Origin of the sequence: Pseudovibrio sp. WM33, assembly GCF_001623165.1 — a bacterium.
Lineage (GTDB): Bacteria > Pseudomonadota > Alphaproteobacteria > Rhizobiales > Stappiaceae > Pseudovibrio.
Window position 1 is genome coordinate 501,649 of sequence record NZ_LMCK01000090.1, and the last position, 56,745, is coordinate 558,393.

The window sequence follows — 56,745 nt, forward strand, 5'->3', positions numbered from 1 at the left end:
CTTGGCCGGGATGACGTCTCTTTGATGCTTCGCTCTTGAGAAAATTATAGTTTTGCTGGTTGAAGTCCCACTGCCGTCATGCCGGACGTAGCGGAGATCCGGTATCCAGAGAGAAAACAGGCGCTTGAGGGATGCTCAAGCGCCTGTTTTTTGATCTGTCTGTATCGCCCTTTACCGCTGTGTGAGTTTTAGCTCGATGCGGCGGTTTTTGGCGTTGGCCTCATTGGTGGTTCCCTCTTCGAGGGGTTGGAACTCGCCGAAGCCGGCGGCGACCAGGCGGTCTGGTTCTACGCCTCTGGCAATGAGGTATTTGACCACCGAGATTGCACGGGCGGCTGAGAGTTCCCAGTTGTCACGCAAGCGACCGGTGCCGGAGAGTGGGCGGGCATCTGTGTGGCCATCCACGCGCAGGACCCAGTTGATCTCGGCGGGGATTTGTCCCTCAAGTTCCAAAATGGCGCTTGCGAGGATATCCAGCTGGTTTTTGCCTTGCGGGTTGACCTCGTCATCACCGGAGGAGAACAGCACCTCGGACTGGAACACAAAGCGGTCGCCAACAACTTCAATATCAGAACGCTGGGCGAGGATTTCGCGCAGGCGGCCAAAGAAGTCTGAGCGGTAACGTGAGAGTTCCTGCACGCGCTGGGCGAGGGCCACGTTGAGCCGCTTGCCAAGGTCCGCAATGCGGGTCTGGCTTTCTCTGTCACGTGTTTCTGATGCGTCCAGTGCGTCTTCCAGCACGGCGATCTGGCGGCGCAGGGCGCTGATCTGCTGGTTGAGCAGCTCTACCTGTGCCAGAGCCTTATCGCTGATCTGCTGTTCGCCTTCCAGCTTTGCGCGCAGGGAGGCCAGTGCGCCACCTGCCTCGTCAATCTGGCCGGAGCGTTCGTTGAGCAGGCCCTGAAGACGATCCCGTTCACTTGCGGTCTGATCCAGCCCCAATTGCAGGGAGGAGATGGTGGATTCCAGATCTCCAACACTCGCCTTTTCCAGCGCCAGCAGCTCTGTGAGCTCTGCGATTTGGTGGTTGAGGCGGTTGAGAACCTTATCCCGGCCAGACAGCTGTTGGCTGAGGAAGAACTGCGCAATCATGAAAATGGAGAGCAGGAAGATGAACACCAGCAGGAGCGCGGACATGGCGTCCACGAAACCTGGCCAGTAATCCTCTGAGCTGTTTTGAGACCTGCGTGTGCGTACACCAGCCATGCTTTATTCCTTCTCCCGCTCTACCTCTGCGGTGAGCGTTTTCAGGAAGCGTTCAATCCGGCGCTGTTGCATGGACTGGGCCTCGGCCCATTCGCGCATCATCTTCTGCTCGGAGCGCACGTGCTGGACAAGGCCCTGAATGCCTTCTGCCAGTTTGCTCATGGCGGCGTTGGAATTGTCATCCGGCTCAGCGCCTTTTGTTTCCATGGACTTGCGCAGCTTGTCGAGCGTGATGCGCAGGTCCGCAGCCATATCGGCAGATGTGCCGTTGCCCAGTTCGTCCGGATCGATATCCGTTAGGGTGGAGAGCCAGTCTTCCAGCTCCTGATAGAAGCGGTTTTGGGCCTGTCCTGCCTGCAGGTCGAGGAAGCCCAGAACAAGGGAACCGGTCAGACCAAGCAAGGAGGAGGAGAATGCGATGCCGAGGCCGGTCATCTGTGCGGTGATGCCGGAGACCAGATCTTCAAACAGCACGTTTGCGTCGCCGCCTGCCGCGTTCAGCGTGCTGACGGTGGTTGCCACGGCGCTCACGGTTTGCATCAGACCCCAGAAGGTACCGACCAGACCGAGGAAGATGAGCAAGCGGGTGAGGTAGCGTGAAATCTCGCGGGATTCATCCAGGCGCATGCCGATGGAATCGAGCATGGAGCGCATGGTGGTTGGCGAGATGGTCATATCGCCTGCTTTGTTGCCAAGCAGAGTTGCCATTGGCGCCAGAAGGATAGGCGGACGGCGGACCTCAAGGCGTGGATCGCCGAGGCGGAAGCCGTTAACCCATGATACTTCCGGGAAAATTCGCAGGACCTGCCTGAAAGACAGAAGTATACCCAGTGCTGCGACGCCTACGATCAGGCCGTTCAATGCGGGGTTTGCCATGAAGGCTGCTGTGATTTGCCCGATCAGGACAAAGGCGATGAAGCCTGCCAGGACCAGAAAAATAATCATGCGCCACAGGTAAACCTGTGGGCTCGACAGACTGTAGGGATCGTAGTCGCGTGCCATTATCCTGCGTACATCTAAAGCAAAGCGGCTTCTCTTTGTCTGGTCAGACCAATCAAGCAGAACCCGCTTTAAAGTTAATGATGTCTTTAGATAACGCGATTTCCGGTTAATAGGAAACCGCAAATCGCTGCGATTGGGCAAGAAAAGCGTAAGTTTTTAAATAAGTCGCATTTTTGTGCGCGTGCTGCCGTGTTTTGGACGGGATGTGGTCATGGTGGGGGAGTTGTGCATTTTGTTGGAGCACAGGGTAGTTGTTACGCAGAAACATCCTGTAAAACTCGGTTAGTTACTATTTTGATGGATTTTCAATGCGCTTATTAGCCTGGGTCATATTTGCAATCGCATCTGGTTACATATTTTGGATGATGATCATTGTAGGGATTGTGTATTTGCAACTCCTTGATGGCTATGCATTGCATGTAACCTTCAAAAACTACCCATGGGTAGATTATGTCTCTGCCTTTGGGACGATTTTTGCGGCCTTTGGTGCTGTTGCCGCTGCTCTCATCGCTTTGTTTCTTGAACGGGTTCGATCTAAACGAGAGGCAGAGGCGAAGCGCTCAATGTCTTCGTTTTATCTTTCTGATATTTGCTTATATTTGGAAGCGTTATTTAATGCCTATCAAGATCTTTGGGTGCTTGCTCATGATCAGAGAGAGCCGACTTTATCATGTTTGGTAAGCCATGAGCTAATCAGAGAAGCTAATTTTAGAGTGCCTGATTTTCCGAGAGACAGTGCCGATAAGTTGGCACAAGCGGTCGTTTTTTACAGCGTAGAACAAGCAAAAGCAGTGCAAATCTTCAGCAGCATTCAATCAATGCATACACGTGCTTCAAGCATGATGATGCAAACTGATGATTGGGGGTACTCTTTGTTGTCTGACGTTGAAGAGATCGCGTCTGTTTATTCGTCTGTTTGCTCTCTCTTTGACTGGGCCAGGAGGAAGAAGAATGGGTACGGAAAAGTTCCGTACCCATTGGAGAACGCATTGCTTAACATGGGAGCGAATGAGCAAATTTAAGCTGCACTCGCGAAGTTTTAGAATGATACCCAAAGTAGATCGTAAAGGTCGTGACTGGTGTGAATATAGATCCCGGATCTTCGCTATGCTTCGCCCGGGATTGTTAGTGGGTGTGTGTGTTAGGGTGGAGTTGGTCTCCCGAACCGCAATTCCGGGAGACCAGTGGCAGGCGTCCGAGCCGGGATCGGGCTTTCACCCGCTGTCATCAAGGCTCTCTGCCGCTTCCTTTTCCCGCTTGGAGAGTTGATTGGGCCGCTGCTTGCACGCCCGCAAACAATCCGAAGCACGATCAGGGTATCACTCCTATGACCTTTCTTAAAACCATTCCTTCCTGTGTTATCGGCATTGATGTTTCAAAAGATACGCTGGCATTGTGTGAGCATGGCAAACAGACAGTCCAGGTGATTGCCAATGCCTCTCGCTCCATTCGTCAACTGTTGGCACAATTGAGGCCAGATACATTGGTGGTGCTAGAGCCCACCGGTGGCTATGAGGCCCTGTTGGTCAGTGAGTTATGTGCAGCGCAGATTGCATGCCACCGTGCTGACACGCTGAAAGTCAAAGCCTTCGCAAGGTCTTTCGTCCGCCTTGGCAAAACCGATGGTATCGATGCTAAGGCACTTGCTGCCTATGGAGCTGACCGTTGGCGGGGCCTACCTCTTTATGAGTTGAGTGATAAACATCAAAGTGATCTTGCTGCACTGGTGGCCCGTCGTCAGGATCTGATGGATATTCAGGTGGCGGAAAAGAACAGGGTTCAGGCTCCCGGATGTGCCAGTGTCAAACACTCCTGCAAGATTGTCCTGGCCTGCATCAGGCGCCAGCTTGAACGGCTCGACCAGCTGATCGAGAGCCTTATTCAGAACAATACGGATCTGTCTGAGCGAATGGTGGTGTATCAATCCTTACCCGGTGTCGGACCGCGCACGGCCATTGCTTTATTGGCAACCATGCCGGAACTGGGATCCCTCACACGCCGACAGGCTGCTTCTCTGGCAGGACTTGCGCCGCATCCAATGACAGCGGTACATTGCGAGGATATCGGAAGATGCGTGGTGGACGGCCAGAAGTACGCAAGAACCTGTTCATGGCCGCCTTATGTGCCTCTCGCCTTAGCGGGCTACTTCGTGATTTCTATCAACGTCTTACTGCAAATGGCAAGAAGCCCATTGTCGCCATATCAGCCCTCATGAGAAAGATAATCGTCATCCTAAATGCAAGAATGAGAGACAAAATTACTGCAATGAGTTGATGACACCGTGGGGGGCGTTGTTGACAGTCGGCAGTTTGTTAGCGAGGCAATGTCTGTTGTTGTAGCCTGAGAGCTATGTCCCTATCGTCATGCCGGACAAGCGTAGCGCTGTTTCGGTATCCAGAGCCGTATTGTGAGGTTTGCGCGTGGGGCTCTGGTTCCCGCGTCGCACTTCGTTTGTGCGGGATGACGGCGGTGGGTTAGTGGTGATGCAGGGGGATGACAATCCTCTCGTTACGCACACTTGCTAGAAGTTGCAGTTTGGCAAGGTGCGTGATTCATTCCACATTCATTTGTGAGGCTTTGAAACCTCTCAGTGCGGTATACGCTCCCGTAATTGGCGGATTTTTGTGCTTTTATCTAAGCGCGCGAAGCCTTTGCTATGAGCGGGAGGGCGGTGAATACAACACCTCCTTCGGGAGGGAATAAACTCGCCTGTCGTTGTCAGGTTTCGAATCTCCCGCTCGCCAGCGGGCCGTCGAAAGCTCGTTTGTCTTGCGGTCCTTCAATAGCCAACAACGAGGCTTTGAATATGACCGACTCCGCATGCGCGTGTAGCGCCACAAATACTCTTCAGAATGAAATTGACGAAGTAGCCATTGCTGTCTCGGACTTGCAGAACCTTGCGTATATTCAGCAGCTTGTGCTGTGTGAGAGGATGCAGGAACCGAGTGGGCGGGATGCTTTGCTCACTTTGCATTATGCCTTTCGAGAGTGCCTGGAGGCTTTAGAACAGGCTTGCGGAACACTATCCAAAGCGCATCTCCACACGAAGCCAGCGGGTGCTTTGCGGGGATTCGCCGGGAGCGGTGTCGCTCATCCGCAGCCAATAAACCTGACAGTGCCTTCCTGATCCGATCACTGTGATCGGCACCTGAAGGACGGGTTGCAAAAGCTGTTCACCTGTTCGTTGAACTGCTTTTGCGTATCTTTATCCGAAAACCGGATGTCACTTTTCGGCGATACGCATATACACCCTTGCGCGGCCCTCAATGAGTGTCCTGCTGGTCTGCGGAACTGTCATCCTTCCGTAGGCCAGTGCTTTGCTGTGCTTGGGGACTACTTGTGGGTGGGGATGAAGTCGAATAGGTCCCAGCCGTCGGTGGTGGCGGTGATGAACTTCATGTCCGTGCCTTCCAGCACGGCGCAGGTGAGGCGGCCTGAGGCGTAGGCTTCGGTGTCTACGTCGAGCCGGTTGGAGCGGCGGTCTATGTGTTCGACCGGGGTGTGGCCGTGGACGACGAAGACGCCGAAGTCCTCCTGAGAGTCGAGGAAAGGGCCGCGGATCCACATGAGCTCCTCAGCGCGTTGTTCTTCCAGCGGTACGTCTGGGCGGATGCCTGCGTGGACGAACAGGTAGTCTCCGCATTGGTAGTGGAGTGGCAGAGATTCGAAGAAAGTTTCGTGCAGCTTGGAGAGGTTTTCCTTGAAGATGGTCTGCACGCTTTCTGCGCCTGCTGAGCCCATGAGATCGTGAATGGAAAGGCCGTAGGAGAGCAGGGTTTCTGTGCCGCCCAGATCCTCCCAATGGTAGAGCGTGCCTGCGTCTTGCAGAAACTCCAGAAGCGAGGCTTCGTGATTGCCTTTCAGACAGATCTGGCGCGGGGTGCGGTGGTGGTGATCGACAAGGAAATCGATGACGCCCTGACTGTCCGGGCCGCGGTCGATGTAATCGCCAAGAAAGATGGAGACCGGGTCCGTGATCGGGCGGTTTTTCAGGTCGCTCTCAATGGCTTTGCCCATGACTTCCAGCAGGTCGAGCCTGCCGTGAATGTCTCCCGTCGCGTAAACGCGTGTCCCTTCCGGAAGAGTTGGATGGGTGTTTTGCATGGTCGTCCCGTTCCAAATGCTTGTCTGTGTCGCGGTCATTGGTGGTCCAATCTACTTTAAGAAAACGAATGAGGAGCAAACCCACAGCCTCAATTTGTTGGCTTTGGAGCTGTGGGAAGTGGGCAAGTTGATGGGTGTTGAAAATTGGTTCAATGAAAATAGTTCGATATCGCACTTGTTTTATATGTGGTGTTATGCTTATAGTTCGATATCGCACTAAATGGAGTTGAACGATGAAGCTTTCCAGACGCAAGATGATTGGCCTTATGGGTGGTGGTGTGGTTGTGGCAGCGACTGCCTCGGCTGGTGTATTTCTGGCGACCCGTCGTCCAACGCGGGCGCTGGCTCCCTGGGAGACTGCGGGCGCTTACACTGAGCCACGGATGAAGGCGTTGTCCTACGCTTTGCTTGCGCCTAACCCTCATAACCGTCAGCCGTGGGTGGCTGAGCTGCGCGGAAGCAACATGCTGGCCATTTACCGTGACAAGAGATTGAACCTGCCAGAGACTGATCCGTTTGACCGCCAGCTGACCGTTGGCATGGGTTGTTTTCTGGAATTGTTGCGCATGGCTGCTGCGGAAGATGGGTACGATTTGCAGATGGAGCTGTTTCCACTGGGAGAAGATGGGCCCGTTGCAACAGCTTACTTTGCGAAGGGGGGCACACCTGATCCGCTGTTTGCGCATGTTTTTGAGCGGCATACCAACCGTAACGCTTATAAGGATATGTCTGTTTCAGCAAAAGCGCAGGCGGTTTTGGCTGACTATGCGACGATCAAAAGCGACAAGGCGGAGGTTGCGGCCTTGCGGAAGCTGACGTGGGACGCGATGGATGTTGAACTGACAACGCAACGTGTGATGATGGAAAGCGTTGATCTGATGCGGTTTGGTAAAGCCGAGATTGAAGCGAACCCGGATGGCATTGCGCTGAGTGGTCCGTTTTTGGAGAGCCTGATGCTGGCTGGGATGTTGAGTCGCGAAGATCAGGCAGATCAGACCAGCTCAAGCTTTCAGCAGGGACGGGATATGATCCGGGATGCGATGAACGCGACACAGGCGTATGCGGTGGTCACCAGTCTGGGCAATTCGCGGGTCGATCAGATTAAAGCAGGGTATGACTGGATCAGGTTGCAACTGGCAGCTACTGGATTGGGCCTTTCCATGCAGCCGGTTAGTCAGGCGCTGCAGGAGTTTCCTGAAATGGCAGAGCATTATTCTGCGGTGCACGAAATGCTGGCAGGTCCGGGTGAGACTGTTCAAATGCTTGCGCGATTGGGGTATGGTCCCAAAATTGATCCCAGCCCGCGCTGGCCTTTGGAAACACGAGTACCGAATGTCTGACGATACCCCCTCCCAAGATCTGACGCCCTACTTTTCTATGTTTGTTGAGGTGGGGATTATAAACCAGATCGGCTCTGCGTTTTTGGAAGCGCGGCTGCCAAAGGGCCTTCTGGTTTCGCATTTCGGGGTGACCAGCCATTTGAGCCGCGGATTTGATGGGGCCACTCCGCTGGAACTGGCCCGGTCGTTTCAGGTTGCGAAAACAACCATGACGCATACGCTGAGCGGGTTGGAAAAGCACGGCTTTGTGGAACTGCGCCCCAATCCAGATGACGGGCGCTCCAAGCGGGTGTGGCTGACACCAGAGGGGCGGCAGTTTCGTGATGATGCTGTGCAGCAGCTGGAGCCGCTGTTTCAAAAGCTGGCCGAGCGATTTTCACCTGAGCAGGTCTCTGCCTTCTTGCCGGGCATAAGTGAATTTCGTGCGGTGATTGACCAGTTGCGGGATGAGGAGAAGTAGCAGCAGGTGTTGCTGCTCTTCGTGTCTTGGAGTGTGTTGCGTTCATATGTAGTCACGCAACAATCTCTAACTCTTTGTTTTTGCGTATTCTTATCCGAAAATCGGAGTCGTTTTTCAGGAGCGCGCTCTAAGATGTTGCTCCAGTTACCAGCAACAGGCTGAGGCAAAGCCCGGTGAAGTATAGGCCCAGCCCAAATGAAAGATGGGCGATGAGACTTCTTATTCTTGCGATTGTTGGGGCTGGTGTTTTGGAGGCGGCAACTCCAAAACCGAATGCTGGTTGCATGAAGAAGAAGGGGAACCCCACTGAAAGCAGGCCAATTAAGAACGGCATCAGGATGGTTGGATTTTGAAGCCAGTTTGGTCCGGTTAGGGCAAGCAAAACGAGCGCAAATACAGCACCGATGACGTAATGAGCGATCCAGCCGATGGAGCGTTCAAACGGCTGTGGAGGGCTCTGCATGATGTTCTGATGCTGGAAACGCCCGCGCAACATGCTTAGCATCCAACGGCCAACCAGCCGGTAATCCAGGGCGGGAATAGCGAAAAACCGAAGTCGCACCCAGGCGACCAGATCCATGAAAATTGTTGCGCCAATGCCAAGTAGGGCAGCATTGATCAAAAGACTTGTTGTGTGCACGGTTTTACCTTTCCTGATAGGGAGTTGGCGGCACCGTGCCACTTCAAGTCGACTTGAGGTCAAGAGAATTCTCTAGATTTTGATGGATAATATTTCTCAGGTTAACAGTGCTATTAAGCCTGCCTTTTGGGTGTTCAGGAGGGTGAGAAGTTGGGTCTCATCCCGCGCGTGATCGCGAATTCCAAGTGAGGAAAGCACCAGATATTCTGCGAGTTGCTCAGCGCTGTGTCCCTGAAAGCTATAGTGCGCCAGCATTTCGGCACAGGCGGTGATGTTGGTTGCTTGTGCTTCCAGTGTGGCCGCTTTGCCTTCTGCATTGAACCCACCGATCATGTCTCTTGCATCAGGAGATGCGGTGATGACCTTGAAGGATGGGATGATGGAGTGCTTGTAGTAGGCGCTTAGTTTGTCCTCCAGAGTTTCCAGAGCGGACCATTCTTTTTGCACGGCTGCCAGAGACTGGTTAGAAAAGTGCCTGATGGAGGCGCACAGGATCTCGTTTTTATTCTTGTAGTTTGAATAGACTGTCTGGCGCGCAACGCCTGCCTCTGACGCGATGTCGTGCATGCGGGTGCGGTTTACGCCAAAGCGCATGAAGGCCCGCACGGCGGCTTCCAGAATCTTCTCTCGCAAATTTTCCATATTGGCATCTTGACAAAAAATGTCATTTTGTCAAGAATTACAAAAATACGAAAAATGTCATTTTGTAATTTACGGAAGAACGCTTCCTACATGGGCATGCAAAGCTTTGGAGCTGAAGAGGACATCGAGAATGGAAAGACGCGCCGTATTGCAGGCACTGGCTGCAAGCATCGTGACTGGCATGGTGCCAGGTCATGTTTTTGCTGCTGCACAGAAATTGGAACAGAAGGATAGAGCTATGATTATTGTCACTGTCGAAGTTGAGTTTGAAGACAATCAGATCCAGCAAAAACTTGCTGCTGTTCAGCAGATGGATGCGGCAACTGCTGAAGAAGCTGGATGTATTTCCTACAAGTCTTCTCTGGATGCGACCAATCCGAACATCCTGAGAATCTATGAGATGTGGGAGAGTATGGATGCTCTTATTCCGCACTTCCAAACGCCACATATGGCAGCGTTTCAGGCAGAACTTAGCTCGTTAAAATCAAAAGGCATGACGGCGAAAGTCTTTGAGGTCAGCAAAGAACTGCCGTTTCCAAACTAACTGGCAGGCCGTCTGGATCAGCTTGCACGCAGGATTGAGGTTTAAGCTGATCCAGAGCTTTCGAATTTAGGTTATTTTATTTCAATGATTTCAATTTTAGGGAAATAAAATATCAATTTCGTCGTTTGGTTGTGCTCTTCGATACACTTGGTGCTTAGGTGCTTCTTTACGCTTGTTCTGTTCGCTTTTGCTTCATGCAGTTGTTTGGGAGAGCATTTTGGAGCGATGTCAGGAAACGGAATTGCAAGACCTATTTGATGGTTTGGCGGCGGGGCTTCAATTGCCTGCTCTAGCGCCGAATACTGCGGGGCAAGTTGCCCTTCACTCTGATGAGCATCATCTTACGACATTGATTTCGGCGCGGTTTCAGGAACGGCGCTATGAGGTGCAGCTGGAAGCTGATGTCTTTCCAGAAAATGATCTGGAGATGCCTCAACTGAAAACTCTGCTGGCTCGTGTGGGCCAACTTAACTCCTGTGGCCTGATACTCGATGCTCAGCAGCGATACGCTGTGCGGCAACACCTCCTTTTGCAAATGACTGACCCGGTTGAACACCTGATGGAGGCTTTGAAGAGCTTTATTGGTGAGGCATTGCAGCTGCGCCATTCATTGGTCAACGCCGGAGACGCAGAAAGCCAGTGGTCCTCAGAGCATATTTTGGTCTGAGTGGTTTGGGAGGGACGCCACGATGAGGAATACCGGAATATCAACGCAGGTCAACACGGCCAGTTCAAATGTTAGTCAGGCTTCCGAGCAAACAGGGGTTAGGCCGGAAAGGGCGCGGTCCAATACTCAGTCTGCTCGGATGCCTTACCGGCTTTGTGCAGTGCCTGTTGCTGGTGGGCATGAGCGGCGGGCGCCTCAACAGCAGGGCAGGGTTTCTTTGGCAAGTTTTCAGCCCCGGCGTGTTCCTGCTTCTGGCGTGTCCGGGCAAAATGCACGGTCAGAAGCAGGGCAAGGTATCTCCTCCATGGAGCGAGCGCTGCTGGATGCTCGCCTTAAACTTCAGCCTGTTCAGCGTGATTATCTGGGCCAGACGGCCCGGTTTGGCGACAAGGTTGCCGGCGTAGGTGCTGAGAACCGGATGCTGCAGGAGCTGCAGGCCTTTGCGAAAGACCCGAGCTTGCTGACGAAAGAGCGGGCTGCAGAGCTGCATAAGCAGTTGGGGGCTGTGTCGTTCTCTGACCCTGAACAGGCTGAGACCAAACAAACTCTGGTCGATCACTTCAAAAGGGTTGCACGAGGCGCGACGCCGAACCGGCAGACTGTGCGGGTTCTGCGTCCAGTTGTTGAAGATTTGCAGCGCCACATTGAGGACAGACAACCCGCGCTTGATCGGGCGTTGGGTGGTGGCAGGGCGCAGTCGCAGCTGCGTGCCAGCCAGAGCGAATGGAATGAAGTCCGGACCAAGCAGCTTTCTGAGGTTGAGGGTGGGCAGGACAAGGACGCCGGGTACCATCCCTCCCGTGTGACTGCACGAGGAGCCGCTGTTGAGGGCGTACAGACAGAGGGGCTTGTGAGGAATGTTCTGGGCAAGTTTCCTCACAATGTCACGCCGCTGATCAACGGTGCTGTGAATGGCCGTGCGGAGATTTTTCGTGGCGAAATCCCGATTACGGACGGGGTTGCCTATGGCCGCTTTGGGTTTACCAGCTTCTATTATGCTTTGGGGGCGATCCAGAGTCTGATCTCTGCACGCTCTGCTTACACCAGCATGAAGGCCGCAGATGCAGCGCTGGATACTTTTCACTCTGAAGGGTCCCAGTTTATTGAGGCGCAAAAGGACATTGCTGAAGTGGCTGCGTTGTCCCGCATGGTCAAGGATGTGCAGAAGGGCGGTGGTTCTCCTCTGACATTGTTGGATACGTTGGCTCAGGCGGTCAAAGCAGGCAAGGTTTCCCAGAGAGGGCTTGGAGTTGCCTTGCGTGGGGTGTTTCCTGAGTTCTCGCCGCGTGCGACTGCTGCTTTGGAGGCTTACGTCAAAGCTGAGAAGGGAACTGCTGGAGAGACTGAGTGTCTGACCACTTTGCGCAATGAAGTGGCGCTGCATTACGGTGAGAGTTCCACCAGTGATAGCGCGCATTTGAAAGGCGGCCTGGATCATCTTGAGGGTGCGCTTAAGCTGAAGATGCGAGAGGCTGATCGGGCCCACAAAGCGTTGACCGGGCTTGTTGCCAATTACGGCAAGAACGCCGAGTTGGCGAAGGCCATGCGGGATGACTACCACAAACAGATGCATGTGAATATTTTCTCTGCTGAAGTGTGGGGACTTGCCATGGTCGCTGATGGCATGGCGATAGCGGAAAGAGCGCTTTCCTCTAATGTTGAGGGGATTTCTCTGGTCACGACAGGGTTAGGCTATGCCGCTGGCACTGTTGGTGCGGGCGTTGGTGTGCTTGCGGTTGGTCTGTCGGCTTATGATGCCAGTGTCACGGCTATCAAAGCTTTCAAACACCACCAGACCGGCAAAAAAGCCAAGGCACTGCATCGCTTGTTCTCAGAGCGACAGGAGGTACCAGTTTCAGGACTGGACGGGTCGCGAAAGGTTTCGCAACCGCGGGACGCGGAGCTGGCGCTGATTACGAAGACCATTGCGAACAACCAGTCCAAAGCGCGAAATACCAAGATTGGTAAGGCAGTCTTGTCTGCGGTTGATGGGCTTGGGTTTGCTGCGCTGACTGTAGGTGGCGTTGCGGGTGTTGTTGCGACGGCCACTGGTGGTGTAGCGGCTGCTGGTGTCGCAGCAGCGGCTGGGCCGGTTGGGGCTGTGATTGGCGGGGCATTTGTTTTGGGCTCTGTTGCCTTTGTGGCTACGCGGTTGATCAGGTGGGGCGTGCACCATTATCAGAGCAAGCAGCTTCAGAAGGTGATTGCTGGTGACCAGCAGGCCATGCAGAAATATGCGCGAAAGCACAATATTACGACTGGTCAGGGTGGGTCTGCGCGGCGAAGTACTGTTGTGGCGGAGATCAAGAGACATGCCATTGATACGCTGACCAAGCACAGCACGAAGTTTGCTCTGCACCGGTTCTATCAGAGGCTCACTCAGGAGATTTCACAGGTAGACAGGGCGCACTGGGATCAGTCAGCCGCTATTGCTGTGATGAAGTGTTTCTTTGACGAGCCTGCGCAAATTCAAGCGATTGCGGGCTTGAGTGAGGATGCAGCTGTGAAGGTGCTTGCGAAGAAGTTTCAGGTGCGGATGTAGGCTTTAGAGTATGTTCTTATCTGAAAACCGGAGCCACTTTTCGGGAACATGCTTTAGAGAATAACAAAAAAGGCAGCTTGCCGGAGTGGTCCGGAGCAAGCTGCCTTTTGGAATTCTTAGGCTTGGGTGCCGTAAAGCTTATGCTTTGGCTTTTGCAAGCAGTTCACGCATCTGGAGGTGTGTGAACTCGTTGCCTGCGATGATGGAGCGGGTTTCGAACATATCGTCCTTGCCGTTGGCATCGGACACGAAACCACCAGCTTCACGCACCAGCAGAACACCTGCTGCCATGTCCCAAGGATGCAGACCGTTTTCCCAGAATGCATCGAGGCGACCAGAGGCAACCCATGCCAGATCCAGTGCAGCTGCACCAGCGCGGCGGATGCCTGCAACTTCGCCCATCACGTGGCGGATTTCCTTCAGCGCGCGGCCATGGTCGCCAACGCCGATGAATGGAATGCCGGTGCCGATCAGGCAGTCGGTCATGTCTTTACGTGCTGCAACGCGGAGGCGGCGGTCATTACAGAATGCGCCAGCGCCTTTTTCTGCGGTGTAGAGCTCATCCATGATCGGGTTGTAGATCACGGCTGCTACGATCTGACCTGCGCGTTCCAGAGCGATGGAAACACCAAAGATCGGAATACCATGAAGGAAGTTTGTTGTGCCGTCGAGCGGGTCAACGATCCAGCGGTGCTGACCGTCTGTGCCTTCGATCTCGCCGGATTCTTCCATCAGCAGGCCGTAGGTCGGGCGTGCTTTTTGAAGGTCTTCACGAACGATTTTTTCTGCTTTGTGATCTGCCTGGGAGACAAAGTCACCTGGGCCCTTGCGGGATACTTGCAGGTTTTCAATTTCGCCGAAGTCCCGTGCCAGAGAGCGACCAGCTTTTGTCGCAGCCTGAACCATTACGTTTAGAAGGGCCGTACGTGCCATTTTTTATTCACCGTTCCTGAATGGGTAATAAGGCAACCGTATGCTGCCTCATCTTTATTGCTTTAAGATTATTTCTCTGCGCGACGAACGTATTCAACGGAGTCGGTGTCTACAATGATCTTCTCACCAGAGGTGATGAATGGAGGCACCATACAACGTACGCCGTTTTCCAGAACTGCTGGTTTGTAAGAGGAAGACTGGGTCTGGCCTTTTACAACTGCGTCAGCTTCTACGATTTCCAGAGTGACATGGGTTGGGAGAGAAATGCCGATTGGCTTTTCTTCGTGCAGTTCAACAGTAACGGTCATGCCGTCCTGCAGGAAAGCTGCGCGCTCACCAACGAATTCCTTCTGGAGTTCGAGCTGCTCATATGTTTCGTTATCCATGAATACCAGCATGTCGCCTTCTTCATAGAGGAACTGGAAGTCTTTCTGCTCAAGGCGAACACGCTCAACGGACTCAGTTGCGCGGAAGCGTTCGTTCAGTTTGCGACCGTCGAGCAGGTTTTTCATTTCGACCTGAGCGAATGCGCCGCCTTTGCCTGGCTTCACGTGCTGAACTTTAACCGCAGCCCAAAGTGTGTCCTGGTGCATAAGCACGTGGCCCGGCTTAATTTCGTTGCCATTGAGTTTCATAGAACTACCAATCAGTTTGATAAGTTCAGAGTATGTCGCGTTCACTTGGATTGACGCGCCACATTCTTAACTTTTGTTTTCATGCGTATCCTGATCTGAGGTCCAGTTGGTCCTTGTCAGGGATATGCTTTAGCAAAGGCTGGCACGGATTGGCGCTGGGCCTAGGATCGCAGCCTGTCTGGAGGTCTGTGCAACATAATTTCGCGCGATTTTCAAGGAAAAAGAGCGGATGCTCACCGTGAACCTACATTCCGGTGCATATCCACAAGGTTAGTGCGGACAACCTTAGGGCTTTTTATCGCTTCTGCGCTTGGTAATCTGTTCAACAAAGACGACGCTGAGAACGAAAGTCGCCACCTTGCCCAGCCCAGCTATTGCGGTGGTAGCGCCAATATCAAGTAAGCCAGTTCTGACCATTTCACCAAATGTCAGAAATGAAATTACACCAATTCCTAAGGCTAGCGCCAAGCGACTGATGAATATACTTATTTGCTTCATGGGTTTTCTTTTGCGATTAAAGTACCAGAGTATTTTAATCGCCTGACGTTGCGCGAAGCTGGGTGTTGGTAAGTTGATGGTGGTGTGTGTTGGAGTCTACCTGTCCTTCTATACTTAGACTGGAGATAATTTTACATAAAAACTCATCGGTTTTTCATCAAGAGGATTGCGGTTAAGCGTTAGCGAGTTGGCTGGAGAACTGGAGAGGCACCGATTTTTATTCCAATTTCTGCCGCACGTTTGCTGGCTTGCTCTTGCTGTTCCAGAGAAAGCGAATTGGAAATCGCTTCCAACTCACTGTCCAGAATGCCCTGACGGCCTGCGTGGAACTGCCAGGCAGAGGCTTCAATCAGATCAACCGGTCGCCCACGGCCATTGGCGTAGATGCGGGCGAGGCGGTTCATGGCGATTGGGTTGCCTTTGGTTGCTGCGCGCTCGAACCAGTCTGCCGCTTCAGTCTCATTTGGGACAAGGCCTTCGCCTTTGAACAGCAGGGTTGCGTAGTAAATCTGCGCAGGGACCAGTCCGCGGCGGGCGGCTCGGCCCATCCAGAAGGCCGCGCGCAGGGGATCGCGGATTTCCTCCGGACCATCCTTCAGGTAGATGCCAAGTTCCAGCATGGCATCTGCGTCGCCGGTCTCTGATGCGCGTTCCAGCAGGTCTTTGATCTGCTTGGGATCATTCGGACGGACTTTGCCTTCCTGATGCAGGAGGGCGAGATTGTAGAGTGCTTCGGGGATGTTGACAGCAGCAGCTTTTTCCAGTTGCTGGGCTGCCTTGTCCTTGTCAACTGTTGTGCCGGCACCTGCCAGATAGAGCAGGCCGAGGCGCAATGCTGCTTGCGGATCGCCATCATTTGAGGCGAGTTCATACCAGCTTGCGGCCAGTGGTAGATCCTGAGGGACACCTCTGCCGGATTCGTAAAGCACGCCGAGCAGTGTCTTGGAGCTGGTGATGCCAGCTTCTGCCTGACGGGTTGCCAGTGCCAGAGCTGTCAGATACCACCCGCGCTGGAATGCACCATAGGCCGGATCGCCTTTTATAGTCTCCGGCGTTGGAGCAACCTGCGGAATGAATGGTGCTTTTGAAAGAGGAGAGGGCAGCAGGATTGATCCGTTTGGATTATACGGATCAACAGTTCTTGCGCCTTGAGGTGTGGTTCCACCGCTCGGAGTTGTTTGTGCAACAGCCATGCCCTGTAAGCCGAGCAGACCGGTCACAGCTGCGACAGTTACGAGTTTGATAGAACCAGACAACTTCAAGATATCAGTCCTCAGCTTCTGCCAGTGTGTGTGTTGAGAGGATTGCATTGGCCTGCTCAACAGCTGCTTTTGGCCCTTCAGGGTGATTCCAGACAGCTTCACGTACTGCTACGAATTCAGCGCCAGTTTGGGCTGCGGTGTCAACTGAGGAAACTGAGGTGCCCGCCAGGATGACACATGGCGTTTCGAACACTTCAGACCACCAGTGCCCGTAGTCCAGTGATTTACGATGTGGCTCTTCTTCCTGATTGAGTGAAAGCAGGCCGAAGAACATGTAATCGACGCCCATAGAAGCAACAGTCATCGCTTCGTGGCGTGTTTTGATGCCAGCGTGCCCGATGATGCGGTCTTCCGAGAAGGACTGCATGGCTTCTTCCAGATCCTTGTCAGAACCGGAAACGTGCAGGCCATCTGCGCCGGAGCGACCCATGATCTGGGTGTTGTTTTCAATCAGAACAGCAACTTCTTTGGCCTGTGCCAGTGGCACCAGACGCTTTGCAGCCGCCTGCAGGTCGCTTTCGTTTGCGTCCGGCATGGAGATCAGCAGGCTCGCAATGTCGCCACCTTCCAAAGCTTGATTGAGTTGTCCTTCGAATTCGTCGAGGTCAAAGGTTGGCGGTGTGACAAGATACAGACGCGGATGCACTGAGGTTGCTCCTGATAAAATTCCAGTAAAAAGAGATCATGGCGGTAGTGTAACCTACGTCAAGCCTCTGGCCCATTCATTGGGATAAGTTCTAAACAGCGTCTTGATCTCTTTTTCAAGAGGCTGTGTCAAATTCTAGGCAAAAGCGAGAATAAAACGAAAAGAGGGACCAAAAAGGCCCCTCAATCCATAATAATGTAAGAACTAACTGTCTTATGCTTCCAAAGCAACAACGCCAGGTAGTGCTTTGCCTTCCAGCCACTCAAGGAATGCGCCGCCAGCAGTGGAGATGTAAGAGAAGTCTTCACTTGCTTTTGCGTGGTTGAGGGCTGCAACGGTGTCACCGCCACCAGCAACAGTTTTCAGCTTGCCTTCTTTGGTGCGTGCTGCTGCATGCTGTGCTGCTGCAACAGTTGCCTTGTCGAATGGTGCGATTTCGAATGCGCCGAGAGGACCGTTCCAAACGAGTGTCTTCGCGGTGTCGATTTTTGCTTTCACAACTTCGATGGACGCTGCGCCAACATCGAGCATCATTGCGTCTGCAGGGATTGCATCGAGAGCAACAGTTTCGTTCTTGGTGTTGGCTGCAAATTCCCATGCAACAACAGCATCTGTTGGCAGAACGATTTCGCAGTTTGCTTTTTCAGCTGCCGCCATGATGCGGATTGCTGTGTCAGCCAGATCGTGCTCGCACAGGGATTTGCCAACGTTCACGCCTTTAGCCGCGAGGAAGGTGTTCGCCATGCCGCCGCCGATGACCAGGATGTCTACTTTAGACACGAGGTTTTCGAGCAGGTCGATCTTGGAGGAAACCTTTGCGCCGCCAACAACTGCCAGAACCGGACGCTCAGGCGTGGAAAGTGCGGAACCGAGTGCTTCCAGCTCTGCCTGCATGGTACGGCCTGCGAATGCAGGAAGCAGCTTTGCAATGCCTTCGGTGGAACCGTGCGCGCGGTGTGCTGCTGAGAATGCATCGTTTACATACAGATCGCCGTTTGCAGCCAGTGCTTTTGCAAATTCTGGATCGTTCTTTTCTTCACCAGCATAGAAACGGGTGTTTTCCAAGAGCAGAACGTCGCCGTCAGCCATTGCATCAACGGCAGCTTTGGCTACGTCACCGGTGCAATCAGTCGCGAAAGCAACTGGTTTGCCAAGCAGGTCAGCAACAGGGCCAGCAACAGGCGCGAGGCTCATCTCTGCAACGACCTGGCCTTTTGGACGGCCAAAGTGTGCGAGAAGGATGACTTTGCCGCCAGCCTCGGAGATTTCGCGGATGGTTGGCAGGACGCGTTCGATGCGTGTGGCATCGGTAACGATGCCATCCTTCATCGGGACGTTGAGGTCTACGCGGACGAGAACACGTTTGCCGGAAAGCTCGACATCGCTAAGAGTTTTGAAAGACATAAAAATCTCCGGAATTTCTGTCTGTGACCTTATACTGGTCGACTTACTTACAGAAAGACTTTGCGGAGTTCGTGATCAAATCTATGGGAGACATCGCACTGAATGGTGCGGCTCAGGGATTGGATCACTCCGCACTGGTATATGTGAGAAAAAAGGGCCGCTTAAAAGCGGCCCCTTTCTGATTAGATGAGCTTTGCCATCGCAACAGCGGTGTCCGCCATGCGGTTGGAGAAGCCCCACTCGTTGTCGTACCAGGTGAGGATACGAACCATTGTGCCTTCCATGACCTTGGTCTGGTCCATGTGGAAGATGGAAGAGTGTGGGTCGTGGTTGAAGTCGCAAGAAACGTTTGGCACTTCGGTGTAACCAAGAACGCCCTTCAGTTCGCCTTCAGCCGCTGCTTTGATTGCTGCGTTGATTTCTTCTACGGAAGTTTCTTTCTTCGCGATGAAGGTCAGGTCAACAACAGAAACGTTTGGAGTAGGTACGCGGATTGCAACGCCGTCCAGTTTACCAGCCAGCTCAGGCAGAACCAGGCCAACAGCCTTAGCGGCACCTGTGGAGGTTGGGATCATGGAAAGAGCTGCTGCGCGGCCGCGGTACAGATCCTTGTGCATTGTGTCGAGAGTAGGCTGATCACCGGTGTAAGAGTGAACGGTGGTCATGAAGCCTTTTTCGATGCCAACCAGTTTGTCCAGAACGTAAGCTACCGGAGACAGACAGTTGGTGGTGCAAGATGCGTTGGAAACAACCAGATCTTCAGAAGTCAGGGTGTCGTGGTTTACGCCGTAAACGATTGTTTTGTCAGCGCCTGCTGCAGGAGCAGAAACCAGAACGCGCTTTGCGCCAGCTTCCAGATGCAGGGAAGCTTTTTCTTTTGCGGTGAAGATGCCGGTGCACTCCAACGCAACGTCGATACCCATTTCACCCCAAGGCAATTCTTTAGGATCACGGATAGCGGTTACTTTGATTGGACCACGACCACAATCGATTGTGTCGCCGTCTACGGTCACTTTTGCAGGGAACTTGCCGTGTACGGAGTCAAACTGCAGCAGGTGTGCGTTCGTTTCAACCGGGCCGAGGTCGTTAATTGCTACAACTTCAATGTCGGTACGACCGGATTCAATGATTGCACGGAGAACATTACGACCAATGCGACCAAAGCCATTGATGGCTACCTTGACTGCCATTTAAGAACCTCTTTCGGTACGGCGCCTTAAAAAACGCCCTCGTTTTATATATTCGCCAGCTCTTGCCGGCCGTCTTCTGAGAGGCCTCTGGCTGAGAGGAGCCAGAAGCTTCATTTAGTCAGCTTTAGGCGTTATCGCTATCGCCAAGGCGCTTTTCTGCCTCTTGGACCACTGCATCAGCAGTAATCCCGAAATGCTCATAGAGCTCCTGGTAAGGGGCGGAGGCACCAAATCCTGACATGCCTACGAAACCACCATCAGAACCGACAAAGCGATCCCAACCCATACGAACGCCCGCTTCCACAGCGATCTTCACCGGACTACCACCAATGATGGCATTCTTATATGCGTCAGATTGTTGCTCGAAGAGTTCGAAGCTCGGGACGGAGACCACACGGGTTGCAATTCCCTTGCCGTCGAGCTCTTTTTTCGCGTCGACTGCGATCTCAACTTCGGAGCCGGTTGCGAACAGAGTAACGGTCGCTTCTTCTTCACAGTCAGCGATGATGTATGCGCCTTTGGCACACAGGTTTTCGCTTTCGTAGTGAGGACGAAGAGACGGCAGGTTCTGACGGGTCAGAGCCAAAACGCTTGGATTATCAGTGGCTTTCATTGCCAACTGCCAGCATTCCAGGGTCTCAGTGATGTCCGCTGGGCGGAAGAACTGCAGATCTGGGATACAACGTAGAGCAGCGAAGTGCTCCACAGGCTGGTGTGTTGGACCATCTTCACCCAAACCGATGGAGTCGTGGGTCATTACGTGAATGACGCGTTGCTTCATCAGGGCTGCCAGACGCAGAGACGGACGGCAGTAATCGGAGAAGATCAGGAAGCCACCAGAGTAGGGGATAACTCCGCCGTGCAGGGCCATACCGTTCATTGCTGCAGCCATGCCGTGCTCACGGATGCCCCAGTGAATGAAGCGGCCGGAGAAATCGTCCGGAGTAACTGGTGGTGTATGTTCGGTGTTGGTGTTGTTGGAACCAGTCAGGTCAGCAGAGCCACCGATGGTTTCAGGCACAGCACCTGTGATCACTTTCAGAACAGTCTGGGACGCCTTACGGGTCGCCATTTTTGGCTGGGTGTCTGCAAGCTCTTTCTTGTAGGCGTCGATTGCTGCGTCGAAGCCGGATGGCAGGTCGCCACGGCAACGGCGTTCAAACTCGCCACGCTGCTCAGGGTTTGCTTCGTTGAAGCGCTGTTCCCACTCTTTACGAGCGTTTGCGGAACGCAGACCTGAGATGCGCCATGCATCGAGAACGTCGCTTGGTACTTCAAACGGCTCAGCAGACCAGCCAAGAGCTTCGCGGGTTGCTGCAATTTCTTCAGCGCCCAGAGGAGCACCGTGCACTTTGTTGGTGCCGGACTTGTTTGGAGACCCGAAGCCGATTGTGGTTTTCGCCGCAATCATTGTTGGCTTGTCGCTCTTGCGAGCTTCGGTCAGCGCTGCTTCGATTTCTTCCGGATCATGACCATCGATTGAGATGGTGTTCCAGCCAGATGCCTTGAAGCGTGCAATCTGATCGGTGCTGTCTGACAGATCTACGGAACCATCAATGGTGATGCCGTTGTCGTCCCAGATGAGGATCAGTTTGTTCAGCTTGAGGTGACCTGCCAGAGAAATAGATTCCTGAGAGATACCTTCCATCAAGCAACCGTCACCTGCGAGAACGTAGGTGTAGTGGTTTACGAGATCTTTGCCGAAACGTTCTTCCTGCAGACGTTCAGCGATTGCCATGCCGACTGCGTTGCCAAGACCTTGACCGAGAGGACCAGTGGTGGTCTCGATGCCTGCGCCATGACCGTATTCCGGGTGGCCGCATGTCCGTGCGCCAAGCTGGCGGAACTGCTGAAGCTGTTCAATGGAGAAGTCTTCGTATCCCAGCAGATAGAGTGTGGAATACAGCAGCATGGATCCGTGCCCTGCGGAGAGCACAAAGCGATCGCGGTCTGCCCATTTCGGGGAGTTCGGATCAAACTTCAGAAACTTGGAAAACAGGACCGTTGCGATGTCAGCTGCACCCATTGGAAGTCCTGGGTGGCCAGATTTTGCTTTTTCAACGGCATCCATTGAAAGAAAGCGTATCGCATTCGCCATGCGAGAGTGCTTTTCGAGATCGGTCATCTTATTCCCGCTGTCGACCCGGCAGGGCAGCCGGTTCTTTACTAATAGCTAGTGTAAATTCGATGACAGTTGCCATAGTCTTTGCCCCAGACTAATGCGAATTGGCAGTTGTCCACGAACGAATAACGGAAGGAGACATAGCAGGTCAGAAAGTTGAGTCAATGAAACTGAGCTCTTCTGGTGCCGTTAATTGCGTAAGTTGAGCGCTTTTGAAATTTGAATAGCATTTGTCAACATAAGTTATGTTGCCAAGGTCTCTTTAATGAGTGAATTTGCTTAGCGTAAAATGCGTGTTCATTAGATTTTTATGGTGGCGAAGCTTGTATTTTGTTCACGAATGTTGCGTCGGGTAATTTTCCGAGTCGAAGACCTTTGTAAGTTCTGTAATCACTGATAAATGAGATGGTTCTCGCACATTCCTAAGATATGATGTGAATAAAGCTCGACGATTCCCTCCAGCTAATGGATAATTGTCTTCCGCTTCCCTAGACGGGATTAGGTCGGGTTGCCATCTCCCAATGGTAACTGATGTTTTGGTGAGTACGGATACAGGTAGATGTCAGAGGTGAAGATGGATAGTGGGCAAGATCTGGATCATGCGCTGGATCGTATTACTGCCTCCATCACGAAGCTTGAGGGGGCGATTCATCGCAGGACGTCCCGTGACAAGACCCTTGATGCGTTAGAAAACGACTTGCAGAGAATTGGTGAGGATCGAACACAGCTGGCATCAAAGCTTGATCAGGCCGAGGCGCGTGGTTCGCGACTTGAAGATGTCAACAAAGATGTTTCCCGCCGCCTTGTTGCTGCCATGGAATCCATTCGTACTGTTCTCGACGGACAGGAGAGCTAAGATCAATGGCGCAGATTACAGTTACAATCAATGATCGCAGCTTTCGCATGGCGTGTGATGATGGTGAGGAAGAACGGCTTCTCGGTCTTGCTCAGCGTTTTGACGACAGCATCAGTAGCCTGAGAGAGAACTTTGGTGAGATTGGCGATCAGCGCTTAACCGTGATGGCGGGCATCATGGTGACGGATCACCTTGCCGAAGTTGAGCGGAAATTGCGTGCCGCTGAGGGGCGTATCGAAGAACTCGGGAAAGCTGAGGCTTCTGTTGAAGAGCGCCTGGCTGCGCAAGAGCAGCGTTATCTGAGCCGCATTGAAGAGCTCGAACAAGAGCATCGTGAGAAAGAAGCCAGAATTGTTGCGCGCCTGCTGGAAAGCGCAGACAAGATTGAGCAGCTGAGCACTGATATGGACAGCGAGCTGCGCGAAGACGAAAGCGCCGCTTAAGACTTTTTTGTTTCTTCTTTTATCTCGCCTGCCAGTTGGTCCGCTATTGGGCCAACAACCACCTGGACTGAGCCAGAAGCAGGTTTGATGACTCCGTGAACGCCGAGTTGCTTCAAAGCCGCTTCATTTATGGCATCACTATCTACCACTTTCAGGCGCAACCGGGTTGCGCAGGCATCTATTTCCAAAAGATTGGCTGAGCCACCCAAGGCTTCCAGATAAGCATGCGCTTTGCTGTTTGTTGCGGATAGGTTGTCCGCTGTTTTATCCACTTTTTCAGTTTCACGACCCATGGTCTTCAGGTCAAAGAGCTTAATGGTTGCCACGAACAGAAAATAGTAGATGGCGAAGAATGCTGCTCCAACCGGGATTAACAGGAGTGGTTTCGTGGAGATGCCGTAGTTGATCAGGTAATCAAACAAACCTGCTGAAAAACCAAAACCCAGCTTCACGCCCAGCACGTTCATTACAACCATCGAGACGCCCGTGAGGATTGCGTGGATCACGTAAAGTGCAGGAGCCAGGAACATAAAGGCAAACTCGATCGGCTCAGTGATGCCGGTCAGGAATGACGTGAGCGCCATAGAGAGCAGTATGCCTCCTACGACTTTGCGATTTTCTGGCTTTGAGCAATGGTACATGGCAAGGCATGCGGCGGGCAGCCCAAACATCATGACCGGGAAAAAGCCGGCCATGTAGGCTCCGGCGGTTGGATCTCCCGCGAAAAAGCGGTTCAGGTCGCCGGTGACAACATCTCCTGAGGCGGTGATATAGTCGCCCAGAATGAACCAGGCGATGTTGTTCAGGATGTGATGAAGGCCTGTGACGATCAGTAACCGGTTCAAAGCGCCATAGAGGAACAAGCCCACATCACCCATATGCGTGATTGTGTTTGTGAGGGAGATTAGAGCTCTGTCAAACCAAAGCCAGCCATAGCCAAAGAGGGCGGCAACGAGCAGTGCCGCCATACCGGTCACGATGGGTACAAAGCGGCGCCCTCCGAAGAAGGCTAGGTAATCAGGAAGTTTGATATCCCGGAATTTGTTGTAGAGCAGGCCTGCCGTGATGCCCATGATGATCCCGACCGGGACTGCAATACGGCCTTCCATCTTGAGAGCTTGTTCTTGGCTGAGCCCTGCTAGTTCAACAGCGCCTTGTTGTGCAATGAGAAAGCCGACCAAACCCGCCAGAGCTGCTGCACCGTGGTTCTCCTTGGCAAAGCCAACTGCGATACCTACGGCAAACAGCATGCCCAGATTGGCGAAAATTGCACTCCCGGCAGAGGCAACGAAGGGAAGATCAAGAAGATCGGCTTGTCCGATGCGCAGGAGGATCGCTGCGACTGGCAGCACTGCAATTGGCAGCATTAAGGATTGCCCGAGCTTCTGAACGCCTGCAAACGCATTGTTTGACATTCAACTTTCCTTCCTCTCGATAAAACCCAGGGGCCTTGAAGTCCGACTTCCTCTTCATGTGTCTTTATTTACGCGAAAACTATGAAGAAGCTGCAGAACATGACCCTGCGTTATGAAAGGTTCTCTGTGATCGAGTTAGTAATCTTAAAAAAGCACTCGCATATGGGCTGGTGATATTTGTTTATGACAGTGGGTTACGCTTGATTTAATGCGAAGGTTGGATCTGAGGGGCTGGTAATTTTATTCGCTCTGGCCTATATCACCCATTGCGTTGCTGCGCGGTTCGTCAGGAGACACATATCCCCGGGGCCTTACGCATTCCTTTGGGAGCTGTTCCTTCCCTCGCTCGTGGGCTTGGGGACACGGCACCCACCTACATAGTAGGTTCTCCGGGATTGCACACTCTCCAACGGCTGTTGTGGCGCGCTCTTATCTTTTTGTTTTCCTCTCTCATTTCAGTGATGCTCTCTTGCTTTGCGATTTTTCGCAGGCTGCATCATAATGCGCATCGTTCATGCGTATTGTGTCCCGAAAAGCGATCCAATCCTTTCGGAAATGCGCCATTCAATAGAAGTGAGGTGCGTGTTGACGTCTCAAGACACCGAGAATGCGGATTGTAAACTTGCCAAGCGAGACGTGCGGAAAGCCGGACTTGCTGCGCGGGCAACTCTTTCGCCTATAGAGCGGATTGAGCGGTCGCTTGATCTTGTAGGGTATGCTGGTGAGCTTGGGGTGGAACCGGGATCGGTTGTTGCCGGGTTCTGGCCTATTCGTGATGAGGTTGATCCACGTCCGCTGATGGATGCATTGGCGAAGACCGGCTGTTCTTTATGTCTTCCCGTTGTCATTGGTGACGATCTTGAGTTTCGCCGTCTGGATAAGGGCGGGCCGTTGGAACCGGCGGGTTTTGGCAGTATGGCACCGGGGCCTGAAGCGGAGGTTGTGCACCCCAATGTGGTGCTGGTGCCGCTCTCTGCCTTTGATGGGGATTGCAACCGGATCGGATATGGCAAAGGTTTTTACGACCGTGCATTGAGTGATCTGGAAAAACTTACCGATCTCACTGCGATTGGGGTTGCATTTGCAGTTCAAGAGGTAGAAGAGGTTCCGATGGAACCGCATGATCGTCAATTGGATGGAATCCTGACAGATCGTGGGCTTCTGAAAGCTGGTGATTAGAGTGATTTGTCAGGCACTGGGCCTTCTGCGATTTGCATGAAATGCTCGAGAGCTGGCGGGTCTGCTTTGGTCCAAATGATGTGCGCGTATTCTTTCATTATAAAGCCTTAGGTCTGGAATACGTGGCAGGGCATGTCTCGCGTTTAAATGCAGTTACGCGTCATGCTCTACGGTTTGTTTTGTGCGTGTCCTGATAGAAAGCCGAGCGGGTATTTCGGGGGTACGTTTGAAAGGGTATGTAAATGCAGCTGCTGTTTCTTGGGGATCTTGTTGGGCGCGCAGGTCGCAATGCCGCGACTGACGAATTGCCTCAACTCGTTGAAGACAACCAATTGGATTTTGTCGTAGTGAACGGCGAAAACTCCGCAGCAGGCTTTGGTATCACCGAAGAAATTCTTGAAAATGTGCTGGATGCCGGTGCTGACGTTGTTACTACTGGCAACCACATTTGGGATCAGCGCGATACGCTTGTTTACATTGAGCGTCAGAACCGCTTGCTGCGTCCTGCAAACTATCCATCAGGTACACCGGGTAAGGGCGCAAACCTTTACCATGCCAGGAATGGTGCTGATGTGCTGGTAGTGAATGTGATGGGCCGCGTTTACATGGATGCGCTGGATTGTCCGTTTGCCGCTATCGACAAAATTCTGGCTGACTGCCCGTTGGGCGCTATGGCTGATGCGATCATTATTGATATGCACGCTGAAGCGACCAGTGAAAAGCAGGCGATGGGTCACTTCTGTGATGGCCGTGCCTCTTTGGTTGTTGGCACCCATACGCATGTTCCGACTGCTGATCATCAGGTTCTGGTGGGCGGTACGGCCTATATGTCCGATGCGGGCATGTGTGGTGATTATGATTCTGTTTTGGGTATGGATAAGGAAGAACCGGTCAACCGCTTCCTGCGCAAAGTGAATGGCAGCCGTTTTACACCTGCATTGGGTGAAGCAACGGTTTGTGGTGTTGCTGTTGAGACGGATGACCGCACGGGTCTGGCCAAGCATGTCTCTCCAGTACGGATTGGCGGGCGTTTGTCGCAGATTATCCCACCATTCTGGCCGAGTACAGCAAATAGCTAAGCCTGAATAAACGTCATGCTTACACGGTGATTGGTAGGGAAGAGGAAGGTCGGAAGCTCTCTCGCGGTTTCTTGCTCTGGATTTTGTCGTGTAAGCGTCTTATAAGCTTTCATCAAATTTGCTCGACGTTTAGGCGACATGCGTGTCGGGGAGAGCGCTGTCCAAGCTATCAGCGGCTTGGTGAACGCTCCTTCGAGCTATAAGTTTTATTTGCAAACACAAGCCGGGAAGACCTATGGCCGGACATTCAAAATTCAAAAACATCATGCACCGCAAGGGACGTCAGGACGCTGTGCGTTCCAAACTGTTCTCTCGCTTTTCCAAAGAGATTACAGTTGCTGCTAAAATGGGTGATCCTGACCCGGATAAGAACCCGCGCCTGCGCCTTGCTGTGCAGAACGCGAAGGCCCAGTCCATGCCGAAGGACAACATTGCCCGCGCGATTGCAAAGTCTCAGGCTGGAGACGGCGCTGATTATACCGAAATTCGCTATGAGGGTTATGGCCCAGGCGGCACTGCGATTATTGTTGAAGTGTTGACTGACAACAAAAATCGCTCTGCTGCAAATGTGCGCTCCTACTTCACCAAGTACGGTGGTTCCATGGGGGAGACTGGTTCTGTTTCCTTCATGTTCGATCGTGTTGGCGAGCTTGTTTACAAGCCTGAAGCTGGTGATGCGGACACTGTCATGGAAGCTGGTATTGAAGCTGGTGCTGATGACGTTGAGAGCGATGAAGACGGCCACACCATTATCTGTGCCTTCGAAGATCTCTCCGACGTTTCCAAGGCGCTGGAAGAAGCGCTGTGCGAAGCTGAGTCTGTGAAGACCATCTGGAAGCCGCAGAACCTTGTGGAAGTGAACGAAGAGAAAGCTGGCACCATCATGAAGCTGATGGATGCGCTGGAAGATGATGATGATGTGCAGAACGTTTTCTCTAACTTCGACATCTCAGAAGAAATCATGGCAAAGCTCGGCTAAGCCTGTTTTCTGATTATGCTTTAGAGGCGGTGCGTTTTGCGTGCCGCCTTTTTTGTTGCGTGTTTGTTTTGCGAGGGGCCCCTGATTTCAATGGAGTTGGTTTAGTTGGGGCTCTGTGAAACCCTTTTGCGACCATGATCAGGGTTGAGGCAGGTTCGTGAGTGAGGAAAACGGCAAGGTTCGCGTGATTGAGCATGCTATCGGCTCGGCGTGGCGGCTGCATTTGCTGGCGATTGCTTATGCCGCTCTTCTGGTTCTTGGTGCCGTGCTGGAAACACCTTCCGGTGTCTGGGAGGAGAGGGCGCCGTTGGTGGCACGGGTCTACGGCTTTTGTATGCTCAGTGCGCCGTATGTGCTGACGATAACTGGCCTGTTGACGGCGCTGTATCTGCGGCAGGCAGTGAACATTGCCCGGACAATGAAAGAGCGCTGTCTGATTGCGACAGCTGCTATTCTAACCATGCCGATCAATGGTTTTCATAAGGGAGAGTGGTGGGTATCCCTGTGTTCAGTCACTGTGACTGTGTTCCCACCTTTGCTCTACATCGGCCTTGCTTTGCTCGGGCAGTCCCTTTCCTTTATCGGATTGGGGCTTTGTATTGGTGCATACTTGTTTTGCCTTTATCAAAGGCAGATGCTGCTCATCGCTCAAAACAGCAACTTCCTTCAGGACAGGATTTCCGAGCTGGTCAGTATGGCGCAGATCGTTACCGGTTCAGGTAACAACGAGGACGCCTCGTGATTGATTAATCGTCGTCGATAATGGATTCCAGATGCTGTAGTGGCAATGCGCCGTTTGCTTTGAGTGTGCGGATTGCAAAGTTGGACCGTACATCTTCAACGCCGTCCAGCGACATCAGGAAGTCAGAGAGGAAGACGTCATAGGCTTCCAGCGTTGGAACAACAATCTCAGCAAGGATATCGGATTGGCCTGAGACCAGATGACACGACACGACTTCTGGCTGAGAGGTGACGCGCTCAATGATTGACATGATCTGCGCTTTGCTTTGTTTGCCTACGCGCATTTCAACAAAGACCGTCATGCCAAGACCAACAGTCTTGCGATTCACGGATGCCTGATAACCGTTGATCACACCGCTGTCCTCGAGGTTTTTGACGCGGCGCAGGCATGGAGATGGGGATAGGGCGACTTTACCTGCCAACTCTACGTTGGTCAGGCGGCCGTCCTCCTGAAGATTTTTCAGGATTTCTAGGTCAATCTTGTCGAGCGATGATTTTGGCATAAATCTGGTTTTTTCGTCTGTTTATAGGGATATTATTGCGGAAACTAAGCTGTTTTTCTTTGTTTCGCAAGCCGTGTTGGTTGCCTGAGGCTTCTCTTGGCCGTTATCAACGTGTGTGTGTGGTCTTAGATTATCTGAGAATTCCATCCAAAATTGGCATGCTTGTGATGGCAGCTCCCAATATGAGTGAATAAGCGAGTGCGCGGTACGACCGACCGCTTGATAGTGAGAACCCTTTGGCTCCCAAATAGATGCTCAGGCCGTATGCCGGGCAGATCAGGAGTGACAGGAGCAGCAGTTCCTGTGTGATCAGGCCATTCCACCAGAACGCCGCAAATGAGCCGAAACTGGTGAAGAAGAAGTATGTGATCAGGTTGGCGCGGATTACGCTGACGGGCAGGGGCCCTGACATCCAGTAGGTGATGACCGGAGGGCCAGCCAGTTGTGTCATGCCGCCGAGCAGACCAGAAACTGCGCCAACCCCAAAGGAGGTGCGCTTGTTGGGTGCCTTGGTGTAGCGCCATCCCGAAATCAAAATGATTAGCAGGAGGAGTACCACACCGGACAGAACCCAGCGCAAAACGTAGGGATCGGCATTCGTGAGTACCCATGCGCCGATAGATACTGTGATCACTGCCCCTCCTGCTGCTGGAAGGACCGTTCTCCAGTCGCAGATTTTGGTGGCTGAGACCACCATGGGGAGTGAGATTGTTGCATCGACTATGAGAAGGGAGGCGGCGGCCAGCTTTGGCTCCATAATGGCGGAGGCGATGGGCATGTAGATCATCGCGGCTCCGAAGCCCGCAAACCCACGGGTTAACCCGGCAAGCGCTATAGTTGCGCACACCATCAAGAAGGCCGGGGATTCGAGTCCTGCGACGTCTGGGAGCATATATGCCTCTGCTGAGAAGGTTGGTTTTAGGCTTCCTAGTTGTGCGGACTATAAGTTACGAAGGTGCCTTCCTCCAATCGGGACAATTGGAGGAATTGTCGAGAATTTCTCAATTACCCCCTTCTGTAGATGACAATCTGCCCTTTAGCCTTGTGAAACTGCGGGAAATTGAGTGAGGCAGATATGGCTAGAGGTCGTGGAAGAATGGCAGCGAAACGACTGCTGCGAGGAAGATGATGCCTTTTGCAGCCCATTTGAAATAGGTGGGAGGTGCGCTTTTGAAGGCTTTCGCACCAAACATAAGGCAGCCCAGATAGATTGGGCCTGCGATGATCAGGACCGGTATGAGTTCTTTTGTGAAAAGGCCGTTGTAAGCGTAAGAGGCATATGCGGAGACGTCAGCTATCGCGATAAACACGATCATGTTAGCGCGGATTACGTTTTGTGGATGGGGGCCGGTTGCCCAAAGTGTGTAGATGGGGATGGACGGCATCTGGCTGAAGCCGCCAAGCAGGCCAGAGAGTGCCCCGACACCGAGGTTCTGCTTGCGGCTGGGTTCCTCTGAATAGGTCCAGTTGGACATGAGGACGGCCAGCAGCGCGAGCACTACGATGGATATGCCCCAGTGCAGAATAAAGGGTGGTGCATTGGCGAGGATCCATGCGCCGACAGAAACGGCAAGGATCGCTCCAATGGCGGCAGGCACGACGCTTTTCCATCGGCACAGCTTGGTTGCCGGGAAAATGAGTGGCAGTGCGATGACGGTGTCGAGGATGAGAAGTGTGGCGGCAGCGAGTTTTGGGCCGATGACCAGTGCGGCGAGGGGGATCCAGACCATACCTGAGCCAAACCCGGCAAATCCACGCATCAAACCTGCCAAAAGGATGGCTCCAGCCACCAGACACAACTGCAAGGCGGAGTGTGCAGACAATGCTTCAATCATACCGGGTCCTTACCTGCAGGATTTGCAGGAACGCGTGGATTACTCCTGAATTTTAACGGATTAAGCGATTGGTTGAGGTTACCGGCTAGCGTCTTTGGAGATTTTTCGTTACCGGTTTGTTCTATGGATCATTCAATTCGAATCATGGGTGTTGACCCTGGCCTCAGGAACACTGGTTGGGGCATTATTGATGCCAAAGGTAATCGCGTCAGCTTCATTGGAAGCGGCACGATACAATCCAACAGCAAGTACTCCCTCGCAGAACGGCTCAAGCAGTTATACACTGGCTTGCAAGAAGTGATTGAACGCTATGATCCTTCTGAGGCTGCGGTTGAGAATACGTTTGTGAACAAGGATGCTGGAGCTACGCTTAAGCTGGGGCAGGCGAGGGGGATCGCTCTGCTTGTGCCATCTCTGCACAATCTCGTGGTTTCAGAATATGCTCCGAACCTGGTGAAAAAGACCGTGGTGGGAACCGGACACGCGGAAAAAGAGCAAATCCGGATGATGGTGAAGGTGTTAATGCCGAAGGCGACGTTTAATTCGGACGACGCGGCGGATGCACTGGCGATTGCGATCTGCCATAGTCATCACCGGGGTAGTGTAACGGGCCGTCTGGCCGCAGCGGAGGCGCGTTTGAAATGATCGGGAAACTCAAGGGTGTCGTCGACAGTTACGGCGATGATTTTGTACTGCTGGATGTGCAGGGTGTTTGTTATCAGGTTCATTGCCCCTCTCGCGTGTTGCAGCAATTGCCGCGTGTCGGCGAAGCTGCTGTGCTGGCCATTGAGACCATGGTCCGTGAGGATATGATCAAGCTCTTCGGTTTTTCCGAGGACAACGAACGTGAATGGTTCCGCATTCTCATGACCGTTCAGGGTGTTGGGGCAAAGGTTGCGCTGGGCATTTTAGGCATCATGCGCGCGACAGAAGTGGCGAACGCGATCGCGCTGGGCGATAAGACTGCGATTACACGGGCACCGGGTGTTGGTAAGCGTGTAGCTGAGCGTATTGTGACAGAGCTGAAAGACAAGGCGCCTGCCTTTGCCTCTGTTGAAGATGACACCATTGCTATTTCCCAAAGCGTTGCGGAAAATGTGGCGTCCCGGCCTGTGGCAGATGCTGTCTCGGCTCTTTCCAATCTCGGTTATCAGCCTGCTCAGGCTTCAGCTGCTGTGGCAGCTGCTGTGAAAACAGCAGGTGAAGATGCAAGCGCTGAAAAACTTATTCGCCTCGGCCTTAAGGAACTTGCGTAATGAATGAGGGTGAGGATCGCCTTGTTACTCCTGAAATTCGGGGCGACGAGATTGACAGCGGAACGCGTCCGCAAACGCTGGATGACTTTACTGGACAGGCGCAGGCTCGTGAAAACCTGAAGGTTTTCATTGGAGCGGCGAAAGCACGGAGTGAAGCGCTGGATCATGTGTTGTTTGTCGGGCCTCCGGGCCTTGGCAAGACAACGCTGGCGCAGATTATGGCGCGTGAACTTGGTGTGAACTTCCGGGCAACGTCTGGTCCCGTGATCGCAAAAGCGGGTGATCTGGCTGCGCTGTTGACCAATCTGGAAGACCGGGATGTTTTGTTCATTGACGAGATCCACCGCCTCAACCCTGCGGTTGAAGAGGTGTTGTATCCGGCAATGGAGGATTACCAGCTCGACCTCATTATTGGTGAAGGGCCAGCTGCGCGATCTGTGAAGATTGACCTTGCCAAGTTTACTTTGGTGGCCGCAACGACCCGTATTGGCTTGCTGACGACGCCGTTGCGTGACCGGTTTGGCATTCCTGTTCGGCTTGAGTTTTATACTCCGGAAGAGCTGGAGTTGATTGTGAAGCGCGGTGCGCGACTCTTGGGAATCGGCATGAGTGATGCGGGTGCACGAGAGATTGCCAAGCGCTCCCGCGGGACACCGCGTATTGCAGGACGTTTGTTACGCCGTGTGCGGGACTTTGCGATTGTTGCCGGAGATGCTGAGATTGATAGTGGGCTTGCTGACCGTGCTTTGCGGCAGCTGGAAGTTGACAGCGCTGGCTTTGATAGCCTCGACCGGCGTTATCTGAAGCAGATTGCGCTGAACTTTGGTGGCGGCCCTGTTGGAATCGAGACGATTGCAGCTGCTCTTTCTGAGCCGCGGGATGCGATTGAAGAGATTGTTGAGCCGTATCTTATCCAGAATGGCTATCTACAACGGACACCGCGTGGCCGAATTTTGACGCCAATCGCTTTCAAACACCTTGGTTTGGTGGTGCCTGATAACCCGAATGCACCTCAGATGGCTCTTTTTCAACACGCTGAAGACTGACCTGCAGATATGAACACTAAAAAAACTGAGGCAAATTGGCCCGATCTGACGGGGCGAATTGACGGTAACGAACATATTTTGCCTGTGCGTGTGTATTACGAGGACACCGACTTTTCCGGCGTCGTCTATCACGCGGCTTATCTGAAGTTCATGGAGCGTGGCCGCACTGAGCTGCTGCGTATGCGCGGTGTGCATCATCATGAGCTGGATTCAGGCATGCATGGGGAGCGTCTGGCGTTTGCTGTTCGCCATATGGACATTGATTTTCTCAAGCCTGCACGAATCGATGATGTGCTTGAAGTTCATACGGATATCAGTGAAGTGAAGGGTGTCCGGATGTTTATAAGCCAAAGAGTTATGCGTGGTGACGAAGTTTTGATCAAAGCACGTGTGACTGCTGTGGCTATTTCTGCAGACGGGAAACCTCGCAGATTGCCCAAGGATCTAATCGCCCAAATGAACGGCGAATAAGCGCGATACTCATCGCGAAAAATCACCAATATTCATTCAAATTAAACGGGACTGGAAGCCTTTTAATCCTTCAGTAACCTTAAACAGGTCTTTTCATTTATGCCTTCAATGCTGGCTGTAGTCGAAGTTTCGCCAAATTCGACAGGCAGGAAGGCTGCTAAATGTTTAATAGACTGGTTGTGTCCATGGCAGGGGTTCTACCGTGGACAGGTCTTTGGGTTATCAGGGCAAGAGGTCCTTATTACATGAACTCTAAGGTGATGAAACTCGTTGTGGCCATGAGCGCAGCGGCGGCTTTGTTGACGCCATTGGCTGCAACGGCTCAGGACGTGCAATCTGTTGAGCTGGGTGCAGCTCCGGGTTCGGGCTTGTCCTACATTTCGTTGTTTCTGGAAGCAGACATCGTCGTCAAGATTGTAATGATCGGTCTGATCGCTGCTTCTGTCTGGAGCTGGGCGATTATCTTTGACAAGATTGTTCTTTACGGTCGCTCTCGTCGCCAGATGAACCGTTTTGAGAATGTGTTCTGGTCCGGTCAGTCTCTCGAAGAGCTTTATAAGTCTTTATCCTCCCGCGCGAATAACGGCATGTCTGCATTGTTTGTGGCTGCGATGCGTGAGTGGAAGCGCTCTCATGAAGGGGATAAGCCTGCGATTGCCAGCTTGCAGCAGCGTATCGACCGTGTGATGGATTTGACCATTTCCCGTGAAGTTGAGCGTCTTGAAAAACGTCTGTTGTTCCTTGCAACAATCGGCAGTGCAGCTCCATTTGTTGGTCTGTTTGGTACGGTCTGGGGCATCATGAATGCGTTTACGTCCATTGCAGCTTCCAAGAACACCAACCTTGCCGTTGTGGCTCCGGGTATCGCCGAGGCGCTGTTTGCGACCGGTTTGGGCCTGATTGCAGCTATTCCGGCGGTTATTGCTTACAACAAACTGCAGAGCGATTCCGGCAAGCTTGCCGCGCGTATGGAAGGCTTTGCAGATGAGTTTTCCGCTATTTTGTCCCGCCGCATTGATGAGCGAGGATAACCCATGGGTATGAGCACTGGAGCAGCTGGTGGTGGTGGTCGTGCAGGTGGCAGACGTGGTCGCCGCAGGCATTCTCACGCACCGATGAGCGAGATCAACGTAACGCCGATGGTGGACGTGATGCTGGTACTGCTGATCATCTTTATGGTGGCAGCTCCCTTGCTGACTGTCGGCGTGCCGATTGACCTGCCTGAAACTCGCGCAAAAGCGATGGAAGGTGACACTGAGCCGATAGCGATTTCGGTGAAGTCTGATGGGGGCGTGTTCATTCAGGATACCGAAATCCCTATTGATGAGTTGATCGCGAAACTCGGTGCGATTGCCGAGAATGGTTACAACGAGCGTATTTACGTGCGTGGTGATCAGGATGCTGATTACGGAATCATCATGAAAGTTATGGGTCGCATCAATGCTGCTGGATACAAGCGCATTGGGCTCGTCACTCTAGAGGAGCAGGGTTAACCGGGAATGCGTGCAGGCCTTATCGCATCGCTAGTTGTTCACGTGGTCGTGCTTGTTGCCGGAGCGGTTTCGCTTAACTTCGGCAAAGAGCTGAACACTGCCCCGGTGGATTCACTGCCCGTGGATCTTGTGCCTGTGAGCGAGCTGACAAAGCTGCAGCTGGGCACAAAAGAAGCGAAGGAAATCAAAGAGGCTGCGTTGCAGCCGACCAAGAAGCCTGCGGAAAAGCCAGAACCGGAGAAAAAGACCGGTGAAGCTAAGAAAGAGGTGAAGAAGGTTCAGGAAGCGAAGAAGGAAGTGCAGCAGGCTGAAACACCGCCGCCGCCACCGGAACCAGCTGAGCCAGAACCAGCCCCAAAGGAAGTGCCGAAAGAAAAGGCGCCTGCGGAGACTGCAGAACTTGGTCCTGAAGTCGAGAAAACAGAAAAGCCGAAGCAGGTCGTTAAAGTTCGTCCACGTTCCAAGCCAAAGCCTCCAGCGCGCCCTAAAGCGCCGAAGAAGGAAGAGCCGAAGAAGAAGAAGGAAGACTTTAACTCGAAGATGGCGGCTTTGCTGAACAAAACGAATGCGAAGTCGAGCGGGACTGCAAAGTCTGCAAAACCGGCTTCTCTTGGATCCGAATTGGGTCAGACCAACGTGAAGATGAGCCAGTCTGAACTGGATGCGCTTCGCGGGCGGATCGGGCAGTGTTGGAACCCAGCTGTTGGAGCTCTGGATGCTCACGAATTGAATGTGAGTGTTGAGTTTAAGCTGACACGAGCCGGAGAGGTCGATGGTTCGCCCCGTGTGTTGAACTCAAGTTCTCATCCTGCTTTTGCGGCTTCAGCTGGCGCAGCAGTGCGGGCAATCCTACGTTGTGGACCTTATCAAGACGTGCTGCCTATTGCGAAATACGATGCGTGGGAGACTGTTATCATGAACTTTACTCCTCGCGACATGCTTGGATACTGACGGGATAGCTATGAGAAAAGCTTTGGGTATCGAAAGGGTTAAGGTAGGGGCGAGACTAGTCCTCGCTACAGGTGTTCTCTCTGGATGTGCCGCCATGGCTGATAGCGGTACTTCTTTGCTGCCGTTAACCAGCGACGAGTTAGCTGTTTTTCGAGATCAAATTGCCGGTTGTTGGATTCCTCCTCACGGATCTGATGGAGTGGTGCGATTGCAGTTTGATCTTAGTCGATCAGGCGAACTTGTAGGAACCCCGCAGGTGTTAAGCTCAGGAAAGTCTCCTGAGTACAAAGCGGCTGCAACAAGTGCGGTGAGAGCCGTAGCCCGCTGTGCGCCTTACTCTCTTCCGGCTGAAAAGTATGAAACCTGGAAGACAGTCACACTGAATTTTGATCTTCGCGATATGCGTGGATATTAGGTATTGAGATTGAAAGGAGCTTAGGTCTATGTCCTTTGTGATGGGGCTTAACCCAATGCGTACAACAGGAGTCAAGCAGCTGTGGCGTCATGCATGTCGCCTTGTGGCTGCTGCTGTTACTGTTGCTGCGATCTCTCAACCTGCATATGCCCTGATTGAACTTGATATTACTCAGGGCAACGTTGAACCTATGCCGATTGCAATTTCTCCCTTTGCAGGTTCCGGCTTGCAGGAAGACGTGGCAGGGCAGATTTCTCAAGTTGTTGCAGCGGATTTGCAGCGCTCGGGCTTATTCCGCCCGATTGATCCGACAGCGCATATTCAGCAGGGAATGAATGTGGGCACCATGCCGCGCTTTGGCGATTGGAGAACCATTGGTTCTCAGGCTTTGGTGACTGGTTCTATCGCGCAGCAGGCAAACGGACAGATCCGGGCAGAATTTCGCTTGTGGGATGTGTTTGCCGGTCAGCAGTTGATTGGCCAGCAGTTCTTTACCACACCGGAAAACTGGCGCCGTCTGGCACACATCATTTCCGACGCGGTTTACCAGCGTTTGACTGGTGAGAAAGGCTACTTCGATACCCGCGTGGTCTTTATTGACGAAAGCGGACCGAAGGATGTGCGCCGTAAGCGTCTGGCAATTATGGATCAGGATGGCGCGAATGTGCGCTATCTGACCCGTGGTGATGACCTTGTGCTGACACCTCGGTTCTCTCCTGTCTCTCAGGAAGTGACCTACATGTCTTATGTAGGCGGTAATCCGCAGGTTTACCTGTTCAACATTGAAACCGGACAGCGTGAGGTTCTTGGGAACTTCCCAGGTATGACGTTTGCGCCGCGCTTCTCTCCTGATGGTCAAAAGGTCATCATGAGCTTGCAGCAGGGCAGCAATGCGAACCTTTATCTCATGGATCTCCGGACACGCCGGACTACGCGCCTGACCAATACAGCCGCTATCGACACCAGTCCTTCTTTCTCACCGGATGGGAGCCAGGTGGTGTTTGAAAGTGACCGTGGCGGTTCTCAGCAGCTTTATGTGATGAACTCAAATGGAAGCGGTGCGACACGCATATCCTTTGGGCCAGGACAGTATTCAACGCCTGTGTGGTCGCCGCGCGGTGATTTGATTGCCTTTACCAAGGTGCATCAGGGACGCTTTATGATTGGCGTTATTCGCCCAGATGGTAAGGGTGAGCGTATTCTCACTGAAGGCTATCACAATGAGGGACCAGCCTGGTCTCCAAACGGACGTGTACTGACGTTCTTCCGCGATACCGTGGGCGAGCAGGGCGGTCCTCAGGTCTGGACGGTTGACCTGACCGGCTATAACGAACAGCTGGTTCAGACGCCAAACTTTGCATCAGATCCGGCGTGGTCTCCGTTGCTCGACTAACCATGAAACTGAGACCCCCAATTTCTCGCGGGAAATTGGGGTCATTAGCACTTCATTAACCAATAAATTCAAGTTACCCTTAACCAAGTTGGTCTAGGGCTTTTTTAACCCTCGGGGTTTGAGGGACAGGAGATTCTATAAATGTCAAAGACGCTGTTCGCGCGCGGAGCGCGTTTCGCTGCTGTGGTGGCTGTGTGTCTCGTCGCAGCAGCTTGTTCGCAGACACGCCCTGAACTGACCAGTGGCAATAGTTCTGTTGCAGCTGGCTCTGGACAGGACTTCGTTGTGAATGTTGGGGATCGTGTATTCTTCCTCAACAACCAGAGCTCCATTGATGGTTCTGCTCGTGCAGTGCTGGATAAGCAGGCTCAGTGGCTGCAACACTATAAAAACTACTCAATTACTATTGAAGGTCACGCTGATGAGCGCGGCACTCGCCAGTACAACATTGCACTGGGTGCGCGACGTGCAGCTGCCGTTCGGGAATACCTTGTTGCAAAAGGCATTAGCCCAACCCGCATCAAGACTCTTTCCTACGGTAAAGAGCGTCCGGTTGCGGTTTGTAATGCGGCTTCCTGCTGGAGCCAGAACCGTCGTGCTGTGACAGTTCTGAACGGTCAGTAATTGAGTTTGACTCGCTGAAATTTGGAAAAGGCTTCTCTAATTTGGGGGAGCCTTTTTTGTTGAAACTCCTGCAAACTTGTAGGAGAACGGAAATTGGTCGGGGAGAAGCCGCAAATAGGAGAGAAACACTGAATGTGTGCCCTATTTTCGTCTTTTCCTCTTGCCAAGAGATGAGAAATTCCGACCCGGCCCCTGTAGGGTGTCTCAGGAGATAATTGATGGCTCTTTATCGACGTATTGCAACAAGCTTTATTGTTCTTGCGCTTGTAACCTCTACAAGTTTACCAGCATCTGCGCAGCTTTTCGGTTCATCCAAAAATAATGAAACCGCACAGAACACTGCTCGCCTTGGTCAACTTGAAGAGCAGGTTCGCTTGCTGACAGGCAAGGTTGAAGAGCTCAATCACAAACTACGTCTGACTGAAGACGCTCTGCGCCGTTCTCAGGAGGACGTTGAGTACCGCCTGCAGCAGTTGGAAAATCCGGGCCAGACACCTCGCGTTGTCCAGCCTCCTGTTGTTCAGCAACCGAGCACGACGGCTCCGACAAATCGGTCTCAGCAACTTTCTACGCTGAATACGCCTGCACAGGGAACGAACAGCGGTCCGTTGGATCTTTCTCAGATTGCACGCGGCAACAACGCTGCGCCTACCGGTTCCACACCTGCACCAAGTTCTGGCTCTCTTCAGTTCTCTGGCAGCGTGAATGAACTGCTGAGCGGTGACCCACAGTCGGACTACAATGCTGTTTATGGTCTGATGGTTGGCGGCAACTACCCAGCTGCGACTGAGGGCTTTGATACGTTTCTTGGTATGTATCCTGATCATGAGCTGACTGCGAATGCGCAGCACTGGCTTGGCGAAAGCCTGCTGGCTCAGCGTCAGTATGAGAACGCTGCACAAGCTTTTTTAAAAAGCTATACTGATTTTCCTGAGAGTGAACTGGCTCCTGAAAGCTTGCTGAAATTGGGGACTGCCCTTACAGGTATGGGGAATGCGCCCGCTGCTTGTGAAACTTACGAGCAGCTTCTCGCCAATTTCCAGTTTGCAGCCCCTGCTGTGCTGGAGCAGGCCAAGGTTCAACAAAAACGTGACAACTGCCTCTAATCAAGTTGCTCTCTTTTCTTCCGATGAGCTGAATGAGCTTTTCGGAGAGTATAAGTCTTTCCGCCGGATCGCCGTTGGTGTGTCCGGCGGTGCTGATTCTATGGCTCTGCTTTATCTTTTGAAGCAGTGGACGCAGGAACTGGGGTTTTCTGCTCCTGAACTTTATGCTTTCACAGTCGATCATGGTTTGCGTGCTGAGGCCGCCAGCGAAGCTGCAGGCGTTGCGCAGTATTGCCGGCGCATTGAAGTGCCACATGAGACATTGCATTGGATTGGTGAGAAACCGTCTTCAAACATCCAATCGGAAGCCCGGGATGCGCGCTATGCTCTTTTGCGACAGGCTGCTGAAGACCATGGATGTGAGGGGCTCTTTCTAGGCCATCATCTGGAAGATCAGGCAGAAACGTTTTTGACGCGTTTGGCGCGGGGCAGTGGGGTTTATGGTCTTGCGTGTATTCGTAAGGACCGCGAGTTGGACGGGTTTCAGATTTGCCGTCCACTGCTCGAAATCAGCAAGGTTCGGCTCAAGTCGCTTTTGCATTCTGCCCAGGTGCCATGGTTTGAAGATCCTTCTAATGAAGATGAGCAGTTTACGCGTGTGAAATTTCGCCAAGCGCAGCAGGAGCTTGACGAACTTGGGCTAACTGCGGCGAAGCTTTCCGACACGGCGCGACGCATGGCCCGTACTGCTGATGCGATTGATGTTTGGGTGGATGAAGTAGCTGAGAAATCCTGTACGTTTCATAGTGCCGGACCAGTCCGTTTTGACAGTTCGTGTCTGGAGTACATTCCCGATGAAATTGGCTTGAGGCTGGTTGGTCGACTCGTTCGCTACATTTCCGGCGCTCCTTATATGCCGCGCCTTGCCAAGCTTGAAGGGCTTTATGAGACTCTGAAAGCAGAAGATGGGAGCAGGGCGGCCACTCTTGGCGGGGTTCGATTTGCGCTGGCAAAACCACGTGACGAATCTATCTGGTTTTGTTTTCGGGAGGCTGGAAGGGCTGGCTTGCCAGAGATTGAGGTTAAGCCAGGAGATGAGGGAATATGGGATGATCGCTGGCGTTATAAAGCAGCGCATTCTGCAGAAGGCTTCAAAATCACTTATGTTCAAAAAGAGCTTTGTGGAGATTTTGAGCTAGAAATTCCTGCTAACTGGCTGAAAACAGCATTTCTGACAGCTCCGCTTATTGTTTTTGTTGGTGGGGTATCCTACATGCCTTGGAAGAAGATTGGTCGAACAACAGCTGATGCTGATGTAAGATCGAGGACCTACGGAATTTCGATGGTCCCAGTGAGCAGAACATTTTGAATAAATCTTGGTTTTGCTGGCGTTCTGTTAAATCTATGCATTTATGCTTTAGAGGAATGCAATTTGAACGTCTGGGCTGGTAAAGTCGGAATTAACGGAACATCAATCCTGAATTTTCAGGGGTAACCGGCAAAATTCCGTTGGCCTTAAGAAAACTGAGAAAGAATCTGTGTCATTCTCAGGAAAACGTAGAAAGCCCATTAGGGCTCGCTATGATCTTGACAGAGACACGTGCGAGGATCGCCGCCACCTTGCGGTAAAGGGATCGAAATGAACACCAATTTCCGGAATTTTGCCCTCTGGGTGATTATTGGTCTGTTGCTGATAGCGCTGTTCCAGCTCTTTCAGAACCCGACCTCACGAAGTAACACTAATGAAATTGCTTATTCTCAGTTTATCAATCAAGCTGAGCAAGGCGATATCCGTGAGGTCACGATTCAACAACAACAGATTACCGGCAAATACAGCAATGGCGGTACATTCCAGACCTATGCGCCTAGTGATGCCAAATATGTTGATGTGCTGCAAACCAAAGGCGTTTTGATTAACGCGAAGCCACCTTCCGAGAGTTTCTCTCTCTTTGGAGCCTTGATTTCATGGCTACCGATGCTGTTGATCCTCGGTATCTGGATCTTTGTGATGCGTCAGATGCAAGGTGGTGGTGGCAAAGCTATGGGCTTTGGCAAATCCAAAGCGAAACTGCTGACTGAAGCTTCTGGCCGCGTGACGTTTGAAGACGTTGCGGGCATTGACGAAGCGAAGGAAGACCTTCAAGAGATTGTTGAGTTCCTGCGTGACCCGCAGAAATTCCAGCGTCTTGGTGGTCGTATCCCACGCGGTTGTTTGCTTGTTGGTCCTCCAGGAACTGGTAAGACCTTGACAGCCCGTGCAGTTGCAGGCGAGGCGAACGTCCCATTCTTCACCATCTCCGGTTCTGATTTCGTTGAAATGTTTGTTGGTGTTGGTGCTTCTCGTGTTCGTGACATGTTCGAACAGGCGAAGAAGAACTCTCCATGCATTATCTTCATCGATGAGATCGATGCTGTTGGCCGTCACCGTGGTGCAGGCCTTGGCGGTGGTAACGACGAACGCGAACAGACCCTTAACCAACTCCTTGTTGAAATGGATGGTTTTGAAGCTAATGAAGGTGTGATCATCATCGCGGCTACCAACCGTCCTGACGTGCTTGATCCTGCGCTTCTACGTCCGGGTCGTTTTGACCGTCAGATTGTTGTGCCAAATCCAGATGTCACTGGCCGTGAAAAGATCCTCAAAGTTCACATGCGTAAAGTGCCATTGGCTCCAGATGTAAACGTGCATACACTTGCTCGCGGTACGCCTGGTTTCTCTGGTGCTGACTTGATGAACCTTGTGAACGAGGCTGCGCTTCTTGCAGCGCGCCGGTCCAAGCGTCTAGTCACCATGGCCGAGTTTGAAGATGCTAAAGACAAGGTGATGATGGGTGCGGAACGCCGTACGCTTGTCATGACCGAAGAAGAGAAGAAGCTGACTGCTTATCACGAAGCTGGTCATGCGCTGGTTGCGATGCACATGCCTGCGTCTGATCCAGTACACAAAGCAACGATTATTCCGCGTGGTCGTGCACTGGGTATGGTGATGAGGTTGCCTGAGAAAGATCAGGTTTCTTTGACCCGTGCGAAGTGTAAAGCTGACCTTGCTGTTGCTATGGGTGGCCGTGTGGCTGAAGAAATGATCTTCGGTTATGAGAAGGTTACTTCCGGTGCTTCCGGCGATATCCAGATGGCAACCAAGCTTGCAAAGGCTATGGCGACGCAGTTTGGTATGTCCGATAAGCTTGGTCCGTTGCTTTACGGTGAGAACCAAGAAGAAGTCTTCCTTGGTCACTCTGTTGCGAAGAGCCAGAATGTTTCTGATGAAACCCAGAAAATGGTTGATGCAGAAATAAAAAGCTTCGTCAATCAGGGCTATGAGACCGCGAATAAGGTTCTGAAAGAGCATGAAGATCAGTTGCATCTGATTGCTCAGGGTTTGTTGGAGTATGAAACGCTCTCCGGTGATGAAATCCGCAAGATGCTTGATGGTGAGCAGCCTGTGCGTGATACCGGTGATGATAGTCCATCCACTCCGCGTTCTACTGGTGTACCCACCGCTGGCGGAAAGAAGCACGGCGGTGAAGCTTCTGATGGGCTTAACCCACAACCTCAGAGCTAATAGCCAGTCTTCTTGAAGGCACTTTGAAAAATAAAATGCCCGGCTGTTCAGTCGGGCATTTGCTATTTCGGCCCAACTGTTTGGCTTTTGTCTTGATGAAAATTCGGCTTTGCTACTGCGTCAAATAGCAGGTGAACCGTAATAATTGGACACATCATTTGACAGGACTAGGCGAGGACAAACATGTATCACCACTTCAATTGGATTTATCGTGAGCGTTGCGCTCCGCATTTGAGAGTTCAGGGAAATAATAAATGTCGCGAAAATACTTTGGCACCGATGGAATGCGCGGTACTGCAAACAAATGGCCAATGACCGCGGAAGTTGCGCTGAAAGTTGGGATGGCTGCTGGTGTGGTGTTCCGCCGCGGTAAATATCGCCATCGCGTGGTTATCGGTAAAGACACGCGCCTTTCTGGCTATATGATTGAGAATGCATTGATAGCGGGCTTTACTGCAATGGGCATGGATGTTTTCTTGCTCGGACCCATGCCAACGCCCGGTGTTGCGATGTTGACACGTTCGATGCGTGCGGATATTGGGGTGATGATTTCCGCAAGTCACAACCCTTTTCAGGATAACGGCATTAAGTTTTTTGGCCCAGATGGATTTAAGCTATCTGACGAAGTGGAACTTCAAATTGAACGACTGATCGATAGCGATATGAGTCTGAACTTGTCAGATCCTGCAATGATTGGTCGTGCCACCCGCATCGATAGTACGCGTGATCGTTACATTGAGTTCGCAAAGCGAACGCTGCCGCGTGACCTGAACTTAAATGGCATGCGTATTGTGATCGATTGTGCAAATGGTGCTGCTTATAACGTTGCTCCAGAGATCCTTTGGGAACTGGGTGCGGAAGTGTTTCCATTTGGGGTTGATCCAGATGGTTTCAATATCAATAAGGATTGTGGTTCTACCTCTCCTGAAGCGCTTGCCAAGAAGGTTCATGAGGTTCGGGCGGACATCGGGATCGCATTGGACGGTGACGCTGATCGTGTGATCATCGTGGATGAGAATAGTAAGGTGGTTGATGGTGATCAGCTGATGGCCGTGATTGCTGAATCCTGGAAAGCAGATGGCCGTCTCTCGGCGCCCGGCATCGTTGCTACCGTGATGTCGAATCTAGGCTTGGAGCGGTTCCTGAAAGGGCATGGCCTTTCTCTTGAACGCACCAAGGTTGGTGACCGCTATGTTGTTGAGCGGATGCGTGAAGGTGGCTTCAATGTTGGCGGTGAGCAGTCCGGTCATATTGTGATGTCTGACTTTGGCACGACTGGTGATGGCCTCGTAGCTGCGCTACAGATTCTTGCTTGCGTGAAGAAGATGAAAAAGCCGGTCTCAGAGGTTTGTAATCGATTCGTTCCAGTGCCTCAGGTCCTTAAGAATGTGCGCTATGCGAGTGGTAAACCTCTCGAAGATAAGGCTGTTAAGGCGGTTATTAAGGCTGGAGAAGAGAAGCTTGGTAAACAGGGGCGTCTTGTTATTCGTGCTTCTGGTACTGAGCCGCTCATTCGTGTGATGGGTGAGGCAGATGATGCAAATCTTCTGAACAAGGTGGTTGATAGCATTGTTGACGCAGTTAAAAAGGCTGCAGCTAGCTAACTGAAATTATTTAATTTATCGAGTTTTGAAAGCGGGTATCTTCTGATGTCCGCTTTCTTTGTTTTGAAGTCTGAGAGGTGGATAAGTAAATGCAAATTAACTTTCTAGCATTTGCTTGATTTGTGCCTGTTCGTTGTTTGTTAATAATAAATATTAGGGTTAATAATACTGGTTAATTTATAGGTAATTCTTTCTCTGTAAAAAGTGCTTAGTTTTTATTTAAGGGCAATCATCTTGCGTGACAGGTGCCGTTTGAGAGGACATAAGCATGAAGTATTTTAGTAAGGTGCTGACATTGAGCGCAGCTGCGCTGGTTTCGTCTGGTGTTGCTTATGCAGCCGATCTCCCAGCACCTGTATTCGTAGAAGAGCCAGAGCTCACACAAGTGGAAATCGGTGGTGGATGGTATTTGCGTGGTGATATTGGCTACAAGGTCTATCAGAATCCAAAAGCGAAATTCTCCCATATCAAATTTAATGATGAAGAATTAGAGCCAACGGGAATTGTTGGTGTTGGTGTTGGTTATCGTGTGAATGATTTCATTCGCACAGATGTAACACTAGACTATGAATGGGATGCTGACTTTACAGCAACGGCTGAGTGTATCGGTGTTTGTAGTACCTCCGGTACCTCAGATGAGTTCGCGACACTCGATGTCTGGACTGTTCTTTGGAATGTCTATGCTGACCTGGGGTATTACAATGGCTTCACTCCATATGTTGGAGCTGGCGTTGGTGCATCTTACGTGAACGCAAAGAACGTCCGTGCTATCAATCCAGATGGTACCAGAGTCAAGTATCCTAAAGGGCATTGGTGGAATTTCTCATGGGCTCTTATGGCGGGGACGTCCTATGAGATCGATGATAATTGGAAAATTGATGCAGGATACCGCTATCTAAACATTGGTGCGGTGAAAACAAAGTCTTTTGCAAGTAATGGGACAGTTTCCGGCATCAAGTATGACAAGCTTGTAGCGCATGAAGTGCGTGTTGGATTGCGTTATGAATTTGGTGGGTCTTCCAGTGGTGGATATGATCAGCCGATCGTCACGAAATACTAGGTCATAGACTGGAGCGTCTCCAGTTTAACTTCTGACCAAAACGTTCCAGAGCCTGTCCTGCGACAGGCTCTTTTTTTGAGCAAAACCAGAGGATATTCAGAATTGAACGATTGGTTATCCACTGGGTGAGTATACAAAATATATCTAATCGTACGCAGCGTTTAATTGATTGAATGTTGCTCTGCAAAAAAACATTTGTTGACGAGATAAGTCGTTTCGCATAGACCCGTCGGTGGGACACCCCTCCCCAACGAGGGGCACCTATCTGAAAGGGTAGTCATTATGACGAATACGACAATGCCGGCCACAAAACCGGTAAACCCGAACTTTTCTTCGGGTCCATGTGCCAAGCGTCCGGGCTGGACACCTGCAATCCTTGCAGATGCGCCTCTTGGCAGATCTCACCGTGCAAAGATTGGTAAGGCGAAGCTGAAAGAAGCTATCGAGTTGACACGTGAAGTCCTCGAAGTGCCTGCTGATTACAAAATCGGAATTGTTCCTGCTTCTGATACTGGTGCCGTTGAAATGGCACTGTGGTCGCTGCTTGGTGCGCGCCCAGTTGATATGGTTGCCTGGGAAAGCTTCGGGTCTGGTTGGGTTAGCGATGTCATGAAGCAGCTCAAGCTTGCGGATGCACGCAAGATTGAAGCTGGCTATGGCGAGTTGCCAGACCTCAACTCTGTAAATTTCGACCACGATGTGGTCTTCACTTGGAACGGTACCACCTCAGGTGTGCGTGTGCCGAATGGTGATTTTATTCCGGCAGATCGTAAAGGTCTGACCATCTGCGATGCGACTTCTGCTGCTTTTGCGCAGGAGCTGGTATTCGATAGGCTGGATGTGGTGACTTACTCTTGGCAGAAAGTGCTGGGTGGTGAAGCTGCGCACGGCATTCTGATCTTGTCACCTCGTGCTGTTGAGCGCCTTGAGAGCTATACGCCTGCATGGCCGATGCCGAAGATCTTCCGTCTGACTAAAGGCGGCAAGTTGATCGATGGTGTTTTTGAAGGCGCAACCATCAACACGCCGAGCATGCTTTGCGTAGAAGATTATCTGGATGCTTTGGGTTGGGCCAAAGAATTGGGTGGTCTGAAAGCACTGATTGCTCGTGCTAATGCAAATACCGCTGCAATCTCCACTTGGGCTGAGAAAACTGATTGGGTTGATTTCCTGGCAGTTGACCCGGCAACCCGTTCCAATACTTCTGTTTGTCTGAAGATTGTTGATCCGGAAATCACGAAGCTTGATGACAAAGCACAAGCTGCATTTGCCAAAGCGATTGTGAATCTGCTCGACAAAGAAGAGGTGGCATTCGACATTGGAGCATACCGTGATGCGCCGTCCGGTCTTCGGATCTGGTGTGGTGCGACGGTTGAAACTGCCAATGTAGAAGCGCTTATTCCTTGGTTGGATTATGCTTTTGCTGCTGAAAAAGCAAAGCTGGTTTCTGCTTAAAATTCCTTATTTTGAACGAAAAAGTTCCGGTCGCCCAGTGTGACCGGTTAACCTGACGCAAGAAGTGTATCTGGCTCCCGCAACACATGAATGGGAGGGTACCTTCGTTGACTTGAAAGGTTAGCCCGATGGCTCCTAAAGTTCTTATTTCCGATAAGCTCTCTGATAAAGCAGTTCAGATTTTCAAAGAACGCGGTTGCGATGTCGACTTCCTGCCAGATGTTGGCAAGGATAAAGAAAAACTCGCTGAAATCATTGGTAAATATGATGGTTTGGCGATCCGTTCTGCGACCAAAGCGACAGAAAAGATCATCAAAGCAGCGACCAATTTGAAGGTTATCGGTCGCGCTGGTATTGGTGTCGATAACGTTGATATTCCGGCAGCGACTGCCAAGGGTATCGTTGTGATGAACACGCCGTTTGGCAATGCCATCACGACTGCTGAACATGCGATTGCGATGATGTTTGCGGTGACCCGTCAGATCCCGGCTGCGGATGTTTCCACGCAGGCTGGCAAGTGGGAAAAATCCCGCTTTATGGGTAACGAAGTCACCTCAAAAACACTGGGTCTGGTTGGCTGCGGTAACATTGGTTCTATTGTTGCGGACCGAGCTATCGGCTTGAAAATGAAGGTGATTGCGTTCGATCCGTTCTTGTCTCATGAACGTGCTATTGACCTTGGTGTTGAGAAGGTTGAGCTGGAAGACCTCTTCAAGCGCGCTGACTTTATTACATTGCATACCCCGCTGACTGATCGTACCCGTAACATTATTGATGCGGATGCAATCGAGACCATGAAAGATGGTGTCTACCTCATCAACTGTGCACGTGGTGGTCTGGTTGACGAAGATGCGCTGCGTGCTGCGTTGGATAGTGGCAAGGTTGCGGGTGCTGCGGTTGACGTATTCACGGTTGAGCCAGCTAAAGAGAACGTTCTGTTTGGTGCTCCAAACCTCGTATGCACGCCTCACCTTGGTGCCTCCACTTCTGAAGCTCAAGAAAATGTTGCGCTGCAGGTTGCCGAGCAGATGTCTGACTATCTGGTCAACGGCGCGGTTTCCAACGCTCTGAACATGCCATCCATTACTGCGGAAGAAGCGCCACGCCTCGCTCCATTTGTAAAGCTGGCGGAGCAGCTTGGGTCTTTTGCTGGTCAAGCGACAGAGACAGGCATCAAAGCGGTTCGTATTGAATACGAAGGCGATGTTGCAGAAATGAACGTCAAGGCTTTGACCGCAGCTGCACTTACAGGTGTTCTGCGTCCTCTGCTGCAGACGGTGAATATGGTTTCTGCTCCCGAAGTTGCCAAAGAGCGCGGCATTGTGATTGAAGATGTTCGCCGCGAACAACATGGTGCTTATGAGAACTATATTCGCCTGACTGTTATCACTGAGCGTCAGGAACGTTCTGTTGCTGGTACGGTGTTTGGTGATCAGAAGCCGCGTATTATTCAGATCAAAGGCATCAACATGGAAGCAGAGCTTGGCGAGAACATGCTCTATGTGACCAACCAGGATAAGCCGGGCTTTATTGGTCAGCTGGGCTCCATTCTTGGTGATGCAAAGATCAACATTGCGACGTTTAACCTTGGCCGTAAGGTTGAAGGTGAAGAAGCGATCTGTCTTGTTGAGATTGATGGCGAAATTTCTGAGACGACCGTGGATGAAATTGCTGCGATTGCGCAGGTGAACCAGGCGAAGCTTCTGCATTTCCCTCAGCAGGGCTAAGCTATTTTATAGGTATAGATTAGCAAAAGGCGGTCTTCGGACCGCCTTTTCTTTTTCCGGTGGTCATGAGACTGGTGGAAATTGCTTATCTTTGAACTTGGCGCCATGATGCAGGCTGGTTCCATTTCGAAGTAGAAAGCTATTATGAATATTGATCTGCTGCGCCGTCTCTGTGAAACCCCTGGTGTCCCGGGGCATGAGCATCGAGTACGCGAGATAATTCTGAAAGAGATTGAAGGCCTGTTTGATGATGTTCAAACGGATGCAATGGGATCTCTTATCTGTCGCCGTGATGCACGCAAGGCGCCTGAAAATGGTGATAAACCAAAGAAGGTTATGCTGCTCTGCCATATGGATGAGATTGGCTTCCTTGTTTCGCATATCACCGAGAAAGGCTTTGTCTATGTACAGCCGGTCGGAGGTTTTGATGCACGCAATCTCTTCTCCCGTCGTGTGTTGGTCTCCACAGATGAGGGCGATCTGAAGGCTGTAATGAATCCGGCTGGGCGACCAGTTCACATTGCATCACCTGAAGAGCGAAAAAAGATCCCTCAAGTCACTGAGTTCATTATTGATCTTGGTTTAGGTAAGAAGACCGGGGAAGTGGTCAAGGTTGGTGACATGGTCACTCTTGATGAGCCGCTGATCGAGATGGGTGAAAAGGTTGTCTCCAAAGCGATGGATAACCGGGTTGCATGCTGGCTTGGCATTGAAGCTATGCGTGCGCTTGGCGAGGCGGATCATTCCTGCGAAATCTATGTCGCTTTTACCTGTCAGGAAGAGGTTGGGCTGCGCGGTGCGAAGACTGCGGCCTATGCCATTAAACCGGATATTGGCCTTGGAGTTGATATCACGCTTGCTTGCGATACACCTGGGGTGCCAGAGCAAGATCAAACGACTGAGCAAGGCAAGGGTTTTGGGCTTCACGTGAAGGACGGTTGGTTCATTGCTGACCTGGAACTTGTGAAAGAAATCGAAAATCTGGCTATTGAAGAAGAAATTCCATACCAGCGCACCATGTTAAACGGTGGTGGGCAGGATGGGGCAGCAGCTCAGCAAGCCGCTGCTGGTGCAAAGGCTGTTGGCATCATGGTTGGTACACGTTATGTGCACACAGTGACCGAGATGATTGATAAGAGCGACCTGCTGGCTGCACGTGATATTCTGGCGGCTTATCTGAAGCGTTGCTGATACAGTCAGGCGCTGCTTATTAAGAAGCCTCCAGATCCCCATTACGGTAGGGACTGGAGGCTTTTTTGTTATGCAATTACTTGTTTTTTGCCTATCCATCTGCTGGTTAAGCGGCCATCAATCAGTAGCAGTGCGATGAAGATTGCTGCCATACCGATCCAGTGGTTGGCTTCGAGACGTTCATTCAGGAAAATTGCGCCCAGAATGATTGCGCTGACCGGAATTACGAGTGTGACAGAAGCTGCGTTGGTTGCTCCTGCGAGTTTGAAAAGCTGGAAATACAGAATGTAAGCAAAAGCTGTGCAAGCGAGAGCGAGAACGAGAACGCTTGCCCATGTTGAAGCGGATGCCTCTATCAGTTGCTGAGTTGGCGCTGTATAAATGAGCGCAGGTATCAGCAAGATCGTTGAAGCGGAGAGCTGGCCAGTTGCCAGAGCTGCAGGTGGTAGCTTTTTGAGGCGCATGATGATGAATGCGGCGAATGCATATGAGAGAGCGGCCCCTAAAACTGCGAGCTGAGGCCAAACCTGATTGCTGGCACCGCTCAATGCGTCACTGCCAACCATGATGGCAACTCCGACAACACCGATCACTGCCGCGACGAGCTTGGTTGCTGTCAGCTTCTCTTCATTGCTGAGGACCTGCATGACAATCATCGTGAAGATGGGTGTAAAGGCGTTGAGTACGGATGCCAATCCGGAGGCAATGTATTGCTGACCCCAAAAGATGAGGGAGAAGGGGACTACATTATTTAAGAAGCCCAGCAGGAGGAAGCTGCCAATCCATTTTGTAGAGAGCGGTATGGACTGCTTTGAGATGAGTAAGAAGCCCCACATGGCGATTGCTGCGATTGCTACTCTTAAGAAAACAAGTGTGATGGGATTGAATTCTGCGACTGCGACTTTGGCAAAGAAAAATGCGCCACCCCACAAGGTGCCTAATAAGAGAAGAATAGACCAGCCCAGCCAGTCAAGTTTTTGTGCGTTCATAAAGCGTATTCAACTTAGTGAAATTTCTTGCAGGAATTGCAAAAAATGAGAAATTGGAACTTGAGCTAGTAATATCACTTGCTGTTGTGGCTGTACCACCCGATTTGCGAGTAAAACAATCAACAGAGGTTCACTCTGATCGCAAAAATTACAGTCTTGGCCTAATTTTGAAGGAAAAGGGCTCGTATTTAAGAGATTGACAGATTATAAGGCGCTGTAACTGCGCCCCGGCTCTTACGCCGGGGTTTCTTATGTTGTCTCTCACGATTTGCATTCTGAGCTGGCAAGCCACTTTATACAGAAATAGCAAATCGTATGACGGCGTATTTTAGGAATACGCTGGCAGCCGCAGGAGGGCTGAAGAATCATGGCCAACGTTGTCGTAGTTGGGTCACAATGGGGTGACGAAGGTAAGGGTAAACTTGTCGATTGGCTCTCTGAGCAAGCCGACGTCGTTGTACGCTTCCAAGGCGGACACAATGCAGGTCATACGCTTGTAATTGACGGAACGAGCTACAAGCTGGCACTGCTGCCATCTGGTGTTGTTCGTGGGAAACTCTCTGTCATTGGCAATGGCGTTGTGATTGACCCTCATGCACTGGTTGCTGAGATTGCACGTCTTGAAGAGCAGGGCGTTAAGATCTCCCCGGAAATCCTGCGTGTTGCTGACAATGCTACTCTTATTCTGAGCCTGCACCGCGAGCTTGATGCTTTGCGTGAAGATGCAAGCCCGGCAGGTACCAAAATCGGTACCACCAAACGCGGTATCGGCCCTGCTTATGAAGATAAAGTCGGTCGTCGTGCAATTCGCGTGATGGACCTGGCAAACATGAGCACGCTGCCAGCCAAGATTGATCGTCTGCTGACCCACCACAACGCTATTCTGCGCGGTCTGGGTCGCGATGAGATCTCTGCTGAGACCATCTACAAAGAGCTGGAAGACGTTGCTGATAAGATCCTGCCGTACATGGATAAAGCCTGGTACATGCTGGACAAAGCGCGTCGTGAAGGTAAGCGTTTGTTGTTTGAAGGTGCGCAGGGCGCGCTGCTGGACAACGACCACGGCACTTATCCGTTTGTAACCTCCTCCAATACAGTTGCGGGTCAGGCTGCTGCTGGTAGTGGTCTGGGACCAAACTCCATCGATTACGTTCTGGGTATCACCAAAGCTTACACCACTCGTGTAGGTGAAGGTCCATTCCCAACCGAACAGCAGAATGAAGTTGGTGAGTTCCTCGGTACTCGCGGGCACGAGTTTGGAACGAACACTGGTCGTCGTCGTCGGTGTGGCTGGTTTGATGCAGTGATTGTCCGACAAACCGTTTGCACCAGCGGAATCAATGGGATTGCATTGACAAAGCTTGACGTTTTGGACGGACTGGATGAAATTAAGATTTGTGTTGGTTATGAGCTAGATGGTGAGCGAATCGATTACCTTCCGGCATCTCAAGGTGCTCAGGCGCGGGTTGTTCCTATTTATGAGACCCTGCCTGGTTGGAAGGAAACGACCAAAGGCGCACGGACTTGGGCAGAATTGCCAGCACAAGCTGTGAAATACGTTCGGCATGTTGAAGAGCTGATTGGTGCTCCGGTTGCTCTGTTATCAACAAGCCCTGAACGTGATGACACAATCCTGGTTCAGAATCCATTCCAGGATTAAGTCTTGATATGAAGCTCTGGGGGCAATGGGCAGTTAAATGGCGGACTACAATTCCGTTCTAAAAAAAGCGGTAGCTGGTTTACAAGAGAACACAGGTTCTGCACGGCGGGCAGTTTATCAACGCGCGCGGAATGCAATTGTAAAGCAACTTAAAAGTTACGACCCACCTCTGTCTCCCTCCCAGATCACTGAGGAGCAGCTGAAGCTTGAAGAGGCCATTCGTAAGGTCGAAGCGGAAGCTGCTCGTGAGTCTCTCGGGTTGGGGCGGTCTAAAACCACCCAAGCTCCAAGTGCTCCAAAATCTGCTGTTCCAGAAATCTCTGCTGCATCTTCACCTGCTGGAGATACGCCTAAGGCAGGTACAAAGGCCGATACTCCAGCGCGCGATGAGCCAAAAGCACCTGCTGCTAAAGCAGATGTGTTTAAAGAGGCGGTTCGTGCTGCGCAGGACCTCGGCAACGCCGCTCATCAGGCCAATCAGATGGCGCGTGATCAGCTACCTGAATCTGCCAGCGAGCGCAAAGAGCCTGACCTTGGCTCTATGGATGACAAAGAGACGGGTGAACCTGCTGCGTCTCTGCCAACCAAAGGTGCTGTCGAGACGAGCGCAGAAGAGCGCTCTTGGGTGCCGGGTGAGGCACGGCGGACTAAGCTGGAAACAAAAGGTAAATCGCGTCCTGAGATCGATGAGCCTGCCAAGGTTAAGCCAAAGACAAGCCGAAAACCTGCTTCCTCCCGCAAACCAGCCGTTGCGCAGCGCGTTGGCGATGCGATTGAGCAGGAAGAAGGGCTGAAGCCTTCCAATACATCGGGTATTGTCGGTATAATTGTGGTCATACTGATAATCTTGGGTGTTACCGCAGGTGTCTATAGTCTGCGCGATGTTATTCTCTCTTTAGTGCTTCCAGTTGAAACCGGTGAGACTGTTGCGCCAGAAAGCGCACCTTCTAATGAAGATGAGCCGCTTCGGGTTCAGCCGGAACGCACGCCGAAGAAGAACACCGACCGCTTGTTGCCATCTGATGAAGGGGCAAAGGTTTCTCCGGATGCGACACGGGTGCAGACGACCCGGATTACCCGGAATTCGTCCAGCGCAGCGCCAACCGAGACAGTAACTGAGCCTCCAGTCGTGCGTGTGGTCGAAGCTCCAGCAGCGCCGGCAGAAGACACACCTTCTGTGCAGGTTCTGCCGGTGACGGAACCTGCACAGCAAAGTACTGCAGTTGAGACCAACTCTGTTCCGCCAGCTGAAACCATTGGAACGGAAGCTGCGGTTTCTCCTGTTGCACAACAGAGCATACTTTACGAAGAGGCCTTGACGCCGGGTGCCGCAGGTTCTGCATCACGCGGGAACGTTGTTTGGTCACTGGATGAAGCTAACGGCGATTCTGTCATCAAGGCTGTTGCGACGCTGCCATCTCGTAACTTCTCTGTTGAGATGACATTGAAGCCGAATAGCGATCGGTCTTTGCCAGCGAGTCATTTGCTTGAGCTGAACTTCATCTTCCCAGAAGGGTTTGATGGAAAGGGTGTTGAGAAGGTGCCTGGCCTGATCCTGAAGAAGACAGAGTCCGAAGCAGGTGATCCGCTTGATGGTGCTGCCGTGAAGGTTTCTGACACTCTCTTCTGGATTGCGCTGTCTGACAGTGATGAAGAAAAAGCGAAGAACCTGAAGCGTCTTGCTGAGCGTGAGTGGATTGATGTTCCACTGCTGTACAACAGCGGTCGCCGTGCAATGTTGACCTTTGAAAAAGGTACAACCGGCAACAAAGTTATAGCACAGGCAATCAAGAGCTGGAAGTAATCTAGTTTCAGCTGTTTAGCTTAGATTTCAAAGGCCTTGGCTCTCTCAGAGTTGAGGCCTTTTTCATTATGCTGTCGTCCGTCAGAGTAAAATCTGCTTGCATCCTTCAGCAGAAACGCGCATGTTCCTTGCTATTCCGAGGGGTGCTTTTCTTTCGAAAAGCTGAGATTGCGATGAGCTAAACCCTTTGAACCTGATCCGGGTAATGCCGGCGAAGGGACGGGACCTGAGCCATTCTTCCCGGATCTCCATGTTTGCATTTGTTGTAACGAGAGATCCTGTGCTGAAAACATCCCAGAGAGCTAATGTAGCTCCGTTCTTCCGCCTGTTTGTGATGCCCAATGCCATTGTTGGGAGTCTACATGCTGAAGCGAGCTTTGAAACGAATTCTCCGAAGTCTTTTCGGGATTTTGCTTTTTATCGCCATTTGGGAAAGTGTGGTTCGGATTGGAGAGTTTCCTCCGTTTCTCTTGCCAGGTCCGGCGGCGGTTTTTTCCGCTTTTCTCAATCAGGGCGTTTTTCTGCTGCATCATGCAGGCATTACCGCTTGGGAGACTGTTCTCGGCTTTCTCTTTGGCGTGAGTGCTGGAGCTTCGCTGGCTGTTTTGCTGGCAGTGTCTCCCCGGATACGCCTGTTTCTGCTGCCTCCAATTGCAGCGACCCAATCTCTTCCTGTGTTTGCAATTGCACCGCTTCTGGTGCTGTGGTTCGGCTTTGGGCTCGCCTCCAAGGTTGTGATGGCCGTGATTGTGATCTTCTTTTCTGTGACCTCGACTTTCTTCGATGGTTTGCGCAGGACTGATCAATCACTGCTCGACCTTGGCAAGCTGCATGGCCTGAACCGCTGGCAAACACTTCGCTACATTCGAATTCCAGCCGCCTTGCCGTCTCTGGCCTCTGGTATGCGCATTGCAGCGGTGTTCGCTCCTATTGGGGCGGTGGTTGGAGAGTGGGTTGGTGCAAAAGGCGGTCTGGCTTTCATCATGTTGCAATCCAATGCACGCATGCAAACAGCGACGATGTTTGCGGCGTTGATTTTGCTTGCGGTGATGGTGTTGAGCCTGAGGGCAGTTGTTGAGTTCGCCACTTCTCGGATGATCTATTGGCAGAAAGAGATCTAGGTCTCAGAGTATGAGGACGTAACCTTATGAAAAAACTAAGTATGCTGTTTGGTGCGGCAATGCTTGCGAGCACGCTTCAAGTGCAAGCAGCGGACAAGCTGACTGTGTTGCTGGACTGGTTTGCGAATCCAGACCATGCACCAATCGTGGTTGCCAAGGCACGGGGGTTCTTTGAAAGAGAGGGCCTTGAAGTTGAGCTGATTGAGCCTGCTGATCCTTCCATGCCACCAAAGCTTGTTGCAGCAGGGCAGGGTGATATTGCAGTTTCCTATCAGCAGACGTTGCACCCACAAATTGATGAGGGCATGCCGCTGATGCGGATCGGGACGCTGGTCTCTACGCCTTTGAACACACTGATTGTGTTGGAAGATGGACCAATCAAGGAGATTGCAGACCTGAAAGGTAAGCGTATTGGTTATTCCACATCCGGGTTTGAGAACGCCATGCTTGGGAAGATGCTTTCCACTGCAGGTCTCAGTTCTGACGATGTTGAGCTGATCAACGTGAACTTTTCGCTCTCACCATCTTTGATGGCTGGGCAGGTTGATGCTGTGATTGGTGGTTACCGTAACTTCGAGCTGAACCAGATGGAGATTGAAGGTGCGAGAGGCCGAGCGTTTTATCCTGAAGAGAACGGTGTGCCTGTCTATGATGAGCTGATTTATGTGGCTCACAAAGACAAGCTGGATGATCAGCGTTTGAAGAAGTTCATCAATGCGATTGAGGCGGCTACCGTTTATCTGCTTAATAATCCGCAGGACTCCTGGAAGAGCTTCCTTGAGGTCTATCCAAATCTGGATGATGAGCTGAACAAGCGTGCCTGGGCGGATACTCTGCCGCGTTTTGCCAGCCGTCCAGCTGCTTTGGACAATGGCCGTTATGAACGGTTTGCAAACTTTCTGATTGAGCAGGGGCTCATTAAAACAGCGCCTCCAGTTGAAACCTACGCGGTTGAACTGCGCTAACCGGTATAGGTCTAAACTAAAATTTGAGCCTCCGAGTTTCGGGGG

Annotated in this window: 54 protein-coding genes, 1 other RNA gene and 1 riboswitch; of the genes, 37 read left to right on the forward strand and 18 right to left on the reverse strand. The window is 51.9% G+C overall.

The window, feature by feature from the left end:
• Nucleotides 1-171: 171 nt before the first annotated feature.
• Together PsWM33_RS17570 and PsWM33_RS17575 are read right to left on the reverse strand one after the other, a co-directional pair.
• A complete protein-coding gene (locus tag PsWM33_RS17570; RefSeq protein WP_063301055.1) occupies nt 172-1,206 on the reverse strand; it encodes a peptidoglycan -binding protein in 1,035 nt (344 codons plus the stop codon).
• A 3-nt stretch (nt 1,207-1,209) separates the two neighbouring features.
• Nucleotides 1,210-2,208: a hypothetical protein gene (locus tag PsWM33_RS17575; RefSeq protein WP_063301056.1), complete on the reverse strand. Its 999-nt coding sequence runs from the start codon at nt 2,206-2,208 to the stop codon at nt 1,210-1,212.
• Between the two features lie 308 nt (nt 2,209-2,516).
• On the opposite strand from PsWM33_RS17575, the gene PsWM33_RS17580 reads away from it, so the two are divergent.
• The 3 genes from PsWM33_RS17580 (at nt 2,517) to PsWM33_RS28485 (ending at nt 5,335) form a co-directional block, all read left to right on the forward strand.
• Nucleotides 2,517-3,230 carry a hypothetical protein gene (locus PsWM33_RS17580; protein ID WP_063298488.1) on the forward strand — a complete coding sequence of 238 codons (714 nt, stop codon included), beginning with the start codon at nt 2,517-2,519 and terminating at the stop codon, nt 3,228-3,230.
• 305 nt (nt 3,231-3,535) lie between these two features.
• Nucleotides 3,536-4,423 (forward strand): IS110 family transposase, encoded by an 888-nt coding sequence (locus PsWM33_RS17585; protein ID WP_063301057.1) that lies wholly within the window; start codon nt 3,536-3,538, stop codon nt 4,421-4,423.
• Nucleotides 4,424-5,014: 591 nt separating this feature from the next.
• Complete coding sequence (locus tag PsWM33_RS28485) at nt 5,015-5,335, forward strand: hypothetical protein (RefSeq protein ID WP_063301058.1); 321 nt, start codon at nt 5,015-5,017, stop codon at nt 5,333-5,335.
• Between the two features lie 206 nt (nt 5,336-5,541).
• Here the strand turns inward: PsWM33_RS28485 and PsWM33_RS17595 are convergent, their stop codons facing one another.
• On the reverse strand, nt 5,542-6,351 hold the full coding sequence (locus PsWM33_RS17595; protein ID WP_244276708.1) for a metallophosphoesterase family protein: 810 nt from the start codon (nt 6,349-6,351) through the stop codon (nt 5,542-5,544).
• 194 nt (nt 6,352-6,545) lie between these two features.
• Here PsWM33_RS17595 and PsWM33_RS17605 point away from each other — a divergent pair, with 194 nt between their 5' ends.
• Nucleotides 6,546-7,652 (forward strand): Acg family FMN-binding oxidoreductase, encoded by a 1,107-nt coding sequence (locus tag PsWM33_RS17605; RefSeq protein WP_063301061.1) that lies wholly within the window; start codon nt 6,546-6,548, stop codon nt 7,650-7,652.
• Nucleotides 7,645-8,112, forward strand: coding sequence for a MarR family winged helix-turn-helix transcriptional regulator (locus tag PsWM33_RS17610; RefSeq protein WP_063301062.1), 468 nt, complete (start codon nt 7,645-7,647; stop codon nt 8,110-8,112). The genes PsWM33_RS17605 and PsWM33_RS17610 overlap by 8 nt, the downstream gene beginning before the upstream one ends.
• Nucleotides 8,113-8,239: 127 nt before the next feature.
• Here PsWM33_RS17610 and PsWM33_RS17615 read toward each other — a convergent pair whose 3' ends face one another.
• Together PsWM33_RS17615 and PsWM33_RS17620 are read right to left on the reverse strand one after the other, a co-directional pair.
• Nucleotides 8,240-8,752 (reverse strand): DUF2938 domain-containing protein, encoded by a 513-nt coding sequence (locus PsWM33_RS17615; RefSeq protein WP_063301063.1) that lies wholly within the window; start codon nt 8,750-8,752, stop codon nt 8,240-8,242.
• Nucleotides 8,753-8,848: 96 nt separating this feature from the next.
• Complete coding sequence (locus tag PsWM33_RS17620; protein ID WP_063301064.1) at nt 8,849-9,394, reverse strand: TetR/AcrR family transcriptional regulator; 546 nt, start codon at nt 9,392-9,394, stop codon at nt 8,849-8,851.
• Between the two features lie 130 nt (nt 9,395-9,524).
• On the opposite strand from PsWM33_RS17620, the gene PsWM33_RS17625 reads away from it, so the two are divergent.
• From PsWM33_RS17625 to PsWM33_RS17635, 3 genes are all read left to right on the forward strand, one after another.
• Nucleotides 9,525-9,938 (forward strand): putative quinol monooxygenase, encoded by a 414-nt coding sequence (locus PsWM33_RS17625; RefSeq protein WP_063301065.1) that lies wholly within the window; start codon nt 9,525-9,527, stop codon nt 9,936-9,938.
• 241 nt (nt 9,939-10,179) lie between these two features.
• Nucleotides 10,180-10,605, forward strand: a complete 426-nt coding sequence (locus PsWM33_RS17630) for a hypothetical protein (protein ID WP_208994612.1) — start codon at nt 10,180-10,182, stop codon at nt 10,603-10,605.
• A 22-nt stretch (nt 10,606-10,627) separates the two neighbouring features.
• Nucleotides 10,628-13,147: a hypothetical protein gene (locus PsWM33_RS17635; RefSeq protein WP_208994613.1), complete on the forward strand. Its 2,520-nt coding sequence runs from the start codon at nt 10,628-10,630 to the stop codon at nt 13,145-13,147.
• 138 nt (nt 13,148-13,285) lie between these two features.
• On the opposite strand, the gene PsWM33_RS17640 is transcribed toward PsWM33_RS17635, so the two are convergent.
• The 8 genes from PsWM33_RS17640 to tkt form a co-directional block, all read right to left on the reverse strand.
• Nucleotides 13,286-14,080, reverse strand: a complete 795-nt coding sequence (locus PsWM33_RS17640) for an inositol monophosphatase family protein (protein WP_057461997.1) — start codon at nt 14,078-14,080, stop codon at nt 13,286-13,288.
• 68 nt (nt 14,081-14,148) lie between these two features.
• Nucleotides 14,149-14,715 carry an elongation factor P gene (efp, locus tag PsWM33_RS17645; RefSeq protein ID WP_057462058.1) on the reverse strand — a complete coding sequence of 189 codons (567 nt, stop codon included), beginning with the start codon at nt 14,713-14,715 and terminating at the stop codon, nt 14,149-14,151.
• A 285-nt stretch (nt 14,716-15,000) separates the two neighbouring features.
• On the reverse strand, nt 15,001-15,213 hold the full coding sequence (locus tag PsWM33_RS28060; protein WP_208980557.1) for a hypothetical protein: 213 nt from the start codon (nt 15,211-15,213) through the stop codon (nt 15,001-15,003).
• Between the two features lie 179 nt (nt 15,214-15,392).
• On the reverse strand, nt 15,393-16,475 hold the full coding sequence (locus PsWM33_RS17655) for a tetratricopeptide repeat protein (protein ID WP_208994614.1): 1,083 nt from the start codon (nt 16,473-16,475) through the stop codon (nt 15,393-15,395).
• A gap of 4 nt (nt 16,476-16,479) precedes the next feature.
• Nucleotides 16,480-17,121 (reverse strand): thiamine phosphate synthase, encoded by a 642-nt coding sequence (locus PsWM33_RS17660; RefSeq protein WP_063291524.1) that lies wholly within the window; start codon nt 17,119-17,121, stop codon nt 16,480-16,482.
• A gap of 213 nt (nt 17,122-17,334) precedes the next feature.
• Nucleotides 17,335-18,525: a phosphoglycerate kinase gene (locus PsWM33_RS17665; protein WP_063301067.1), complete on the reverse strand. Its 1,191-nt coding sequence runs from the start codon at nt 18,523-18,525 to the stop codon at nt 17,335-17,337.
• 182 nt (nt 18,526-18,707) lie between these two features.
• Nucleotides 18,708-19,715 carry a type I glyceraldehyde-3-phosphate dehydrogenase gene (gene gap, locus PsWM33_RS17670; RefSeq protein WP_057461993.1) on the reverse strand — a complete coding sequence of 336 codons (1,008 nt, stop codon included), beginning with the start codon at nt 19,713-19,715 and terminating at the stop codon, nt 18,708-18,710.
• Nucleotides 19,716-19,839: 124 nt separating this feature from the next.
• The gene (gene tkt / locus PsWM33_RS17675; RefSeq protein WP_063301068.1) at nt 19,840-21,840 is read right to left on the reverse strand and encodes a transketolase; all 2,001 of its coding nucleotides are present in this window, start codon (nt 21,838-21,840) and stop codon (nt 19,840-19,842) included.
• A 556-nt stretch (nt 21,841-22,396) separates the two neighbouring features.
• On the opposite strand from tkt, the gene PsWM33_RS17680 reads away from it, so the two are divergent.
• Together PsWM33_RS17680 and PsWM33_RS17685 are read left to right on the forward strand one after the other, a co-directional pair.
• Nucleotides 22,397-22,693: a DUF4164 domain-containing protein gene (locus tag PsWM33_RS17680; protein ID WP_057461991.1), complete on the forward strand. Its 297-nt coding sequence runs from the start codon at nt 22,397-22,399 to the stop codon at nt 22,691-22,693.
• Nucleotides 22,694-22,698: 5 nt separating this feature from the next.
• Nucleotides 22,699-23,136, forward strand: coding sequence for a cell division protein ZapA (locus PsWM33_RS17685; RefSeq protein ID WP_063301069.1), 438 nt, complete (start codon nt 22,699-22,701; stop codon nt 23,134-23,136).
• Here the strand turns inward: PsWM33_RS17685 and nagE are convergent.
• On the reverse strand, nt 23,133-24,551 hold the full coding sequence (nagE, locus tag PsWM33_RS17690) for an N-acetylglucosamine-specific PTS transporter subunit IIBC (RefSeq protein ID WP_063301070.1): 1,419 nt from the start codon (nt 24,549-24,551) through the stop codon (nt 23,133-23,135). The two genes, PsWM33_RS17685 and nagE, sit on opposite strands and share 4 nt — an antisense overlap.
• 268 nt (nt 24,552-24,819) lie before the next feature.
• Here nagE and ssrS point away from each other — a divergent pair.
• From ssrS to PsWM33_RS17715, 5 genes are all read left to right on the forward strand, one after another.
• A non-coding RNA gene (gene ssrS / locus PsWM33_RS17695) (6S RNA) lies at nt 24,820-24,979 on the forward strand.
• Nucleotides 24,980-25,136: 157 nt separating this feature from the next.
• Complete coding sequence (locus PsWM33_RS17700) at nt 25,137-25,730, forward strand: 5-formyltetrahydrofolate cyclo-ligase (protein ID WP_063301071.1); 594 nt, start codon at nt 25,137-25,139, stop codon at nt 25,728-25,730.
• Between the two features lie 242 nt (nt 25,731-25,972).
• Complete coding sequence (locus PsWM33_RS17705; protein WP_063301072.1) at nt 25,973-26,809, forward strand: TIGR00282 family metallophosphoesterase; 837 nt, start codon at nt 25,973-25,975, stop codon at nt 26,807-26,809.
• Between the two features lie 235 nt (nt 26,810-27,044).
• Nucleotides 27,045-27,788, forward strand: coding sequence for a YebC/PmpR family DNA-binding transcriptional regulator (locus PsWM33_RS17710; RefSeq protein WP_063301073.1), 744 nt, complete (start codon nt 27,045-27,047; stop codon nt 27,786-27,788).
• 157 nt (nt 27,789-27,945) lie between these two features.
• On the forward strand, nt 27,946-28,530 hold the full coding sequence (locus PsWM33_RS17715) for a hypothetical protein (RefSeq protein ID WP_063301074.1): 585 nt from the start codon (nt 27,946-27,948) through the stop codon (nt 28,528-28,530).
• Nucleotides 28,531-28,534: 4 nt separating this feature from the next.
• Here the strand turns inward: PsWM33_RS17715 and PsWM33_RS17720 are convergent, their stop codons facing one another.
• The 3 genes from PsWM33_RS17720 to PsWM33_RS17730 form a co-directional block, all read right to left on the reverse strand.
• A complete protein-coding gene (locus tag PsWM33_RS17720; RefSeq protein ID WP_057461985.1) occupies nt 28,535-29,032 on the reverse strand; it encodes an Lrp/AsnC family transcriptional regulator in 498 nt (165 codons plus the stop codon).
• A gap of 130 nt (nt 29,033-29,162) precedes the next feature.
• Nucleotides 29,163-29,924: a sulfite exporter TauE/SafE family protein gene (locus tag PsWM33_RS17725; protein WP_208994615.1), complete on the reverse strand. Its 762-nt coding sequence runs from the start codon at nt 29,922-29,924 to the stop codon at nt 29,163-29,165.
• Nucleotides 29,925-30,111: 187 nt separating this feature from the next.
• Nucleotides 30,112-30,867 (reverse strand): sulfite exporter TauE/SafE family protein, encoded by a 756-nt coding sequence (locus PsWM33_RS17730; RefSeq protein ID WP_063301075.1) that lies wholly within the window; start codon nt 30,865-30,867, stop codon nt 30,112-30,114.
• Nucleotides 30,868-30,990: 123 nt separating this feature from the next.
• Between PsWM33_RS17730 and ruvC the strand changes: the two genes are divergently transcribed.
• The 18 genes from ruvC to PsWM33_RS17820 all read left to right on the forward strand — a co-directional run bounded on the left by ruvC (nt 30,991) and on the right by PsWM33_RS17820 (nt 50,161).
• Entirely contained in the window at nt 30,991-31,512 is a 522-nt protein-coding gene (gene ruvC, locus PsWM33_RS17735; protein WP_082827053.1) for a crossover junction endodeoxyribonuclease RuvC, read from the forward strand.
• Nucleotides 31,509-32,123: a Holliday junction branch migration protein RuvA gene (gene ruvA, locus PsWM33_RS17740; RefSeq protein WP_063301076.1), complete on the forward strand. Its 615-nt coding sequence runs from the start codon at nt 31,509-31,511 to the stop codon at nt 32,121-32,123. The genes ruvC and ruvA overlap by 4 nt, the downstream gene beginning before the upstream one ends.
• Complete coding sequence (ruvB, locus tag PsWM33_RS17745) at nt 32,123-33,169, forward strand: Holliday junction branch migration DNA helicase RuvB (protein WP_063291530.1); 1,047 nt, start codon at nt 32,123-32,125, stop codon at nt 33,167-33,169. Before ruvA ends, ruvB begins: the two co-directional genes overlap by 1 nt.
• A gap of 9 nt (nt 33,170-33,178) precedes the next feature.
• Complete coding sequence (gene ybgC / locus PsWM33_RS17750; RefSeq protein WP_063301077.1) at nt 33,179-33,640, forward strand: tol-pal system-associated acyl-CoA thioesterase; 462 nt, start codon at nt 33,179-33,181, stop codon at nt 33,638-33,640.
• A gap of 245 nt (nt 33,641-33,885) precedes the next feature.
• Nucleotides 33,886-34,671 (forward strand): protein TolQ, encoded by a 786-nt coding sequence (tolQ, locus tag PsWM33_RS17755; protein ID WP_063291532.1) that lies wholly within the window; start codon nt 33,886-33,888, stop codon nt 34,669-34,671.
• Between the two features lie 3 nt (nt 34,672-34,674).
• Nucleotides 34,675-35,133 (forward strand): protein TolR, encoded by a 459-nt coding sequence (tolR, locus tag PsWM33_RS17760; RefSeq protein WP_057461980.1) that lies wholly within the window; start codon nt 34,675-34,677, stop codon nt 35,131-35,133.
• Nucleotides 35,134-35,139: 6 nt separating this feature from the next.
• Nucleotides 35,140-36,084: a hypothetical protein gene (locus PsWM33_RS17765; protein ID WP_063301078.1), complete on the forward strand. Its 945-nt coding sequence runs from the start codon at nt 35,140-35,142 to the stop codon at nt 36,082-36,084.
• 94 nt (nt 36,085-36,178) lie between these two features.
• On the forward strand, nt 36,179-36,499 hold the full coding sequence (locus PsWM33_RS17770) for a cell envelope integrity protein TolA (protein WP_153039859.1): 321 nt from the start codon (nt 36,179-36,181) through the stop codon (nt 36,497-36,499).
• A 55-nt stretch (nt 36,500-36,554) separates the two neighbouring features.
• Nucleotides 36,555-37,892, forward strand: coding sequence for a Tol-Pal system beta propeller repeat protein TolB (gene tolB / locus PsWM33_RS17775; RefSeq protein ID WP_063301134.1), 1,338 nt, complete (start codon nt 36,555-36,557; stop codon nt 37,890-37,892).
• 141 nt (nt 37,893-38,033) lie between these two features.
• On the forward strand, nt 38,034-38,516 hold the full coding sequence (gene pal, locus PsWM33_RS17780) for a peptidoglycan-associated lipoprotein Pal (protein WP_063290216.1): 483 nt from the start codon (nt 38,034-38,036) through the stop codon (nt 38,514-38,516).
• 218 nt (nt 38,517-38,734) lie between these two features.
• Entirely contained in the window at nt 38,735-39,622 is an 888-nt protein-coding gene (gene ybgF / locus PsWM33_RS17785) for a tol-pal system protein YbgF (protein ID WP_063298462.1), read from the forward strand.
• Complete coding sequence (gene tilS / locus PsWM33_RS17790; protein WP_063298461.1) at nt 39,606-40,931, forward strand: tRNA lysidine(34) synthetase TilS; 1,326 nt, start codon at nt 39,606-39,608, stop codon at nt 40,929-40,931. The genes ybgF and tilS overlap by 17 nt, the downstream gene beginning before the upstream one ends.
• A 270-nt stretch (nt 40,932-41,201) precedes the next feature.
• Nucleotides 41,202-43,124, forward strand: coding sequence for an ATP-dependent zinc metalloprotease FtsH (gene ftsH / locus PsWM33_RS17795; RefSeq protein WP_057461975.1), 1,923 nt, complete (start codon nt 41,202-41,204; stop codon nt 43,122-43,124).
• A 254-nt stretch (nt 43,125-43,378) separates the two neighbouring features.
• Nucleotides 43,379-44,728: a phosphoglucosamine mutase gene (gene glmM, locus PsWM33_RS17800; protein ID WP_063301079.1), complete on the forward strand. Its 1,350-nt coding sequence runs from the start codon at nt 43,379-43,381 to the stop codon at nt 44,726-44,728.
• A 268-nt stretch (nt 44,729-44,996) separates the two neighbouring features.
• The gene (locus PsWM33_RS17805) at nt 44,997-45,788 is read left to right on the forward strand and encodes an outer membrane protein (protein ID WP_063298459.1); all 792 of its coding nucleotides are present in this window, start codon (nt 44,997-44,999) and stop codon (nt 45,786-45,788) included.
• A 282-nt stretch (nt 45,789-46,070) separates the two neighbouring features.
• Nucleotides 46,071-47,243 (forward strand): phosphoserine transaminase, encoded by a 1,173-nt coding sequence (locus PsWM33_RS17810; RefSeq protein ID WP_063298458.1) that lies wholly within the window; start codon nt 46,071-46,073, stop codon nt 47,241-47,243.
• A gap of 128 nt (nt 47,244-47,371) precedes the next feature.
• Nucleotides 47,372-48,970, forward strand: coding sequence for a phosphoglycerate dehydrogenase (serA, locus tag PsWM33_RS17815; RefSeq protein ID WP_063298457.1), 1,599 nt, complete (start codon nt 47,372-47,374; stop codon nt 48,968-48,970).
• 144 nt (nt 48,971-49,114) lie between these two features.
• Nucleotides 49,115-50,161, forward strand: a complete 1,047-nt coding sequence (locus PsWM33_RS17820) for a M42 family metallopeptidase (RefSeq protein ID WP_063298456.1) — start codon at nt 49,115-49,117, stop codon at nt 50,159-50,161.
• Between the two features lie 68 nt (nt 50,162-50,229).
• Here PsWM33_RS17820 and PsWM33_RS17825 read toward each other — a convergent pair whose 3' ends face one another.
• Nucleotides 50,230-51,150 carry a DMT family transporter gene (locus PsWM33_RS17825; protein WP_063298455.1) on the reverse strand — a complete coding sequence of 307 codons (921 nt, stop codon included), beginning with the start codon at nt 51,148-51,150 and terminating at the stop codon, nt 50,230-50,232.
• A 367-nt stretch (nt 51,151-51,517) separates the two neighbouring features.
• Here PsWM33_RS17825 and PsWM33_RS17830 point away from each other — a divergent pair, with 367 nt between their 5' ends.
• The 4 genes from PsWM33_RS17830 (at nt 51,518) to PsWM33_RS17845 (ending at nt 56,700) form a co-directional block, all read left to right on the forward strand.
• Nucleotides 51,518-52,810: an adenylosuccinate synthase gene (locus PsWM33_RS17830; protein WP_063290209.1), complete on the forward strand. Its 1,293-nt coding sequence runs from the start codon at nt 51,518-51,520 to the stop codon at nt 52,808-52,810.
• A 37-nt stretch (nt 52,811-52,847) separates the two neighbouring features.
• Nucleotides 52,848-54,614, forward strand: a complete 1,767-nt coding sequence (locus tag PsWM33_RS17835; RefSeq protein ID WP_063301080.1) for a hypothetical protein — start codon at nt 52,848-52,850, stop codon at nt 54,612-54,614.
• Nucleotides 54,615-54,743: 129 nt separating this feature from the next.
• Nucleotides 54,744-54,851: riboswitch (TPP riboswitch) on the forward strand.
• Between the two features lie 173 nt (nt 54,852-55,024).
• Nucleotides 55,025-55,735 (forward strand): ABC transporter permease, encoded by a 711-nt coding sequence (locus PsWM33_RS17840; RefSeq protein ID WP_063291573.1) that lies wholly within the window; start codon nt 55,025-55,027, stop codon nt 55,733-55,735.
• A gap of 26 nt (nt 55,736-55,761) precedes the next feature.
• Nucleotides 55,762-56,700: an ABC transporter substrate-binding protein gene (locus tag PsWM33_RS17845; RefSeq protein WP_063301081.1), complete on the forward strand. Its 939-nt coding sequence runs from the start codon at nt 55,762-55,764 to the stop codon at nt 56,698-56,700.
• The last annotated feature ends 45 nt before the right edge of the window (nt 56,701-56,745 follow it).

Bases quoted from the DNA above. Each gene is read 5' to 3' on its own strand.
- PsWM33_RS17570 (WP_063301055.1), bottom strand. From the start codon at position 1,206: ATGGCTGGTGTACGCACACGCAGGTCTCAAAACAGCTCAGAGGATTAC.
- PsWM33_RS17575 (WP_063301056.1), bottom strand. From the start codon at position 2,208: ATGGCACGCGACTACGATCCCTACAGTCTGTCGAGCCCACAGGTTTAC.
- PsWM33_RS17580 (WP_063298488.1), top strand. From the start codon at position 2,517: ATGCGCTTATTAGCCTGGGTCATATTTGCAATCGCATCTGGTTACATA.
- PsWM33_RS17585 (WP_063301057.1), top strand. From the start codon at position 3,536: ATGACCTTTCTTAAAACCATTCCTTCCTGTGTTATCGGCATTGATGTT.
- PsWM33_RS28485 (WP_063301058.1), top strand. From the start codon at position 5,015: ATGACCGACTCCGCATGCGCGTGTAGCGCCACAAATACTCTTCAGAAT.
- PsWM33_RS17595 (WP_244276708.1), bottom strand. From the start codon at position 6,351: ATGACCGCGACACAGACAAGCATTTGGAACGGGACGACCATGCAAAAC.
- PsWM33_RS17605 (WP_063301061.1), top strand. From the start codon at position 6,546: ATGAAGCTTTCCAGACGCAAGATGATTGGCCTTATGGGTGGTGGTGTG.
- PsWM33_RS17610 (WP_063301062.1), top strand. From the start codon at position 7,645: ATGTCTGACGATACCCCCTCCCAAGATCTGACGCCCTACTTTTCTATG.
- PsWM33_RS17620 (WP_063301064.1), bottom strand. From the start codon at position 9,394: ATGGAAAATTTGCGAGAGAAGATTCTGGAAGCCGCCGTGCGGGCCTTC.
- PsWM33_RS17625 (WP_063301065.1), top strand. From the start codon at position 9,525: ATGGAAAGACGCGCCGTATTGCAGGCACTGGCTGCAAGCATCGTGACT.
- PsWM33_RS17635 (WP_208994613.1), top strand. From the start codon at position 10,628: ATGAGGAATACCGGAATATCAACGCAGGTCAACACGGCCAGTTCAAAT.
- PsWM33_RS17640 (WP_057461997.1), bottom strand. From the start codon at position 14,080: ATGGCACGTACGGCCCTTCTAAACGTAATGGTTCAGGCTGCGACAAAA.
- efp (WP_057462058.1), bottom strand. From the start codon at position 14,715: ATGAAACTCAATGGCAACGAAATTAAGCCGGGCCACGTGCTTATGCAC.
- PsWM33_RS28060 (WP_208980557.1), bottom strand. From the start codon at position 15,213: ATGAAGCAAATAAGTATATTCATCAGTCGCTTGGCGCTAGCCTTAGGA.
- PsWM33_RS17665 (WP_063301067.1), bottom strand. From the start codon at position 18,525: ATGTCTTTCAAAACTCTTAGCGATGTCGAGCTTTCCGGCAAACGTGTT.
- gap (WP_057461993.1), bottom strand. From the start codon at position 19,715: ATGGCAGTCAAGGTAGCCATCAATGGCTTTGGTCGCATTGGTCGTAAT.
- tkt (WP_063301068.1), bottom strand. From the start codon at position 21,840: ATGACCGATCTCGAAAAGCACTCTCGCATGGCGAATGCGATACGCTTT.
- PsWM33_RS17680 (WP_057461991.1), top strand. From the start codon at position 22,397: ATGTCAGAGGTGAAGATGGATAGTGGGCAAGATCTGGATCATGCGCTG.
- PsWM33_RS17685 (WP_063301069.1), top strand. From the start codon at position 22,699: ATGGCGCAGATTACAGTTACAATCAATGATCGCAGCTTTCGCATGGCG.
- nagE (WP_063301070.1), bottom strand. From the start codon at position 24,551: ATGTCAAACAATGCGTTTGCAGGCGTTCAGAAGCTCGGGCAATCCTTA.
- PsWM33_RS17705 (WP_063301072.1), top strand. From the start codon at position 25,973: ATGCAGCTGCTGTTTCTTGGGGATCTTGTTGGGCGCGCAGGTCGCAAT.
- PsWM33_RS17710 (WP_063301073.1), top strand. From the start codon at position 27,045: ATGGCCGGACATTCAAAATTCAAAAACATCATGCACCGCAAGGGACGT.
- PsWM33_RS17720 (WP_057461985.1), bottom strand. From the start codon at position 29,032: ATGCCAAAATCATCGCTCGACAAGATTGACCTAGAAATCCTGAAAAAT.
- PsWM33_RS17725 (WP_208994615.1), bottom strand. From the start codon at position 29,924: ATGCTCCCAGACGTCGCAGGACTCGAATCCCCGGCCTTCTTGATGGTG.
- PsWM33_RS17730 (WP_063301075.1), bottom strand. From the start codon at position 30,867: ATGATTGAAGCATTGTCTGCACACTCCGCCTTGCAGTTGTGTCTGGTG.
- ruvC (WP_082827053.1), top strand. From the start codon at position 30,991: ATGGATCATTCAATTCGAATCATGGGTGTTGACCCTGGCCTCAGGAAC.
- ruvA (WP_063301076.1), top strand. From the start codon at position 31,509: ATGATCGGGAAACTCAAGGGTGTCGTCGACAGTTACGGCGATGATTTT.
- ruvB (WP_063291530.1), top strand. From the start codon at position 32,123: ATGAATGAGGGTGAGGATCGCCTTGTTACTCCTGAAATTCGGGGCGAC.
- ybgC (WP_063301077.1), top strand. From the start codon at position 33,179: ATGAACACTAAAAAAACTGAGGCAAATTGGCCCGATCTGACGGGGCGA.
- tolQ (WP_063291532.1), top strand. From the start codon at position 33,886: ATGAACTCTAAGGTGATGAAACTCGTTGTGGCCATGAGCGCAGCGGCG.
- tolR (WP_057461980.1), top strand. From the start codon at position 34,675: ATGGGTATGAGCACTGGAGCAGCTGGTGGTGGTGGTCGTGCAGGTGGC.
- PsWM33_RS17765 (WP_063301078.1), top strand. From the start codon at position 35,140: ATGCGTGCAGGCCTTATCGCATCGCTAGTTGTTCACGTGGTCGTGCTT.
- PsWM33_RS17770 (WP_153039859.1), top strand. From the start codon at position 36,179: ATGGCTGATAGCGGTACTTCTTTGCTGCCGTTAACCAGCGACGAGTTA.
- tolB (WP_063301134.1), top strand. From the start codon at position 36,555: ATGCGTACAACAGGAGTCAAGCAGCTGTGGCGTCATGCATGTCGCCTT.
- pal (WP_063290216.1), top strand. From the start codon at position 38,034: ATGTCAAAGACGCTGTTCGCGCGCGGAGCGCGTTTCGCTGCTGTGGTG.
- ybgF (WP_063298462.1), top strand. From the start codon at position 38,735: ATGGCTCTTTATCGACGTATTGCAACAAGCTTTATTGTTCTTGCGCTT.
- ftsH (WP_057461975.1), top strand. From the start codon at position 41,202: ATGAACACCAATTTCCGGAATTTTGCCCTCTGGGTGATTATTGGTCTG.
- glmM (WP_063301079.1), top strand. From the start codon at position 43,379: ATGTCGCGAAAATACTTTGGCACCGATGGAATGCGCGGTACTGCAAAC.
- PsWM33_RS17805 (WP_063298459.1), top strand. From the start codon at position 44,997: ATGAAGTATTTTAGTAAGGTGCTGACATTGAGCGCAGCTGCGCTGGTT.
- PsWM33_RS17810 (WP_063298458.1), top strand. From the start codon at position 46,071: ATGACGAATACGACAATGCCGGCCACAAAACCGGTAAACCCGAACTTT.
- serA (WP_063298457.1), top strand. From the start codon at position 47,372: ATGGCTCCTAAAGTTCTTATTTCCGATAAGCTCTCTGATAAAGCAGTT.
- PsWM33_RS17820 (WP_063298456.1), top strand. From the start codon at position 49,115: ATGAATATTGATCTGCTGCGCCGTCTCTGTGAAACCCCTGGTGTCCCG.
- PsWM33_RS17825 (WP_063298455.1), bottom strand. From the start codon at position 51,150: ATGAACGCACAAAAACTTGACTGGCTGGGCTGGTCTATTCTTCTCTTA.
- PsWM33_RS17830 (WP_063290209.1), top strand. From the start codon at position 51,518: ATGGCCAACGTTGTCGTAGTTGGGTCACAATGGGGTGACGAAGGTAAG.
- PsWM33_RS17835 (WP_063301080.1), top strand. From the start codon at position 52,848: ATGGCGGACTACAATTCCGTTCTAAAAAAAGCGGTAGCTGGTTTACAA.
- PsWM33_RS17845 (WP_063301081.1), top strand. From the start codon at position 55,762: ATGAAAAAACTAAGTATGCTGTTTGGTGCGGCAATGCTTGCGAGCACG.